47 protein-coding genes (2 of these 47 running past the window's edge) are annotated in these 57,671 nt (G+C 70.5%); 29 read left to right on the top strand and 18 right to left on the bottom strand.

Annotation, left to right across the window (positions count from 1 at the left end; translation table 11 throughout):
- Both AB0M47_RS04025 and AB0M47_RS04020 read left to right on the top strand, forming a co-directional pair.
- Positions 1-1,474, top strand: the 3' portion of a protein-coding gene (locus tag AB0M47_RS04025; RefSeq protein WP_363407998.1) for a hypothetical protein. Its footprint begins 407 nt before the window's first position; only the last 1,474 of its 1,881 coding nucleotides appear in the window; the start codon falls outside the window, past its left edge; it ends in the stop codon at positions 1,472-1,474.
- Complete coding sequence (locus tag AB0M47_RS04020; RefSeq protein WP_363407995.1) at positions 1,471-2,412, top strand: aldo/keto reductase; 942 nt, start codon at positions 1,471-1,473, stop codon at positions 2,410-2,412. The genes AB0M47_RS04025 and AB0M47_RS04020 overlap by 4 nt, the downstream gene beginning before the upstream one ends.
- A gap of 68 nt (positions 2,413-2,480) precedes the next feature.
- Here the strand turns inward: AB0M47_RS04020 and AB0M47_RS04015 are convergent, their stop codons facing one another.
- Together AB0M47_RS04015 and AB0M47_RS04010 are read right to left on the bottom strand one after the other, a co-directional pair.
- Complete coding sequence (locus AB0M47_RS04015) at positions 2,481-3,242, bottom strand: glucosamine-6-phosphate deaminase (RefSeq protein WP_363407992.1); 762 nt, start codon at positions 3,240-3,242, stop codon at positions 2,481-2,483.
- A 199-nt stretch (positions 3,243-3,441) separates the two neighbouring features.
- Positions 3,442-4,227: an SDR family oxidoreductase gene (locus tag AB0M47_RS04010; protein WP_363407989.1), complete on the bottom strand. Its 786-nt coding sequence runs from the start codon at positions 4,225-4,227 to the stop codon at positions 3,442-3,444.
- A gap of 160 nt (positions 4,228-4,387) precedes the next feature.
- On the opposite strand from AB0M47_RS04010, the gene AB0M47_RS04005 reads away from it, so the two are divergent.
- From AB0M47_RS04005 to AB0M47_RS03955, 11 genes are all read left to right on the top strand, one after another.
- On the top strand, positions 4,388-5,602 hold the full coding sequence (locus tag AB0M47_RS04005) for a hypothetical protein (protein ID WP_363407986.1): 1,215 nt from the start codon (positions 4,388-4,390) through the stop codon (positions 5,600-5,602).
- Positions 5,603-5,661: 59 nt separating this feature from the next.
- A complete protein-coding gene (locus AB0M47_RS04000) occupies positions 5,662-6,984 on the top strand; it encodes a Gfo/Idh/MocA family oxidoreductase (protein ID WP_363407983.1) in 1,323 nt (440 codons plus the stop codon).
- 49 nt (positions 6,985-7,033) lie between these two features.
- Positions 7,034-8,083, top strand: a complete 1,050-nt coding sequence (locus AB0M47_RS03995) for a LacI family DNA-binding transcriptional regulator (protein WP_363407980.1) — start codon at positions 7,034-7,036, stop codon at positions 8,081-8,083.
- Complete coding sequence (locus AB0M47_RS03990; protein ID WP_363407977.1) at positions 8,083-9,972, top strand: hypothetical protein; 1,890 nt, start codon at positions 8,083-8,085, stop codon at positions 9,970-9,972. Before AB0M47_RS03995 ends, AB0M47_RS03990 begins: the two co-directional genes overlap by 1 nt.
- Before the next feature lie 173 nt (positions 9,973-10,145).
- Positions 10,146-11,774 (top strand): extracellular solute-binding protein, encoded by a 1,629-nt coding sequence (locus AB0M47_RS03985; RefSeq protein ID WP_363407974.1) that lies wholly within the window; start codon positions 10,146-10,148, stop codon positions 11,772-11,774.
- Positions 11,775-11,802: 28 nt separating this feature from the next.
- Positions 11,803-13,029: a hypothetical protein gene (locus AB0M47_RS03980; RefSeq protein ID WP_363407971.1), complete on the top strand. Its 1,227-nt coding sequence runs from the start codon at positions 11,803-11,805 to the stop codon at positions 13,027-13,029.
- Between the two features lie 65 nt (positions 13,030-13,094).
- On the top strand, positions 13,095-15,017 hold the full coding sequence (locus AB0M47_RS03975; RefSeq protein WP_363407968.1) for a beta-N-acetylhexosaminidase: 1,923 nt from the start codon (positions 13,095-13,097) through the stop codon (positions 15,015-15,017).
- A gap of 41 nt (positions 15,018-15,058) precedes the next feature.
- A complete protein-coding gene (locus AB0M47_RS03970) occupies positions 15,059-16,039 on the top strand; it encodes an ABC transporter permease subunit (RefSeq protein ID WP_363407965.1) in 981 nt (326 codons plus the stop codon).
- Positions 16,040-16,080: 41 nt separating this feature from the next.
- The gene (locus AB0M47_RS03965) at positions 16,081-16,491 is read left to right on the top strand and encodes a hypothetical protein (RefSeq protein ID WP_363407962.1); all 411 of its coding nucleotides are present in this window, start codon (positions 16,081-16,083) and stop codon (positions 16,489-16,491) included.
- Positions 16,383-17,033 (top strand): carbohydrate ABC transporter permease, encoded by a 651-nt coding sequence (locus tag AB0M47_RS03960; RefSeq protein WP_363407959.1) that lies wholly within the window; start codon positions 16,383-16,385, stop codon positions 17,031-17,033. The genes AB0M47_RS03965 and AB0M47_RS03960 overlap by 109 nt, the downstream gene beginning before the upstream one ends.
- Before the next feature lie 5 nt (positions 17,034-17,038).
- Positions 17,039-18,295, top strand: a complete 1,257-nt coding sequence (locus tag AB0M47_RS03955; protein WP_363407956.1) for a Gfo/Idh/MocA family oxidoreductase — start codon at positions 17,039-17,041, stop codon at positions 18,293-18,295.
- A gap of 5 nt (positions 18,296-18,300) precedes the next feature.
- On the opposite strand, the gene AB0M47_RS03950 is transcribed toward AB0M47_RS03955, so the two are convergent.
- Positions 18,301-18,633 carry a hypothetical protein gene (locus AB0M47_RS03950; protein ID WP_363407953.1) on the bottom strand — a complete coding sequence of 111 codons (333 nt, stop codon included), beginning with the start codon at positions 18,631-18,633 and terminating at the stop codon, positions 18,301-18,303.
- A gap of 142 nt (positions 18,634-18,775) precedes the next feature.
- Here AB0M47_RS03950 and AB0M47_RS03945 point away from each other — a divergent pair, with 142 nt between their 5' ends.
- From AB0M47_RS03945 to AB0M47_RS03935, 3 genes are all read left to right on the top strand, one after another.
- Positions 18,776-18,907, top strand: coding sequence for a hypothetical protein (locus tag AB0M47_RS03945; RefSeq protein ID WP_363407950.1), 132 nt, complete (start codon positions 18,776-18,778; stop codon positions 18,905-18,907).
- A 67-nt stretch (positions 18,908-18,974) separates the two neighbouring features.
- On the top strand, positions 18,975-19,349 hold the full coding sequence (locus tag AB0M47_RS03940) for a hypothetical protein (RefSeq protein WP_363407947.1): 375 nt from the start codon (positions 18,975-18,977) through the stop codon (positions 19,347-19,349).
- A 190-nt stretch (positions 19,350-19,539) separates the two neighbouring features.
- Positions 19,540-21,378 (top strand): AMP-dependent synthetase/ligase, encoded by a 1,839-nt coding sequence (locus AB0M47_RS03935; protein WP_363407944.1) that lies wholly within the window; start codon positions 19,540-19,542, stop codon positions 21,376-21,378.
- Positions 21,379-21,748: 370 nt separating this feature from the next.
- Here the strand turns inward: AB0M47_RS03935 and AB0M47_RS03930 are convergent, their stop codons facing one another.
- Genes AB0M47_RS03930 through AB0M47_RS03915 form a run of 4 tightly spaced genes read right to left on the bottom strand, consistent with a single transcriptional unit; the run spans position 21,749 to position 25,882 of the window.
- Positions 21,749-22,882, bottom strand: coding sequence for an acyl-CoA dehydrogenase family protein (locus AB0M47_RS03930; RefSeq protein ID WP_363407941.1), 1,134 nt, complete (start codon positions 22,880-22,882; stop codon positions 21,749-21,751).
- On the bottom strand, positions 22,879-23,907 hold the full coding sequence (locus AB0M47_RS03925; protein ID WP_363407938.1) for an LLM class F420-dependent oxidoreductase: 1,029 nt from the start codon (positions 23,905-23,907) through the stop codon (positions 22,879-22,881). Before AB0M47_RS03925 ends, AB0M47_RS03930 begins: the two co-directional genes overlap by 4 nt.
- Positions 23,907-25,064, bottom strand: coding sequence for a CaiB/BaiF CoA-transferase family protein (locus tag AB0M47_RS03920; RefSeq protein WP_363407935.1), 1,158 nt, complete (start codon positions 25,062-25,064; stop codon positions 23,907-23,909). The genes AB0M47_RS03925 and AB0M47_RS03920 overlap by 1 nt, the downstream gene beginning before the upstream one ends.
- The gene (locus tag AB0M47_RS03915; RefSeq protein WP_363407932.1) at positions 25,061-25,882 is read right to left on the bottom strand and encodes an enoyl-CoA hydratase-related protein; all 822 of its coding nucleotides are present in this window, start codon (positions 25,880-25,882) and stop codon (positions 25,061-25,063) included. Before AB0M47_RS03915 ends, AB0M47_RS03920 begins: the two co-directional genes overlap by 4 nt.
- A 43-nt stretch (positions 25,883-25,925) precedes the next feature.
- Between AB0M47_RS03915 and AB0M47_RS03910 the strand changes: the two genes are divergently transcribed.
- Complete coding sequence (locus AB0M47_RS03910; RefSeq protein WP_363407929.1) at positions 25,926-26,618, top strand: GntR family transcriptional regulator; 693 nt, start codon at positions 25,926-25,928, stop codon at positions 26,616-26,618.
- On the opposite strand, the gene AB0M47_RS03905 is transcribed toward AB0M47_RS03910, so the two are convergent.
- A complete protein-coding gene (locus AB0M47_RS03905; RefSeq protein WP_363407926.1) occupies positions 26,569-28,083 on the bottom strand; it encodes an aldehyde dehydrogenase family protein in 1,515 nt (504 codons plus the stop codon). The two genes, AB0M47_RS03910 and AB0M47_RS03905, sit on opposite strands and share 50 nt — an antisense overlap.
- Before the next feature lie 75 nt (positions 28,084-28,158).
- Here AB0M47_RS03905 and AB0M47_RS03900 point away from each other — a divergent pair, with 75 nt between their 5' ends.
- Together AB0M47_RS03900 and AB0M47_RS03895 are read left to right on the top strand one after the other, a co-directional pair.
- Entirely contained in the window at positions 28,159-29,310 is a 1,152-nt protein-coding gene (locus AB0M47_RS03900; RefSeq protein WP_363407923.1) for an acyl-CoA dehydrogenase family protein, read from the top strand.
- 68 nt (positions 29,311-29,378) lie between these two features.
- Positions 29,379-31,325 carry a GMC family oxidoreductase N-terminal domain-containing protein gene (locus AB0M47_RS03895; RefSeq protein ID WP_363407920.1) on the top strand — a complete coding sequence of 649 codons (1,947 nt, stop codon included), beginning with the start codon at positions 29,379-29,381 and terminating at the stop codon, positions 31,323-31,325.
- Between the two features lie 6 nt (positions 31,326-31,331).
- Here the strand turns inward: AB0M47_RS03895 and AB0M47_RS03890 are convergent, their stop codons facing one another.
- Positions 31,332-33,479 carry a 3-hydroxyacyl-CoA dehydrogenase NAD-binding domain-containing protein gene (locus tag AB0M47_RS03890; protein ID WP_363407917.1) on the bottom strand — a complete coding sequence of 716 codons (2,148 nt, stop codon included), beginning with the start codon at positions 33,477-33,479 and terminating at the stop codon, positions 31,332-31,334.
- A gap of 10 nt (positions 33,480-33,489) precedes the next feature.
- Positions 33,490-34,704 carry an acetyl-CoA C-acetyltransferase gene (locus tag AB0M47_RS03885; RefSeq protein ID WP_363407914.1) on the bottom strand — a complete coding sequence of 405 codons (1,215 nt, stop codon included), beginning with the start codon at positions 34,702-34,704 and terminating at the stop codon, positions 33,490-33,492.
- A gap of 184 nt (positions 34,705-34,888) precedes the next feature.
- Here AB0M47_RS03885 and AB0M47_RS03880 point away from each other — a divergent pair, with 184 nt between their 5' ends.
- On the top strand, positions 34,889-36,079 hold the full coding sequence (locus AB0M47_RS03880) for a TetR family transcriptional regulator (protein ID WP_363407911.1): 1,191 nt from the start codon (positions 34,889-34,891) through the stop codon (positions 36,077-36,079).
- Positions 36,080-36,177: 98 nt separating this feature from the next.
- Positions 36,178-37,341 carry a helix-turn-helix domain-containing protein gene (locus AB0M47_RS03875; protein WP_363407908.1) on the top strand — a complete coding sequence of 388 codons (1,164 nt, stop codon included), beginning with the start codon at positions 36,178-36,180 and terminating at the stop codon, positions 37,339-37,341.
- A 29-nt stretch (positions 37,342-37,370) separates the two neighbouring features.
- Here AB0M47_RS03875 and AB0M47_RS03870 read toward each other — a convergent pair whose 3' ends face one another.
- The 3 genes from AB0M47_RS03870 to AB0M47_RS03860 all read right to left on the bottom strand — a co-directional run bounded on the left by AB0M47_RS03870 (position 37,371) and on the right by AB0M47_RS03860 (position 40,377).
- Positions 37,371-38,588 (bottom strand): oxygenase MpaB family protein, encoded by a 1,218-nt coding sequence (locus AB0M47_RS03870; protein WP_363407906.1) that lies wholly within the window; start codon positions 38,586-38,588, stop codon positions 37,371-37,373.
- Between the two features lie 197 nt (positions 38,589-38,785).
- Positions 38,786-39,880 carry an NAD(P)-dependent alcohol dehydrogenase gene (locus tag AB0M47_RS03865; protein WP_363407903.1) on the bottom strand — a complete coding sequence of 365 codons (1,095 nt, stop codon included), beginning with the start codon at positions 39,878-39,880 and terminating at the stop codon, positions 38,786-38,788.
- A gap of 26 nt (positions 39,881-39,906) precedes the next feature.
- Positions 39,907-40,377 carry a DUF4334 domain-containing protein gene (locus tag AB0M47_RS03860; RefSeq protein WP_363407900.1) on the bottom strand — a complete coding sequence of 157 codons (471 nt, stop codon included), beginning with the start codon at positions 40,375-40,377 and terminating at the stop codon, positions 39,907-39,909.
- Positions 40,378-40,551: 174 nt separating this feature from the next.
- Here AB0M47_RS03860 and AB0M47_RS03855 point away from each other — a divergent pair, with 174 nt between their 5' ends.
- Entirely contained in the window at positions 40,552-41,460 is a 909-nt protein-coding gene (locus tag AB0M47_RS03855) for an oxygenase MpaB family protein (RefSeq protein ID WP_363407897.1), read from the top strand.
- 4 nt (positions 41,461-41,464) lie between these two features.
- On the opposite strand, the gene AB0M47_RS03850 is transcribed toward AB0M47_RS03855, so the two are convergent.
- Positions 41,465-42,004: an isoquinoline 1-oxidoreductase gene (locus AB0M47_RS03850; protein WP_363407894.1), complete on the bottom strand. Its 540-nt coding sequence runs from the start codon at positions 42,002-42,004 to the stop codon at positions 41,465-41,467.
- 379 nt (positions 42,005-42,383) lie between these two features.
- Between AB0M47_RS03850 and AB0M47_RS03845 the strand changes: the two genes are divergently transcribed.
- The 3 genes from AB0M47_RS03845 to AB0M47_RS03835 all read left to right on the top strand — a co-directional run bounded on the left by AB0M47_RS03845 (position 42,384) and on the right by AB0M47_RS03835 (position 45,321).
- The gene (locus tag AB0M47_RS03845) at positions 42,384-43,553 is read left to right on the top strand and encodes an acyl-CoA dehydrogenase family protein (protein WP_363407891.1); all 1,170 of its coding nucleotides are present in this window, start codon (positions 42,384-42,386) and stop codon (positions 43,551-43,553) included.
- Positions 43,546-44,616, top strand: coding sequence for a phosphotransferase family protein (locus AB0M47_RS03840; RefSeq protein WP_363407888.1), 1,071 nt, complete (start codon positions 43,546-43,548; stop codon positions 44,614-44,616). The genes AB0M47_RS03845 and AB0M47_RS03840 overlap by 8 nt, the downstream gene beginning before the upstream one ends.
- A gap of 69 nt (positions 44,617-44,685) precedes the next feature.
- Complete coding sequence (locus tag AB0M47_RS03835) at positions 44,686-45,321, top strand: TetR/AcrR family transcriptional regulator (RefSeq protein WP_363407885.1); 636 nt, start codon at positions 44,686-44,688, stop codon at positions 45,319-45,321.
- Here the strand turns inward: AB0M47_RS03835 and AB0M47_RS03830 are convergent.
- Complete coding sequence (locus AB0M47_RS03830; protein ID WP_363407882.1) at positions 45,245-45,880, bottom strand: helix-turn-helix domain-containing protein; 636 nt, start codon at positions 45,878-45,880, stop codon at positions 45,245-45,247. The genes AB0M47_RS03835 and AB0M47_RS03830 overlap by 77 nt on opposite strands.
- Positions 45,881-45,987: 107 nt before the next feature.
- Between AB0M47_RS03830 and AB0M47_RS03825 the strand changes: the two genes are divergently transcribed.
- From AB0M47_RS03825 to AB0M47_RS03815, 3 genes are all read left to right on the top strand, one after another.
- Positions 45,988-46,965, top strand: a complete 978-nt coding sequence (locus tag AB0M47_RS03825) for an NADPH:quinone oxidoreductase family protein (protein WP_363407879.1) — start codon at positions 45,988-45,990, stop codon at positions 46,963-46,965.
- Between the two features lie 99 nt (positions 46,966-47,064).
- Positions 47,065-49,239 carry a S1 family peptidase gene (locus AB0M47_RS03820; RefSeq protein ID WP_363407876.1) on the top strand — a complete coding sequence of 725 codons (2,175 nt, stop codon included), beginning with the start codon at positions 47,065-47,067 and terminating at the stop codon, positions 49,237-49,239.
- 17 nt (positions 49,240-49,256) lie between these two features.
- On the top strand, positions 49,257-53,438 hold the full coding sequence (locus AB0M47_RS03815) for a polymorphic toxin-type HINT domain-containing protein (RefSeq protein WP_363407873.1): 4,182 nt from the start codon (positions 49,257-49,259) through the stop codon (positions 53,436-53,438).
- Positions 53,439-53,522: 84 nt separating this feature from the next.
- Here the strand turns inward: AB0M47_RS03815 and AB0M47_RS03810 are convergent, their stop codons facing one another.
- Positions 53,523-54,125, bottom strand: a complete 603-nt coding sequence (locus AB0M47_RS03810) for a hypothetical protein (protein WP_363407870.1) — start codon at positions 54,123-54,125, stop codon at positions 53,523-53,525.
- 101 nt (positions 54,126-54,226) lie between these two features.
- Here AB0M47_RS03810 and AB0M47_RS03805 point away from each other — a divergent pair, with 101 nt between their 5' ends.
- Positions 54,227-54,913: a helix-turn-helix domain-containing protein gene (locus AB0M47_RS03805; protein ID WP_363407867.1), complete on the top strand. Its 687-nt coding sequence runs from the start codon at positions 54,227-54,229 to the stop codon at positions 54,911-54,913.
- 18 nt (positions 54,914-54,931) lie between these two features.
- On the opposite strand, the gene AB0M47_RS03800 is transcribed toward AB0M47_RS03805, so the two are convergent.
- Entirely contained in the window at positions 54,932-56,677 is a 1,746-nt protein-coding gene (locus AB0M47_RS03800; protein ID WP_363407864.1) for an extracellular solute-binding protein, read from the bottom strand.
- A gap of 75 nt (positions 56,678-56,752) precedes the next feature.
- A protein-coding gene (locus AB0M47_RS03795) for a protein kinase (RefSeq protein WP_363407861.1) crosses the window boundary here: on the bottom strand, positions 56,753-57,671 show its 3' portion. It continues 425 nt past the right edge of the window; the window shows 919 of its 1,344 coding nt (coding positions 426-1,344); the start codon falls outside the window, past its right edge; the stop codon is at positions 56,753-56,755.

Raw genomic sequence — 57,671 nt, 5'->3', positions numbered from 1 at the left:
TGACGCCGACCTGCGTACGCTCGCCACCCGGTTCGCCGACTTCTACCTGCCCGGCGGCCCGAACTACGACCCCGAGCACCGGGTCATCCGCGCCCCGCACAACGGCTCCGAGGGACCACGCTGGGGCTTCAGCGACGAAGAGGCGTACTTCCCGTGGAGTCTCGCCCTGCGGCCCTATGGCCTGCCGCTGGACTGGATCGACGAGGCGGCCCCGTTCGACGAGCTCGCCGAATCACCGGACCGGGCGCGGGCGTACGGGCGGGCGATGTGGGACCGCATGGGCCGCGGCGACACCCTCGTCAACCTCGCCTCCACCAGCCTGGTCACCAACGCGTACCTGCTCAGCGGGGACCGCCGCTACGCCGACTGGGTCGCCGAGTACGCCGGAGCCTGGCGCGACCGGCTTACCGGCAACGAAGTGATCCCCGACAACGCCGGGCTGACCGGAGTCGTCGGCGAGTACCTCGACGGCCGCTGGTACGGCGGGCACTACGGCTGGGCCTGGCCGCACGGCGTGCACTCGGTCGGCATGGCGGCCCTCGTCGGCGCGCTCAACGCCGCGATGGTCACCGGCGACGACGGCTACCTGGAGATCGCCCGGAACCCGCTCGACACCGTCATGCGTCACGGCGAGCAGCGCACCGCCGACCAGATGGGCACGCTCGGCCGCCGGTGGCGGCCGCACCTGGCGGCCATGCCCACGGACACCACGTTCATGGTCCCGCAGCGCCACGACGACAGCGGCTGGTTCGACTTCACCGTCCTGCCGAACCAGCTGACCGTGTCGCTGTGGCACTTCAGCCGGGACTCCGCCGACCACGACCGCGTCGAGCGGCTGCGCGAACTGTCCAATTGGGACTGGACGACGGTGCACACCCAGCGGCTCAAGGACGAGGCCGGGCACGAGGAGCCCTGGTGGGAATTCCTCGCCGGCCGCAACCCCGGATTCCCCGAACGCATGCTGCGCAGCGCGCTGGAGACCTGCGACGCGAAGGTCACCGCGATCGAGGCCGACCCGGTGGATCCGGCGACCGGCCCGAGCGCGCTGGACATCCACCACTGGCAGGACCACAACCCGATCGTCACCGAAGCGCTGCTGCAATTGACGACCGGCTCACCGCAGATCCTCTACAACGGCGGGCTGGCCCAGCTGCACGTGCGCTACCACGACGCCGACCTGCGCCGGCCCGGTCTGCCCGACGAGGTCGCCGCCCTCGTCAGCGACATCAGCCCGGATCACACCGTTGTCGACCTGGTGAACGTCGGCGGCACCCCCCGATCGGTCGTCGTGCAGGCCGGCACGTACGCCGAGCACGAGCTGCGTACGGTCGGCGTCGACAACGAGCCGCCGCAGCCGGTCGACGGACGCTACGTGACCGTGCGGCTGCCCGCCCAGACCCAGGTACGCCTGACGCTCACCCTGACGCTGCGCGCCGTGCCGCCGATGATGCAGACGCCGTGGGAGGACCGATGATCACGCTGCCCCGCCTCGGGCTCGGCACCGCGCCGCTGGGTGGCCTGTTCACCGCGGTCGGCGAACAGAGCGCTGCCGAGACCATTGCGGCCGCGGCCGCCGCCCGGATCACCTACTTCGACACCGCTCCCCGGTACGGGCACGGCCTGGCCGAGGAACGCCTCGGCCGGCTCCTGCCCGCCGCCGGCATCACCGAACCGGTGATCTCGACCAAGACCGGCTGGCTGCTGGAGCCGACCGACGAACCCGGCGAGCATTCGACCAAGGTCGTGCCCGACTGGACCGAACGCGGCATCCGGCGATCACTGGAGTCCAGCCTCGACCGGCTCGGCCGATCCAGCGTCGACGTGCTCTACCTGCACGACCCCGACGACTTCCCGGACGAGGTGCGGCGGACGGCGTACCCGGCGGTGCGGCGGCTGCGCGACGAAGGCTTGGTCAAGGCCATCGGCTTCGGCATGAACCACTGCGCGCCGCTGGCCGCGTACGTGGCCGAGTTCGAGGTCGACGTAGTCCTGATCGCAGGCCGCTTCTCACTGCTGGATCACGACGCGCTCGGCGAACTGCTGCCGCTGTGTCGGCGCACCGGCACCGCCGTGGTCGTCGGCGGCGTGTTCAACACCGGGCTGCTGGCCGACCCCACGCCGGACGCGATGTTCCACTACCGGCCCGTGCCACCGGAGATCCTGGCCCGCGCGCAGCAATGCGCCGCGATCTGCGCCGAATTCGAGGTCCCGCTGGCCGCTCCGGCCATTCAGTTGCCGCTGCTGCACCCGGCGGTCCAGTCAGTCGTCGTCGGCTGCCGCTCGGCCGCCGAAGTGGTACGCAACGACGAGGCGTACCGGTGGCCGATCCCGGAGCGGTTGTGGTGGCGGCTGGCCGACGCCGGCTTCGTCCCGCCGCAGCTGCTGACCGGTTCCGCACCGGCGTCGCAGTAGGCGCTTCCCTACGCAGAAGCGGTGCCGTCGCGCGCGTCCGCGACGGCACCGCTGTCTTGGGCGGGCGGTTACGACACCCGAAGTGCCAGCTCGGCGAGGAGCTCGTCGGAGGCGCTGGCAGCCGCGCGGTCGAGCAGCAGCGTGGCGTTCGCCCGAGTCCGCAGGATCGTCGACGGGTACGCCGGGCTGATCTCCTGCACGAAGGTGTTGCGCACCGCCGCCGCCTTACGCGCGTCCGGTGTCACGACCTGCACCGTACGCGACGCCAGCAGCGCCGGAATGGACAGCGAGATCGCCGTGTGCGGCACCGACTGCGCGTCGGCGAAGTGACCCTCGCCGACCTGCTGGCTGATCGACTCCGGCGTCAGTTTGATCTGGTTCACCCAGCGGGGGTCGTCGAAGTCGGCGGCGCCGGGCTCGTTGAAGGCCAGGTGACCGTTCTCGCCGATGCCCATGCAGGTCAGGTCGATCGGCTCGGCCCGCAGCAGCGCCTCGTAGCGGTCGCACTCGGCGTCGGCGTCGGCGGCCTTGCCGTTGATGTACTCGACCGCCGCCGGGCGCATCCGCTCACCGACGCGTTCCCGGATCCAGCGCTGGAACGACGCCGGGTGGTCGGCCTCGATGCCGAGGTACTCGTCCATGTGGAAGACCGTGATCCGGTCCCAGGGCACCTGTTCCTCCGCGAGGGCGGTGACGAACGCGATCTGCGAGTTGCCGGTCGCGACGATCATCCGGCCGGAACCACGCTCGGCCACGGCACGGCGCATCACGTCGGCGGTGTGCCGGGCCGCGGCGACCGCCATCGCCTGCTCGGTCTCGAAGACCTTCACCTGCAGGCTTCCGGCACGGACATGGTGGATTGCGGACAACGTTCCTCCACGGGATCGAGGGGTGGGTCCGGCCAGGCTAACCAACGGCCCGCCATGAATGCAAGCGGTTGCAGCAATTTCAGTTGCGCTCATGCTGTCGCGACGGACGGCCGAGCAGCAGTCACCTGCATACTCGTCGCAACCGCTGCCGCAATTGCGTTCACATCAGGTAGTCGCGGCTGAGGATCTCGTCGACCAGCGCCGCGTCACCGGCCATCAGCCCGCCGTCCAGCCGCAGCACGGTGCCGGTGATCCAGCCGGCTTCCGGACCGGCCAGGAACATCACCGCCGCCGCGACGTCCTCCGGGGTGCCCACCCGACCCAGCGGGTACCACTTGGTGAGCCGTTCGAGCAGCGTCGGATCGCGATCGATCCGCTCTTGCCAGATCGGGGTGGCGATGGTGGCCGGCGCGACCAGGTTCACGCGTACGCCGGCCCGGCCGTAGCGCACCGCGAGGCTGCGGGTCAGGCTCTCCAGCCCCGCTTTGGCCGCGCTGTACCCGTCGTTGCCGAAGAAGCCGCTGGCGTTGATGGAGCCGACGTTGACCACTGCGCCGCCGCCGTTGGCCGCCATCGCCGGGAGGAAGGTCTGGCAGACCAGGAAGGTGCCGGTCAGCACCACCTCGATGTCGCGATCCCATTCCGCGCGCGACAGCCGGGGGAACGGCGTGTCGCTGGCGACCCCGGCGTTGTTCACCACGATCCGGGGACAGCCGTGCGCAGCCAGCACCGCGCCGGCCTGCTCCTGGTCGGTGACATTCAGCTGATCCGACACGGCTGCGCCGCCCTCGGCGGCGATCTCGGCTGCCACCCGGGCAGCGCTCGCCCCGTCGGCATCAGTCACCAGTACGCGCGCGCCCTCGGCGGCGAAGTCCAGTGCGATCTGCCGGCCGATACCCGAGCCGGCGCCGGTGACGAGCACGTCAGCGCCGGCGAATCGTCCCATCCGTTTCATCGGCACAACATCGCAATCGCTTGCCGCAATGTCAACCATCTCTCCTCCCGCGACGTTGACACGTGCGGTGATAGATGGTGCAATCGCTTGCAAGCGGGGGCCGACCGAGGTGCGGAGGCTCAGCACCGATCGGCATACGAGGGTGGCGCAGATGGTCGCGGGGCGCAACGGGGGCGAGCGCATGGCGTTCGTCGGCGCGCGGCTCATCGCCGGCACCCAGGTCCACCACGACCGGGCGGTGCTCATCGAGAACGGTGTCATCGCCGGACTGCCCCCGCATCGCGACGTCCCGGCCGGCGTACGCCGGATCGACCTGGCCGGACGCTACCTGTCCCCCGGCCTGATCGACCTGCACGCGCACGGCGCTGCCGGGCACAGCTTCGACGAGACCGACCCGGCCGCGTACGACGCGATATTGGCCGGCCACGCCCGGTTCGGCGTGACCGGGCTGCTCGCCTCGCTCGCCTCGGCGTCGGTGCCCGATCTGGTCGACCGCTTGCGATTCGCCGCCGGCCACTCTCGGCGTACAAGTGCTGGCGCGAGACTGCTCGGCACGCATCTGGAGGGTCCGTTCCTGGCCCCCGCCCAGGCCGGCGCGCACCGGCTCGACCTGCTGGTGGCCCCGGACCCGAAGACCGTGGACCGGCTGCTGCCCTCCGCGGCCGCACCGGCGATGGTGACCCTGGCCCCCGAACTGCCCGGCGCGCTGGACGCGATCCGCGTATTCCGCGAGCACGGCACGGTCGTGGCCGCCGGACACAGCGAAGCCACCGGGGCCGACCTGGCCGCCGCCCGAGCCGCCGGGCTCAGCCACCTCACCCACCTGTGGAGCGGCCAGTCCGGACTGCGCCGCGAAGGCCCGTGGCGGGTACCTGGGCTGGTGGAGGAATCCCTGGCCTCGGACCGGCTGACGGCGGAGGTGATCGCCGACGGCCGGCACCTGCCCGACGCCCTGCTGCGCATCGCGCTGCGCTGCCTGCCCGACCGGCTGATCGTGGTCTCCGACGCCACCGCCGGGGCCGGGCTGCCCGACGGCAGCCGCTATCGGCTGGCCGGCAACGACTGCGTGGTATCCGACGGCGTGGGCATGGTGGTCGGCGCGGACTCGTTCGCCGGCAGCACCACCGGGCTGAACCGGATGGTCTGGCACCTGCACACCGCGCTCGGCGTTCCGCTGCCCGTCGCGGTCGGCATGGCCAGCACGACCCCCGCCCACGTCTTGGCCGGACCCTCGGCTCCCGCACCATCGGCACCGCCGCTGCGCCTCGGCGCACCGGCCGACCTGGCCGTCTTCGACGACGCCTTCCGCACGGTGGCGACCATCGTCGGCGGCCAGATCCGTTACGACAACGGGGAATTGGCGTGATCGCCCGCCCACCGAACCAGCGCGTCCGCGCATCGACCGGGCGCGAATCAGGAGGCACTGTGGATGACGACAACCAGCCGGCGGCGGTGACCGGCCGGACCCGGTACGCGTTGTGCGGCCTGTCCGTACGCGGCATCTCGGTGTTCGCCGGACCGCTGGCCGGCCGGCCGGATCGGCCGCCGATCGCGCCGGACACCGCCCCGTACGCCGACGCCGGTGAACTGGTCGCCATCCTCGACCGCGACGCCGACCGGGTGGAGCAGTATCGCGTCGCCGTCGACGCCAAGGTGCCGTGGTACCCGCCGGAGCAGTTCGACCGGATGGTCGCCGAGACCCGGCCCGACGTCATCCTGGTGGCCACCCCGGATCACACCCATGTGGACTACGTGCTGTCCGGCTTGACCGCTGGGTTGGACGTCATCGTGGAGAAGCCGATGGTGACCACCGCCGAGGACGCGGCCCGGGTGATCGCCGCCGCCCAGGACAGCCCCGGCACCGTGCGGGTCACCCACAACCTCCGATACGCCCCCCGCCACCAGCGGCTGCGTCAGCTGATCGCCGACGGCGCGGTCGGCCGGGTCACCAGCGTCGAACTGGTGTGGAACGTGGGAGCCCGGCACGGCGCGAGCTACTTCCGCCGGTGGAACCGCACCCGCGCCCGCTCAGGCGGACTGTCGATCCACAAGAGCTGCCACCATTTCGACCTCGTCGGCTGGCTGATCGACGCGGTGCCCGAACAGGTCTTCGCGTACGGCGCGCGCAACTTCTTCGGCGCGGACAGCCCGCACAATCCCGGGCGGGAGCTGACCGCCGCGGAGCGTACCGAAGCCGACCCGTACCGCTGGTACGAAACGGCTTCCGCGGCGGACACGGGTCCGGTCCGCGACTCGGTCGGACTCAGCTATCCCGATCAGTACCCGCAGCGGCTGTCCGCGTACGACCCGGAGATCGACATCGAGGACACCTACTCGGTGGTCGTCCGCTATCGGGGCGGCGCGAGCCTGAACTACTCGATCCAGTTCTCCGCGCCGTGGGAGGGATACCGGCTCGCCGTCAACGGCACCCACGGCCGGCTGGAGACCGACCTGTATTACGACGTCGAACCGTTGCCGCCGGCCGGCAGCACCCCGATCACGCACTATCCGTTGTTCGGCGCGGGGCGGGCGTACCCGGTCGACGGCGAGGACACCGGGCACCTGGGCGCCGACCCGCTGCTGGTCGCCGACCTGTTCCGGCCGACCGGCGACGATCCGCTCGGCTGCCGGGCCGACGCGCAGGCCGGGGCGTACGCGGTGGCGGTCGGCGAGGCGGTGTGGCGATCGATCAAGGACAATCGCCCGGTGAACATCGCCGACCTGCTCCGGACGGAGGCAGGTGGGTGAGGTGCAAGCGATTGCGGTACCTTTGCGGAAGCGAGAGGACGGTGGCGTGGTGACGGTGAACCTGGCGGACGTGGCGGAGGCCTGCGGGCTGTCGGCCTCGACGGTGTCCCGGGCACTGTCCGATCCGGACAAGGTCAACGCCAGTACGCGGGAACGGGTCCAGCGCATCGCCCGGGAACTGGGATACACCCCCAACCGGGTCGCGCGGTCGCTGTCCCTGGGCCGCACCGGCACGATCGGGCTCATCGTGCCCGACATCGCCAACCCGTTCTTCCCGCCGATCATCAAGGCGGTGCAGCAGCGGTGCGCGGCCAAGGATCTCGCGGTGGTGCTCGGCGACACCGATGAGCACGCCGCCGACGAGCTGACCCGTGCGCGAGCGATGACCAAGCAGGTCGACGGCCTGATCATGGTCTCGCCCCGGGCGGCCGACGCCAAGATGGCCGAGATCAGCAAGCTCGGCCCGACCGTGTTCGTCAACCGCCAGGTGCCCCGCGCTCCAGCGGTGCTGATCGAGAACCCCGACGGCATGCGCCAGGCGGTCGAGCACCTCACCGCGCTGGGCCACCGCCGGATCGGCTACCTCGCCGGGCCTCGCCGATCCTGGTCCAACCAGCGTCGCCGCGAAGTCATCGCCGCCGTCTGCGAGGAACGCGGCGCGGAGTTCATCGAGTACGGCCCGTTCGAGCCGCAGGTGCAGGCGGGCGTACGCGCGGCCGACCTGTTGCACGGCAGCGGCGTCACCGGGGTCATCGCGTACGACGACCTGATCGCACTCGGCGTGCTCGCTCGGATGGCCGAACGCGGCTGGCGGGCGGGCTCCGAGATCAGCGTCATCGGCATCGACGACAGCCCGCTGTCGGGCGTCGCGTACCCGACCCTGACCTCCGTGCACGTGCCCTGCGCCGAGGCCGGCACGGCGGCGGTCGACCTGCTGCTGGACGTGCTGGACGGCACGGTGGACGCGACCGGCGACGACCCGGCCGTGGTGCAGCTGGAGACCTACCTGGTGATCCGGGGCTCCACCGGCCCGGCGCCCGGCGAGGCGGCCGGGTTCCTGCCGCAGACACCCGTGAGCATCCCGGCTCCGTCAGTCTGATGAACCCGATCCCCGGATTCCGTCCATATCTGGACGGAGCCTTCGACGCGCCCTTGGACCTCCAACAGCACGTGTACCGCCGGGCTCTGGCGTCGATCGATCGCGGCCGCGCGGTCAACGACGCGCTCACCGATCCCGCCGCGGTGACACTGCGCCGGCAGCAGATCCGGGCGACCGTGACGGCCGCGCTCGGCGGGCTGTTGCCCACCGGCGACGACGTGCCCGCCCAGCTGGTGGGCGTCGCCGAGCTGGCCGGATACCAGGTGCACCGGCTGCTGCTGGAGACCCGGCCAGGCACCCTGCTGCCGGCCAACCTGTACCTGCCGGACGACCTGACCGGCCCGACCGGTGCGGTGCTGTTCGTGTGCGGCCACGGCGAGCTGGCCAAGGCGTACCCGCCGTATCAGGCGGTGTGTGCCCGGTTGGCCCGCAACGGCATCGTGGCGCTGATCATCGACCCGGTCGGGCAGGGCGAACGGATCGGTCCGGGCGGTCCAGCCACCGCCGGCATCTTCGAGCACACCGACCTCGGCGTACGCAGCTGGTGGACCGGGCACTCGGTGGGCCGCTACTTCGTGCACGACGCCCAACGGGCGATCGACTACCTGTGCCGGCGTCCGGAGGTCGACCCGGCCCGCATCGGCATGACCGGCAACAGCGGCGGCGGCACGCTGACCGCCCTGCTGATGGCGGTGGAGCCACGGCTCGCCGCGGCCGCCCCAGGCACCTACCTGACCAGCCGGGACGCGTTCCTGCGCGGCGGCGCGCCGCATGACGCCGAACAGGTGCTGCCCAGCGCGGGCCACGCCGGGCTGGACCACGAGGACTTCCTGATCGCGATGGCTCCGCGACCGGTGCTGGTGCTGGCCGCCGAGTACGACTTCTTCCCGCTGGAAGGAACGCTGGACACGGTACGCCGAGCCGAGCGGATCTACGGCCTGCTGGACGCGGCTGACCGGCTGGCGCTGGCCAGGGTGCCCTGCACCCATCAGTACCATCCGGACCTGGCCAAGGCGGCCACCGCCTTCTTCGTCCGGGAGCTGGGCGACGGGCGGGTGCCGGACGACACCGATCCGGTGCCGCTGACGGCCGCCGACTTGGCCTGCGAGCCGCCGCCGCAACCGCATCTGGCGCAGTCGCATGAGTTCCACCTCGAACCGACCGACCCTGCGGCGGCGCTGGAATGGTTGCGCGGCAAGGCGTACGCCCATCGAGAGCTGCCCGAGGAGTTCTTCCCCCGCTGGCCCTCGGTGGACAACCGGCCCGACGTACGCCACGCGCTCTGGCGCTCTGAAGCCGATTTGTGGAACGCCGCGGTGGTGGTTCACCCCGAGTCCCCGCCCAGCGGCGTGACCCTCGCGCTGTTCCCGGACGGCACCGGAGAGCTGGCCGAACGGACGGACTGGATAGCCGCCCAGGCCGCTGCCGGGCAGGTGGTGCTGGTGCTGGACGTGCGCGGCACCGGCACGCTGCGGCCCCGGCCGTCCAGCAATTGGCCCGATGAGGACGGCTACTTCGGCGCGAGCTATCGGATGTTCACCGAGCTGCTGTGGCTGGACGACAGCCTGGCCGCCGGCCGGATCTTCGACGTGCTCCGCGCGGTCGACTTCGTCCAGTCCGATCCCTGGCTGCGCCAGGCCGGCCCGCTGCGGTTGTACGCCGCCGGCGACGCCACGTTCTACGGATACCTGGCCGGGGCGTTGGATTCCCGGCTGTCCGGGGTGGAGCTGGCCGAAGCGCCGTTCGAGCCCCGAGATCTGCTGGCCGCGCCCTACACACCGGGTCCGGTGCCACAGTGGCGCAACGTCCTACCCGGGCTGGCCGCCCGGTTCGCGCTGGCCGACCTGCGCCCCTGCTTCGCCGGGCGCGATCTGCGAATCGGGTCGTAACCCGTCGCGTTTTCCTGAAAGCAACCGTTTGCTCTCGGCTTGGTACCTGGAAAACAGCCATCTAATGAATCTTGTGCGTCCGTAGGTCTTGACGATTGCCGCAAGCGGTTGCAGGCTCATTGCATTGCTCAACGGCACACGTTGCTGACGACTACTCGCACAGGGAGTCGCACATGACTGAAGTTTCCAGACGCACGATGCTGCGCGGCGTCGTGAGCGCCGCGATCGCAGGCACGATCGGCACCGGCGCGCTCGCCGCGTGCAGCACGGACGGGACGGCCACCAGCGGCGCGTCCAACGCCGCGGTCAAGCTGCCCACCCTCGTCCCCTACACCGGCGTACCCGCCGACCTCCCCCAGACGGCGGAAGGGGCGCGGCCCGCGTACTTCGCGTACCCCGCCAACCCGCCGAAGTTCACCACCGAGGCCCCCGCCCGCGGTGGCACCATCCAGGCGCTGTGCACGATGAACACCCCGCCGGTCCCGGTGGACAGCAACAAGTACTGGCAGAACCTCAACCAGCGGCTGGGCGCCGAGTTGAAGATCAACGGCGCGCCCACCCTGGACTACGTCAACAAGTTCCAGACCGTCATGGCCGGCGGCGACCTGCCGGACACCATGGAGGTCCGGTCCAACACCCCCCAGCTGCCCGGCCTGCTCGCGGCGAAGTTCCAGGACCTGACCGAGTACCTCAGCGGCGACGCGGTCAAGAACTACCCGGCGCTGGCCAACATCCCCACGGAGAGCTGGCAGAGCACCGTCTACAACGGCGGCATCTACGGTGTGCCGCTGCACACCCCGCCCATCAAGGTGATGACCTACGCCCGCCAGGACCTGATCGAGGGCATGGGGCTGTCCCTGAACGTCACCAGCGGCAAGGAGTTCGTCGAGCTGTGCAAGCAGCTGGCCAACCCCCGGGCCAACCAGTGGGCCACCTGCTCGATGCCGTCGGCGGTCACCTTCGTCAACCAGATGCTCGGCGTCCCCAACGGCTGGGCCAACGAAGGCGGCACGTTCACCAAGGACTACGAGTCGGCCGAGTACAAGAAGGCCCTCGACGTGGTCGCCGGGATGTGGAAGGACGGCCTGTTCCACCCCGACTCGTTCTCCGCCACCAGCGCGCAGAAGATCAGCTGGATCACCTCCGGCACGGTCAAGCTCCTCGTCGGCGTCTCCACCTGGTCCAACGTCGCCGTGTCCGTCCGCAACACGGTGCCCACCGGCAAGATCACCCCGATCCAGCCGCCCAAGTTCGACGGCGGCGGCCCGGCCAAGACCTACCTCGGCCCGGCCATCTTCTCCATCACCGGGCTGAAGAAGGGCTCCAAGGCCCGGATCGAAGAGGTCCTGCGGGTCCTCAACTGGTTGCAGGCGCCGTGGGGCACCGACGAGCACCGGACCCGGCTCTACGGCCTGCCGGACTGGGACTTCTCACTCAAGGGCACCGACCCGATCACCACGGCGACCGGCAAGTCCGAGGTGACCGTGCCGACGCTGTACATCGGCGCCTGCCCGGTCGTGCACTACGCCCCCGGCTTCCCGGACATCACCAAGACCGAGTACGAGGGCGAGCAGGCCGGCCTGTCCAACGCCGTCGCGTGGCCGCTGGCCGGGCTCTACTCGGCGACCGACCAGAGCCAGGGCGCGGTGCTGGACAAGAAGATGCTCGACCTGCAGGCCGACATCATCACCGGGCGCAAGCCGCTGTCCGACTGGGACGAGGGCGTGTCCACCTGGAAGAAGACCTACGGCGACAAGATCCGCGGCGAGTACGCCGACGCGTGGCAGAAGTCCGGCAAGTGATCCCGCACGTGATCCTCAGGAGGTCGTTGTGAAGCGCAGAAACTTCATCAGCGTCGCGGCGCTCGCCGCCGCGGCCCTCGCCTCGACCGGCGTCGCCTCGGCAGCACAGGCGGCGCCCAAGAAGAAGCGGACCGCGTCGACCGTGTTGAACCTGCCGCAGGGCGCGGAGACCGGCATCTCCCGAGCGCAGATCTTCGACTCGCTCGTGCCCGACCCGTCGGTGTACGCCGGCAAGAACGTCGCGTACATCTGGGGCTCCGGCTCGCCGACCCCGCCTGCTGGCACCGTGAGCAGCCGATACCTGCCGCTGGTGCGCGACTTCGGCTGGACGGTACGCCCGCTGACCTGGTGGCAGGCCAACCACCCGGACTGGGTGCTGTACCTCGCCGACGGAGTCACGCCGGCGTACCTGGGCACGGGCAAGTCCGTGCCGCTGGACATGGACAACCCGCTGGTACGCGAGTGGTACTGGGACAACCAGGTCCAGCCCGCCATCGACCAGGGCTACACCCTCATCGCCCTGGACAACGTGGTGCCGTGGAACTGGCTGCACGCCAAGGGCCGCTACGACGCCACCGGCGCCTGGGTCGACATGTACACCGGCGACCTCGACGACCCGGCGTACACGACGACCGTGCTCAACTGGCTGAAATACCTGGTGAACCGCCTGCACTCGGTGGGCATCGCCGCGGCGGGCAACGTGAGCCCGCTGGGCGTCAACCCCTACCAGCGCACCGCCTCGGCCGCCGCCGTCAACCTGGTGGACCTGTGGCTGCACGAGGGCGGCTTCACCCGCTCCCGGGACGCCAACATCGCCGACGACGAGTGGTCGCAGACCTTCCAGCTGTACCGCAGCGTCGTGGCGACCAAGCCCGTCGTGGACATCAGCATGACCACCACCCCGCACCTGGCCGACGCCAACCAGGCGCAGGTCGACTGGATCATCGCGAACTACTTCCTGGTCCGCGAGCGGGACACGCTGCTGACGCTGGCCGGCCGGAACGAGTACGGCATGTTCCTGGACCGCTCCGAGCTGTACCTGAACATCGGCAAGGCCATGTGCGATCCCGAGCTGACCGCCTCGGGCGCGTGGCAGCGCTGTTACCAGCAGGGCCTCGTCCTGGTCAATCCGTCGTCCACGCTCACGGCCACCGTGACGCTCCCGACGGGCAACTGGGTCGACACCCACGGCACCCCGTACACCGGCACCATCACCCTGCCCACCGTCTCTGGTGCCGTCCTGACCAGGGTATAGAAAGATCCACTAGGTGGGGCGGCTCCCTTCCCGGCCGCCCCACCACCCCCACGGAAGGCACCCCCATGCTCCACGTCGAGGCGGATCCACCGGCCGAGCTGTCCGGCGGGCTGCGCGACCTGCTCCAGGCGTTCCCCCACCGGATGCGTACCGCCGGACCCGGCGAGCCGGCCGTCCGGTTCACTCAGGACTCAGGCCTCGTCCGCGGTTACGCCACCACCGCCGAGGGCTCCGGCTGGCACATCCGCTACGACCGCCCGTGCGACGCGTACCGCGCCTTGGGCACGCTGGCCGGCGGCAACCCCCACCAGGCCGGCACCCAGTTCGAGTCCCTGGGGGTCATGCTCGACGTCTCCCGCAACGCCGTGCTGCGCCCGGCCACGATCTTCGAATTGCTCTGCCGGTACGCGCTGATGGGCGTCAACCAGCTCTGGCTGTACCTGGAGGACACCTACTCGGTGCCCGAGGAGCCAATGATCGGGTACGCCCGCGGCCGCTACACCACCGACGAGCTGCGCGCGATCGACGACGCGGCCGACCGCCTCGGCATCGAGGTGATCCCCTGCGTGCAGACCCTCGGCCACCTGGAGCAGTTGCTGCAGTGGCCGCAATACTTCGCACTGCGCGACACCGACCGCGTGATCGTGGCGGGCGCCGACGAGACGTACGCCTTGATCGGCCGGATGCTCGACGCCGCCACCGGCCCCCTGCGCAGCAACCGAATCCACATCGGACTCGACGAGGCGCACGGCGTGGGCACCGGCGGCTATCGAAGCCGCTTCGGCGACCGGCCCCCGTTCGAGATCCTGAGCGAGCACCTCGCCAAGGTCAGCGCGATGTGCGCCGAGCGTGGGCTGAGCCCGATGATCTGGAGCGACATGTACTTCCGGCTCGGCTCGGCGACCGGCGACTACTACGACCCGGCCACCGAGATCCCGGCCTGGGTCACCGACGCCATGCCGCCCGGAGTCGGGCTGGTGTACTGGGATTACGAGCACACCGACCCGGCCTTCTACCGGGACTGGATCGGCAAGCACCGCACTTCGCTCGGCGGCCCGCCGGTGTTCGCCGCCGGCGTGTGGACCCACCACCGGATGTGGGCGCAGCTGCCCCGTTCGCTGGCCACCATCTCCGCCGGCATGACCGCCGCCCGCGACTGCGGGCTCACCGAGGCCGTCGTCACCATGTGGGGCAACGACGGCACCGAGTGCGACCTGTACTCCGCGCTGCCCGGAGTGCAGACCTTCGCCGACGCGGGCTACGTCCCGTCCACCGCCACTCCCACCGATGAGGCCGACGCTGAGACCGGCTCGTCTGAGGACACCGCCGCGAACCTGCGCGGCTCGGCCGGGATCAGCCTGGACGACTGGATCGCCGCGTCCGCCGTGGACGTCCTGCCCCCGGTGACGGCACTGCCGTCCGACCCGGCGGCGGCCCGCTGGACCGGCAACGCCGGCAAATGGCTGCTGTGGCACGATCCGGTGCTCAGCTTCCTCACCGCGACCCTGCCCGACGAGCTGCCCGACCACTACCGGGCGCTGGCAGACCGGCTCTCCGCCGCAGCGGCCCGCAGCGCCGACGACGTGCCGCTGGCTTTCCCGGCAGCCCTCGCCCAGACCCTGGCCGACAAGGCCGACCTGCACCTGCGCACCGGACCGGCGTACCGGCGCGGCGATCACGGCGAGATCCGCGACATCGTCGATTCTCTGCTGCCCCGGCTGACCGACCGGATCCGGCGATTGCACGCCGTCCACCGCGACACCTGGCACGCACGGAACAAACCTTTCGGCTGGGACGTCGTCGATCGCCGCTACGGCGGACTGCTGGCCCGGGTGGAGCACCTCGACCGGCTGCTCCGCGAGTGGCTCGCCGACCCGAACCGCCCCATCGAGGAACTGGCCGAACCCCCCGAGGTGGTCTTCCCCGAAGGCGCGCACACCCGATGCCTCACCCACGCCCGGGTCGCGTCACCCAGCTTCATCCACTGACCACAGCTTCATCCACAACCCGAGACCTTGAGGAGGGTGGCATGGCCCTGCCGGCAACCGCAGAGACGGCCAACTCGGCTGCGTCCCCACCATCGCCGCCCGCCGCACCCCGCCGGCGCAGTTGGCGTACGCGGCTGCGCCACGACTGGATGCTGCTGGCCCTGGCCGCCCCCGGCGCCGCGGTCGTGGTGCTGTTCCACTACGTGCCGCTGCTCGGCAACGTCATCGCGTTCAAGGACTATCAGCCCTACCTCGGCATCACCAGTGCGCCCTGGGTCGGCCTGGACAACTTCCGCGTCATCGTCACCTGGGATCCGGCGTTCCGCAACGCGCTGCTCAACACGGTGATCATCGCGCTGATCCAGGTCATCTTCGTGTTCCCGGTCCCCATCGCGCTGGCGCTGGTGCTCAACTCGCTGACCTCCGAACGGATCAAACGAGTGGTGCAGTCCGTGCTGTACCTGCCGCATTTCATGTCCTGGGTCATCGTCGTGGCCATCTTCCAGCAGATGCTGGGCGGCTCCGGCCTGTTGCACACCTGGCTGCGTACCAAGGGCATCGAAGGCCCGGTCATCATCGGCAACCCGGACATGTTCAAGGAACTCATCACCGCCCAGGTCATCTGGAAGGACACCGGCTGGGGAACCATCCTGTTCCTCGCCCCGCTCTCCCGCATCGACCTGTCGCTCTACGAAGCCGCCGCAGCCGACGGCGCGAGCCGGATGCGCCAGCTCTGGCACGTCACCCTGCCCGGGCTGCGCAGCGTGATCGTCCTGCTGCTCATCCTCAAGCTCGGCGACGTGCTGACCGTCGGGTTCGAGCAGATCCTGCTGCAACAGAACGCGGTCGGCGTCGACGCCTCAGAAGTGCTCGACACCTACGTCTACAACAACAGCGTCATAGGCGGGAACTGGGGCGCGAGCGCGGCCGTCGGGCTGGTCAAGGGCGTCATCGGGGTGGGCCTGGTCCTCACCGCCAACAAGGTCGCCCACATGTTCGGCGAGCGCGGGGTCTACCAGTGACGGCCACGGCCCGGAATAGTCGCGTACGAGAGGAGAACATCGTGAGCGCGAGCTCGGTGGCGAACAAGCGGCCGGCGGTGATCAGCCGGGCTGCCGGACGGCGGTACCGCGCGGCCGGTCCAGGCAGCACCCCCGCGTCGATACCCGCCCGCGCCGCCAAGGGACTGCTGCTGCTCATCGCCTGCGCGGTCGTGGTGATGCCGTTCGTCGCGGTGGTCTCCACCAGCCTGGCCGACGACCGGCAGGTCAGCCAGGCCGGCGGTCTGGTCCTGTGGCCGGAGCGGCCGTCGTTCGACGCGTACCGGGCCATCTTCGCCGGTGGTGTGGTGTCCCGGGCGCTGCTGTGTCCGTCGGCATCACGGTCGTCGGCACGCTGCTCAGCCTCGGCTGCACCACCCTGCTGGCGTACGCGCTGTCCCGGCCGGGCAGCTTCGGCAGCAAGCCGCTGCTGATGATGGTGCTGTTCACGCTGCTCTTCACGCCGGGCATGATCCCCAGCTACCTGATGGTCAAAGAACTGCACCTGCTCAACTCCTACTGGGCGCTGATCGTCCCGGCGCTCATCAACGGCTTCAACGTCGTGGTGATGCGGTCGTTCTTCCTGGACCTGCCGCAGGAACTGCTCGACGCGGCGCGCATCGACGGCGCCGGCGAGTGGCAGATGCTGCGCCGGGTGGTCATGCCGCTGTCCAAGGCCGTGATCGCCGTCGTCGGGCTGTTCTACGCGGTCGCCTACTGGAACAACTACTTCTCGGCGCTGCTCTACATCAGCGACGCCACCAAGTGGCCGGTGCAGCTGGTGCTGCGTACCTACGTCGTCGACGGATCCACCATTGGGGTCGACAACAGCCAGATCACCGGCGTGATCCCGCCACCGCAGCAGTCCCTCCAGATGGCCATCCTGGTGGTCTCGCTGCTGCCCATCGTCGTGCTCTACCCGTTCCTGCAACGCCACTTCGCCAAGGGCATCCTGATCGGTGCCGTGAAAGGCTGACTCCGATGAACGCTCCGGTACGCATCGCCATCCTCGGCGCCGGCGGGCGTGGCAGCAGCTACGCCCAATGGGTCGCGCACCATCCCGACCGCGCCCAGGTGGTCGCCGTCGCCGATCCCCGCGACGCGTACCGGGACGCCCTCGCCGACCGGCACGCGGTTCCCGCCGACGCGCGGTACCGCACCTGGCAGGAACTGCTCGCCCAGCCCGGCCGGATCGCGGACGTCGCCGTCATCGCCACCCCCGACCGCGAGCACACCGCCCCGGCCCTGGCGTTGGCCGCTCGCGGCTACCACCTGCTGCTGGAGAAGCCGATCGCGCCGACCGAGGCCGAGTGCCGGGAAGTGGTCGACGCGGTGACGAAGGCGGGCGTGCTGTTCGCGGTCTGCCACGTGATGCGGTACACGCCCTACACCGCGACGGTGAAGAAGGTCGTCGACTCCGGCCGCCTCGGCGAGGTGATCAGCGTGCATCACCTGGAGCCGGTCGGGTTCTGGCATCAGGCCCACTCGTTCGTCCGCGGCAACTGGCGCAACACCGCCGAATCCAGCTTCATGCTGCTGGCCAAATCGGTGCACGACATCGACTGGCTCCAGTACGTGATGGGCCGGCCGATCCACCGGGTGGCCAGCTTCGGCGGGCTGGCCCATTTCACTCGCGAGAACCAGCCGGCCGGTGCGGCGGACCGCTGCCTGGACTGTGCGGTGGAACCGGGCTGCGCCTACTCCGCGCCGCGCATCTACGGTCGCTACCTGGCCGCCGGGGCGACCGGCTGGCCGCTGAACGTCCTCGACCCGGAGCCGACCGAGGCCTCCATCGAGCAGGCACTACGCACCGGACCCTACGGCCGCTGCGTGTACGCGTGCGACAACGACGTGGTGGACCACCAGGTGGTCTCGCTGGAGTTCGCCGGTCAGCGGACCGCGACGTTCACCATGACCGCGTTCAGCGAGCACACGCACCGGCAGACCCGGATCTTCGGCACCCGCGGCGAACTCGCCGGCGACGGTGAGACGGTGCGGGTCTTCGACTTCCTCACCCACACCTGGGAGGAGGTGCCGACGGAGGTCGTCGGTGACGCGACGGCGGGCGGCGGGCACGGCGGCGGCGACGACGCCCTGATGAGCGCCTTCGTCACGGCCGTCGCCTCCGGCGACCCGTCGAGCATCCACAGCGGACCCGCCGATTCGTTGAACCCGCACCTCGCGGTGTTCGCCGCGGAGCGGGCCCGGCTCACCGGCACCCTGGTCACCGTCGGCTGACGGCGTCAGTCGACGGGTTCCTCCTGCTCCGACAGCCACCGGAGGTGGGTCTCCCAGGCGGACTGTTTGGTGGTGCCGAGCGCGGCACCGATCTGCTTCCACGACGCCCCTGCGGCACGGGCGGTGCGTACCGACAGTTGGCGGCCGTAGCCCGCCTTGCGGATCAGCGCCTCGCCCAGGGCGAGCAGTTCGAGCGCCTCGCCCTGGGTCAGCGCCGCCGCCTGCGGGTCGGTCTCGTTGGACCCCGGCGGCGCCAGGGCGTCCCGCCGGCGTAGATCGTCGAAGCGGGCGGTGGCAGTCAGCAGCGTGTGGGAGCGCTCAGCCTCATCGGGTGTCACCTCCCCAGCATTGCGTCAAGTCAGCCTGACGTCAAGGCAACCTGACGGAGGCGAGTCATGATCGCTGGCATCTTGCTGCCGCCGTGGGCTGACCGTGGGGGCCGCCTGCATATCTTGGTCGGGCCGCCGGCCGCTGCCTTGGGTGATCGCGATCGGCGCGGTAGTGGCGATCTGCCTGCTGTGCACCTGCGCCGGCGGGGCGTACCTGCCGCTGCGGCCGCACGACCCGTTCGGCGACCTGCCGGTGGTGCGGCCGACTGCGGTGCTGCGCTGAGCGGTCCACGGCGACCGCGCCGTTGCGCACCCCGGTACCTGGACTATCGAGAAAGGACAGACGCAGCATGTCGCACAGTGAGGCACAGCCCCTCCTCGTCAACCGGATCATGCGGGGCCTAGCCAGCCATCGGGAGGCGGATCAGGCGGCGCAGAACTTCCGGGACTGGCTCCGCGACGAGTGGGCCGGCGACGAGACGCTGTCCCTGGCCTACTGCGTGAACGAGCTGGCCGACGCCTACGAGGCCCTGACGGGCCGATCGTGGCAAGCCGTGTCGATGCCCGACGCGAGCGCCCACATCTGGATGTTCTCGTTCCTCTGCCCTCGTCGAGCCGACCTGGCCGGGCAGGCGTTCGAATACGTGGGAGCGCTGCTGGCGCCGACCGACCGCTTCGCCGCGGTCGCCCGGCAGATCCGGGCGCTGCGTGGGGATTCCGGCTGATAGTTAGTTCTCGTTCACCCTTCCCGACGCAAAGTTGATCCCGAAGCAAGTGCTACGGATAGCGTCTTCCCAGAAAGTTAGTCATCGTTTACAGTGCCGTTGAGGCCGCAGCGCCCTCGACGGCACCTGAGGGGTACGCCGGGCCGCACTCCACCAACACCTGCCCGGTAACGGTTGAAGGAGTACCCCAATGGACACTGCTGACACGCTTGCCGCTCGATGTGCGAAGACCGCTGCCGACCAGACCATCCCCGCTCTCCTGCACCGCAACGCCACCGAGTACGCCGACCGGCCCGCGCTGACCACACTCGACCGTGACGACACCCGTACCTGGGCGGAGCTGCGCGAAGAGGTCGCCGAACTGTCCGGCGGCCTGGCCGAGATCGGGCTGGAGCCCGGCGGCCACATGCTGATCATGATGTTCAGCCGGCCGGAACACTGGCTGATCGACCTCGCCGCCGTGCACCTCGGCGCCGTGCCAGCGACGGTCTACCCGACGCTGAGCACCGATCAGCTGCGCTACCTGGCCGTGCACTGCAACGCCCAGGTGCTCGTGCTCGAAGGCGCGGCCGAGCTGGCCCGCTGGCGCTCGATCCTGCCGGACCTGCCCAACCTGCGCCGCATCGTGCTGGTCGACGAGACCGACCCGGGCGACACCACCGTCGAGACCGTGCAGCTGGCCCAGCTGCGTACCAGCGGCCAGGCGGCGCACCAGGCCGATCCGGGCGCCTTCGAGCGACGGTGGCGTGAGATCCGGCCCGAGCAGCCGGTGACGCTGCTGTACACGTCGGGGACGACCGGCGACCCGAAGGGCGTCGTGCTCAGCCACCACAACGTCGTCTACCAAGCCGTGGTCCTCGAAGCCACCGTGACGGTCCCCGACCACGCCCCGACCGTGGCGTACCTGCCGCTGGCGCACATCGCCGAACGGATGCTGGGCATCTACAACCCCATCTACCGCGCCGGCCACGTGACCATCTGCCCCGACGCCACCAAGCTCATCCCGGCGCTGCGCACCGTCGGTCCTGCCTCGTTCTTCGGCGTACCGCGGATCTGGGAGAAGATGGCCGCCGGCGTACAGGCACAGGTGGGCGCCGCCGAACCGGCGGTCAGGGAGGCCTTCACCGCCGCGAGCGCGGTCACGCTGGAGGCGTACGAGTTGCGCGCCGCAGGCAAGCCGGTGCCCGAGGAACTGGCCGCGCGCGTGGAGAAGGCCGAAGCCACGGTGCTGCGGCCGCTCCAGACGATGCTGGGCCTGCAGAGCATGGTCTGGGCCGGCAGCGGCGCGGCCCCGATCCCGGTCGACGTGCTGCGGTTCCTGGCCGGACTCGGCGTCGACGTGCTGGAAGTCTGGGGCATGACCGAGACCACCGGCACCGCGACCATCAACACCCCGGGACGATTCCGCACCGGAACCGTCGGGCGACCCAACCCCGGCATGGAGGTACGCCTGGCCGAGGACGGCGAGATCCTGGTCCGCGGTCCGTTGGTATGCGCCGGATATCTGCGTGCGGACGGCACCGTCGAGGCGGTCACCGACGCGGACGGCTGGCTGGCCACCGGCGATGTGGGCGTCATGGACGAGGACGGCTTCCTCACCATCACCGACCGCAAGAAGGAACTCATCATCACGTCGAGTGGCAAGAACATCTCGCCGGCCCGCATCGAAGGGCTGCTGCGCGCGCATCCGCTCATCGGTCAGGCCGTCGCGATCGGCGACCGGCGGCCCTACGTGACCGCGCTGATCGTGCTCGACGACGAGGTCGCACCGCTCTGGGCGCGCTCGCAGGGCATCGCCGAACCCAACCTGCCCGGCCTGGCCGCCGACCCGGTGCTGCTCGCCGAGATCCAAGCCGCCGTGAACGCCGCCAACGCCCAGCTGGCGCGACCCGAGCAGGTCAAGTCCTTCCGGGTTCTGCCGTCGAGCTGGACGGCCGAGACGGGCGAGCTGACACCGACACTGAAGCTGCGCCGCCGGATCATCGTCGATCGGTACAGCGAGAACATCGACACGCTGTACGACGCATAGGCGGGTTCTTCGGGCGCCGTGGCCGGGTTCGCCGGCCACAGCGTCTCGCTTTGGCGAGCGACCAGCGTCGCCGGTGCCGCTGGGCCGCTGAGCCGCTGAGCCGCTGGGCCGCTGGGCCGCTGAGCCGCCGGGGCCGCGGTTGGTGATCTCCGGAGGGCTGGACACCCTTCCGGACCCGGGAAAGGTGCGCGGCACTCCGGAGATCACCCCGGGAGCGGACGTCGGTGGAACACCACCCACCTAACCCGACAACGGATAGGTACACAGCGTTCCACTCGCGCGGACGGGGCCGGGGCGCCGACCACGGCGACGCCCCATCGGTGGAACGCGATGCGGGGGCCGGCGGATGCCAACCCCCGCGAAGGGGAGGCTAGAGGCCGAGCGACCGGCCGATCACTTCTTTCATGATCTCCGTGGTACCGCCGTAGATCGTCTGCACCCGAGCGTCCAAGTACGCCTTGGCCACCGGGTACTCCCGCATGTAGCCGTAGCCGCCGTGCAACTGCAGGCAGCGGTCCACGGTGCGCTTCTGCAGTTCGGTGCACCACCACTTCGCCATCGCCGCAGTCTCCGCGGTGAGCGTGGATTCCACCAGGCACCGGTCGACGAACACCCGGCCGAGGCGCAGTTCGGTGGCGATCTCGGCCAGCACGAACCGGTTGTGCTGGAAGCTGCCGATCGGGCGGCCGAAGGCCTGACGCTCCTTGCAGTAGGCGAGGGTCTGCTCGAACACCGTCTCGGCCCCGGCGAGCGCCGCGACGGCGATCGACAGCCGTTCGTAGGGCAGGTTGCGCATCAGGTACGCGAAGCCCTGGCCCTCGACGCCGAGGAGGTTGGCGGCCGGTACGCGTACGTCGGAGAAGAACAGCTCGGCCGTGTCCTGCGCCTTCTGCCCGATCTTGTCGAGGTTCCGGCCGCGTTCGAAGCCGGGTGTGTCCCGTTCGACGACCAGCAGGCTGATCCCCCGATGCCCCGCCGCGGGATCGGTACGAGCCACCACGATGACCAGATCGGCCAGGATTCCGTTGCTGATGAACGTCTTCTGCCCGTTGAGGAGGTAGCTGTCGCCGTCGCGTACCGCAGTGGTCGTGATGCCCTGCAGGTCGCTGCCGGCACCGGGTTCGGACATGGCGATCGCCGTGATGAGCTCGCCCGAGCAGAAGCCCGGCAGCCACCGCTGCTTCTGCTCGTCCGTGGTCAGATCCGTGAGATACGGCCCGATGATGTCGTTGTGCAGGCCGAACGCCGGGCCGCTCGCGCCCGCCCGAGCCAGCTCCTCGGTGAGGATGGCGTTGAAGCGCTGGTCGACGACCCCGCCGCCGCCGTACTGCTCGTCGACGAAGAAGCCCAGCAGACCGGCGGCTCCGGCGGCCCGCCAGACGCTGCGGTCGACGACACCCTCGGCCTCCCAGCGGTCGTGATGCGGGGTGATCTCCTTGCCGATGAACGCGCGTACCAGTTCGGCGAAGGCGAGGTGGTCGGCGGTGAAGATGTCGCGGTTCATCGGGCCATGTCCTTCACTGCTGCGATGAGACGCCGCGGGTCGGACCCCAGCGGCGTGACGTTGAGGATCGTTACTCCGGCGTCGCGATAGGCCTGTACGCGGTCGCGTACGTAGCTCTCCGGCCCGATCAGGCTGGTGCGTTCCAGCAGTTCCGCCGGAACCGCGGCGGCGGCCTCCGTTTTGTGGCCGGCCAGGTAGAGGTCCTGGATGCGGTCGGCCTCGGCGGCGTACCCGTAGCGGCACAGCAGGTCGTGGTAGAAGTTGCGGCCCTTGGCTCCCATGCCGCCGACGTACAGGGCGATCAGCGGCCGGGCCAGGTCGCGCAGTCCGGCCACGTCCGGGCCGATGGCCAGCGGACCGCCCGCGACGACCTCCAGCGGACCGAGATCGGCGGACCGCTTACGCCCGCCCGTCGCCAGCGCCGAACCCCAGACGTCGCCCGCGCGCTCGGGATCGTAGAGGAACGGCAGCCATCCGTCGGCCAGCTCGGCGGTCATCTGGACGTTCTTGTCACCGAGGCTCGCCACGTAGATCGGGATGCGGTCCCGGACCGGGTGAGTGAGGATCTTCAGCGGTTTGCCGAGCCCGGTGCCTTCCCCCTCGGGCAGCGGCAGCTGGTAGATGCCGTCGTTGACCAGCGTCTCGCGTCGCCACACCTGCCGGCAGATCCGGATCACCTCACGGGTCCGCGCGAGCGGCCGGTCGTACGCGACGCCGTGCCAGCCCTCGATCACCTGCGGCCCGGACGCGCCGATGCCGAGGATGGCGCGACCGCCCGACATCGCGTCCAGACCGGACGCCGTCTGCGCGAGCAGTGCCGGGGTGCGGGAGTAGATCGGCAGGATGGCCGAGCCGATCTGCATCCGGGTGGTCTTCGCCGCGAGGTAGCCCATGATGGTCGGGGCGTCGAAGCCGTAGGCCTCCGACACCCAGACGACGTCGAGGCCGTCCTGTTCCCAGGCGGCCACCTCGTCCGCTCCGCCCCGGGGGTCCGTGGCGTACGCCAGTGGTGTCGCGATCCGCATCAGTGCGCTCCTCGTGTCTGGCTGACGGCGCCGGTGCCCAACCAGCGCGCTGAGTGTGTGCCGAGGCCCCAGTCGGTGAGCACGGCTTCGGTGTCCGCCCCGGGCATCGGCGGGCGACCGCCGACCGTCCCCGGTGTCTGCGACAAGCGCGGTGCCACTGCGGGCTGGCGTACGCCGAACCGGTCCTCGAACGTCCCCCGTGCCACCAGGTGCGGATGGTGTTGTGCTTCGGCGAGCGACAACACCGGTGCCACACAGGCATCGGTGCCTTCGAAGACTTTGGTCCACTCGTCGCGTGTGCGTTCGGCGAAGACCTCCGCGAACCGCGTTCGCAGCACCGGCCATCCGGCGATATCGTGCTGGGCCGGCAGGTCTGCGTCGGCCAGCCCGAGCAGCCGGATCAACTCGGCGTAGAACTGGGGTTCCAGCGCGCCGACCGCCATGTGCCCGCCGTCGGCGGTGGCGTAGACGTCGTAGAACGGCGCGCCGCCGTCGAGCAGGTTGCGGCCGCGCTCGGCTTGCCAGGCCCCGCCGGCCAGCATTCCGGCGAACAGCGTGGTGAGGTGGGCCGCTCCGTCGACGATGGCGGCGTCGACGACCTGCCCCCGGCCGGTCGTCCGGGCCACGTGCAGGGCCGCGAGGCAGCCGACGACCAGGTACAGCGAGCCGCCGCCGAAGTCGCCGACGAGGTTGAGCGGGATCTGCGGCGGGCCGCCCGCGCGGCCGATCGGATGCAACGCCCCGGCGACGGCGATGTAGCCGATGTCGTGACCGGCGGCGCGGGCCAGCGGCCCGTCCTGTCCCCAGCCGGTCATCCGCCCGTAGACCAGGCCCGGATTGCGTTCCAGCACGGTCTGCGGCCCGATCCCGAGCCGTTCGGCGACCCCGGGCCGCCAGCCCTCGATCAGGATCGCGGCGCGATCGGCCAGCTCCAGGATCACCTCTGCGCCGTCGGGATGTTTGAGGTCCACGACGACCGACCGCTTGCCCCGGTTGAGCAGGTCCGCCCGCGGATCACCGGCCGCCAGCGCGCCCGGCTCAGGCCGATCGACGTGGATGACATCGGCGCCCAGGTCGGCCAGTAGCATCGCCGCGAACGGGCCTGGCCCGATCCCGGCCAGTTCCAGGACCCGGACTCCGGTCAGCGGGCCGCTCATGAGCCGGACCTCGCCGCGAAGCGGGGCGTACGCCCCTCGGCCAGGCTCGCCAGCGCCTCGCCGAAGTCCGCCCCGGCCAGGGATTCGGTCATGAGCCGGGTGGCATCGGCCGCGGCGACGGCGGCCCCGGTCTCCAGCCCCGACCACACCTGCTGCCGGATCACCGCCATGGACGCCGGCGAGCAGGACGCGGCCAGCTGGGCGGCGTAGGCTTGCGCCTCGGCCAGCACCTCGTCGCGTGGGAGCACTCGTTGCACCAGTCCGATCCGCAGCGCCTCCGCCGCATCGATCTTGCGGCCGGACACCAGCAGATCCAGCGCGTTGCCCACGCCGATCAGCCGGGGCAGCAGCCAGGCGCTGCCGTATTCGGCGATCAGGCCGAGCCGGCTGAACGCGGTCGCCAGGCGAGCCTCCGCCGCCAGGAACCGGATGTCGGCGTACAGGGCGTGGACCAGGCCGAGGCCGGCCGCTCCGCCGTTGATCGCGGCGATGATCGGAGTGCCCAGCGTCATCGGCAGATGCGGTTCGAAACCGAACTCGTTCATCAGCTGATCGCGGTTGCCGCCGTCGAGCAGCGCGTGCAACGACTCCGGGTCGGCGCCCGAGCAGAACCAGTCGCCCGCGCCGGTGACGACGATCGCGCGTACCGCCGGATCCGCGTCGGCGGCCGACAACGCCGCGTAGTAGGCGCGGAACATGTCCAGCGTCATCGCGTTCCGCCGATCGGGCCGGTCGAACCAGATCGTGCGTACGCCGGCGTGGGTGGCGGCCCGCAGACCGCTTCCGGCCGGTTCGGCCGCCGGCAGGGATATGGTCATCGGCGCATCCTTACGACATTTGACATTTGATACTCTTACGTCCGTGGCGGAGCGGAGCAAGGGTCAGGACGTTTCATATCCGCAGCTGTCCGAGACGGTGGCGAGCCTGCTGCGCGACCGGATCATGTCCGGCCAGCTGCGCCCCGGCGAGCGGATCCGGCTCGAAGAGGTGGCCCAGGAGACCGGGCTCAGCATCACCCCGGTACGCGAGGCGCTGCTGATGCTGCGCGCGGAGGACATGGTCGAGCTGCAGCCGCGTCGCGGCCACGTGGTCGCACCACTGTCCCGGCAGGACATCCTGGACGTGTTCGCGCTGCAGGGCGACATCGCCGGCGAACTCGCCTCCCGGGTCGCCGTCACGATCACCCAGGACCAGCTCGACGATCTGCGGCAGCAGCACGAGCGGTTGCGCCGCGCCGCTCAGGCCCGGCAGATCAGCCGGGTCGAGCAGCTCGAGTTCGAGTTCCACCGCAGCATCAACCGGCTGGCCGACGCGCGCAAGCTGTCCTGGCTGCTGCGCACGGTGACGCGCTACACGCCGTCGCGGTTCTACGCGGCCAACCCGGAGTGGCGGGCCGCCATGATCGCCGACCACGAGGCGCTGCTGATCGCGCTCGAGGCCCACGACCCGGCGGCCGTCGAGCCGATCATGGCCCGCCACTTCACCGACGGCGCCCAGCGATTGGTCAAGCATCTCGACGGGCTGGGTGTGTGGAGCGACCGTGCCGCCACCTGAACATCACCAGTGACGTACGCATCGCCGACGCCGCGGGTTGCAGCGTCATCAGGTCGATCGGCGGCCGGAACCGCTGCCAGGTCACCGACATGGGCCGGCTGAACTCCCGCAGGCCGTCCGCGCCGTGGACCCGCCCGAAGCCGGAGTCGCCCACGCCGCCGAAGGGCAGCGACGGCACACCGGCGTACCCGAGCACTGAATTGACCGACACCGCGCCGGCCCGAAGCTGCGCCGCGAGAGCCAGCCCACGACGACGATGGCGGGTGAAGATCGCGCCGGACAGACCGTAGGCGGTCGCGTTGGTCCGGCGCAGCGCCTCCTCGGCGTCGGCCACCGGATTGACCACCAGGACCGGGCCGAAGGTCTCGTCGGTGACCGCCGCGCTGTCCTCGGGGACGTCGGTCAGCACCACCGGCTCCACGAACGGCGGCCGCACCGAGGCGGCGTCGCCGACCAGCGCCCGCGCACCGCGGTCGATCGCGTCAGTGATGTGGCGCAGCACGATGCCGGGTTGCGTGGGCGTGGTCATCGGCCCGTAGGGCGCTTCCGGTTCGGCGCCGGGCCGGACCTTCCGCGCCAGTTCCGCAAGCTTGGCCACGAACGGCTCGTACACGGCCTGCTCGACGTAGACGCGCTCGACTCCGGCGCAGGTCTGCCCGGCGTTGCCCAGACCGCCGAACACCGCGGCTTGGGCGGCGGCGTCGAGATCAGCGTCGGCCGTGACGATGAGCGCGTCCTTGCCGCCGCCCTCGATGACGACCGGGGTCAACCGCTCGGCGCAGGCGGCCATCACGGCACGCCCGGTCGCCGCCGACCCGGTGAACGCGATCTTGTCGACCGCCGCACGGCACAGCGCCGCCCCGGTCGTGCCGTCGCCGGTGACGACCTGCAGAACCGGCCGGTCCGGCAGCAGCTCGCTCCAGCACTGCGCCAGCCACACACCGACACCGGGAGTGAACTCGCTGGGCTTGAAGACCACCGCGTTGCCGGCGGCCAGCGCGTGCGAGACGGCCCCCATCGGCGTGTAGACCGGATAGTTCCACGGCCCGATCACGCCGACGACGCCGAACGGCACGTACGTCACCGAACTGGCCTGATTGAACGCGAGCATGCCGGAGGACACCGACCGCCGCTTCAACACCCGCCGGGCATTGCGCGCCGCCCAGTCCAGGTGCTCGACCGCCAGCATCACCTCAAGCTGCGCCCCCGCGAGCGACTTGCCGGTCTCCGCGCGGATCAGCTCGGCCAGCTCGTCGATCCGACTCGCGATCAGCGACTTGTACGCCAACAGGTGCCGCCGCCGTTCGCGCGCCGGAAGGCCGGCCCACCAGCCGGCCGCGTCGCGTGCTCGCTCGACGGCCGCGTGCACCGCGGCTTCGTCGGCGATGTCGTAGTCGGCGCGAGACTCACCGGTTATCGGGTCCACGACGTGGAGCCGACGAGGGTGCTCAACGAGGGACGTCATCGGCGGCCTCCTGACATTTGATATTCGATAGTCTAGCCTTGCTGTCAACCCCTGAGCGACGCTGGAGGTACAGCTGTGGAATGGACCGACGAGCAACGGTCACTCGTCGCGGCGGTGCAGGATTTCTGCCGCCGCGAGGCCGGAACCCGTGAGCAGCGGCAGAAACTGACCAATGGCGGCCGGGAGAACCACAGCCCAGAGCTGTACCGCAAAATGGCCGACCTCGGCTGGCTCGGCCTGTCCCTGCCGGAGGAGTTCGACGGCGGCGGCGCGGGCATGGTGGAGCTGTGCCTGTTCCTGGAGGAGACCGCCCGGGCGATGGCCCCCATCGGCGGCTTCACCACGTCGATCATCGTCGCCGCGACCTATGAGCGATTCGGGTCGCTGGAGCAGAAGAAGCTCATCCTGGGCGGCGTCGCCCAGGGCGCGATCGAGGCCGTGGCGATGTCCGAGCCGGAAGCCGGCTCCGATGTGGCCAACCTGAGCTGCCGCGCCGAGCGACACGGCGACGGATTCATCGTCAACGGCCAGAAGACGTGGTGCTCCAACGCCCATCTCGCCGAGCACATCCTGCTCGTCGCGCGTACGTCGGGGCGGGCCGGCGATCACAACGGGCTGACCATGTTCCTCGTCCCCGCCACCACGCCCGGACTGACCGTCTCCGGCATCGACACCATGGGCGGCCGGGAGGTCAACGACCTCTACTTCGCCGACTGCGTACTGCCGGCCGACGCCGTGGTCGGCCAGATCGATCAGGGCTGGCGGCAGCTGATGGCCGGGCTCAACATGGAACGGCTGATCCTGGCCAGCGTCATGCTGGGCACCGCCCAGCGCGCGTTCGACGACGTCGTGGAGTACGTCAAGAACCGGCGCCAGTTCCGCAAGCCCATCGGCTCGTTCCAGGTGATCCGGCACCGCCTGGCCGACCTGGCCACCGAGATCGAATGCGCTCGCCTCCTGGTCTACAACACGGCGGCGCAGGTCGACCGGTCCCCGACCACCGTGCTGCCCCGGGAGAGTTCGATGGCCAAGCTCAAGGCCACCGAGACCGCCCGCCGCGTCACCCTGGACGCGATGCAGATGATGGGCGGCTACGGCTACGCCACCGAGTACGACATGGAACGCCTGGTCCGGGCCTCGGTGGTGTCCACCGTCTACGGCGGCACCAGCGAGATCCAGCGCGAGATCATCGCGAAGACCTACGGGCTGTCCGACCAGTTGCAGTAATCCACGATCAGCTCCTGGCCGGCGAGTGTTCGACACACTCGCCGGCCATTCCTGAATGGAGGCAGAGCATGGAACTGTCCGTCAAACAGCGCGCCGCCCTGGCGAGCATCTGCGACACGTTCGCCCCCGGCGACGGAGCCGGCCTGCCGTCGGCCAGTGAGATCGGCGCGGTCGACATCATGGCCGCGCTGGTCCTGCACAATCCGCGTACGGCTGAGGTGAAGCAGTTCTGCCAGCTGCTGAACGTCTGGGACTCCCCCGCCACCCAACTGCTCCTCGGTGGCGGCGCGCGACGGTTCTCCCAGCAGACCCAGCAGCGCCGCGAGCAGATGCTGCTCGCCCTGGCCGACTCCGGCATGACCCGCAAACGCGCCATCTTCCAAGCCCTCAAGGGCGCTGCCACGCTGTCCTACTACATGGCACCCGGAGCTACCGGTCACTCGCCACTGTGGGACGCCATCGGCTATCCCGGCCCGCTCGGCACCCGGGCCGACGCCGCCGAGCCCCCACTGACTCCCCTTCGCCCGGCCGGGGCGACCACTCTGGACTGTGACGTCGTCATCGTCGGGTCGGGCGCCGGCGGCGGCACGGCTGCGGCCGTCCTCGCCGGCCACGGGCTGGACGTGATCGTGGTGGAGAAGGGCGAGTACTACGACGACAAGGACTTCGACGGCGGCGAGCTGTCCGGGCTCTCCCGCCTGTACGCACCCGGCCCCGCCGCCACCGCCGAAGGTCAGCTGAGCCTGCTTCAGGGGCAGTGCCTCGGCGGTGGAACCGTCGTCAACTACACGACCTCGTTCCGCACCCCGCCCCGCGTACGCGAAGAGTGGGCGGCGTCGGGCGTACCGCAGTTCGCCACCGACGAATACGACCGCAGCCTCGACGCGGTGTGGTCACGGCTCGGCGTCAACCGCGACCACGGCCAGATCTCCTCCCGCGACGTACTGATGGAACGCGGACTGGCCAAGCTCGGCTGGCACGTCGACGAGATGCCCCGCAACGTCGACGGCTGCGACAACGGTGTCGAATGTGGCCGGTGTGGGCTCGGCTGCCGCCTCGGAGCCAAGCAGTCCACCGCCAAGACCTGGCTCGTCGACGCCCAGCAGTCCGGCGCGCGGCTCATCGTCGGCGTCGACGTACGCACCATCACCCTCCAGGCCGGCCGGGCTACCGGCATCGTCGGGCGTACCGCCGACGGGCATCCGGTGATCATCCACGCCCGTGCCGTGGTGGCCGCCGCCGGCAGTGTGCAGACGCCGGCCCTGCTCCGCCGGTCCGGACTGACCAACCCGAACATCGGCCGCCACCTGCACCTGCACCCCGCGACCGGCGTGTGGGGCGTGTTCGACGAGGAAGTCCGCCCCTGGGAGGGCGGCATCCAGACCCGGTACTCCACCGAGCACGCCGACCTCGACGGCCACGGCTACGGCGTCATCTACGAGACCGCCGCCACCAACCCGGCCACCGCCGTGTCGTTCATGAGCTGGACCGGCGCACAGGCCCATCTGGACCAGATGCGGTCGCTGCCGAACCTCAGCGGGGTCGGCATCATCACCCGGGACCGCGACAGCGGACAGGTCAAGGTCGGCAGCGACGGCGAACCGGTGGTGCACTACCGCCTGTCCGCGTACGACGCGGCGCACATGCGGGCCGGGATCGAGGGCGGCGCCCGCATCGTCGAGGCGGCCGGCGCCCGCCGGCTCTTCTCCGGCCACCAGCGCGGCACGATCTGGGAACGCGGCACGAGCTCCATCGACGACTTCATCCGGCAGACCGACGCCTTGGGCACCGCGCCCGGCCAGATCGCCATGGCCGCCCTGCACATCATGGGCGCGGCCCGGATGGGCGGCAGCCCGGCGACCTCGGCCGCCGGGCCTGACGGCGCCACCTGGGAGGTCCCGAACCTGGTCCTCGCCGACGCGTCCACGTTCCCGGCGTCGTTGGGCGTCAACCCGATGATCTCCGTGGAGGCCATCGCGTACATGAACGCCCAACGACTCGCCGCCGGGCTCTGACCCGCGTTACTCGAACAGCTCGCCCCGGTCGGCCTTCTCGACCAGCAGCCGGGGCGGGCTGAACCGGTCGCCGTAGCGCTCCGCGAGCACCCGCGCGCGGGCGACGAAGCCGGGCAGCCCGCCTTCGTACTGGTTGATGTACTGCAGCACGCCGCCGGTCCAGGCCGGGTAGCCGATGCCCAGGATCGAGCCGACGTTGGCGTCGACCACCGAGTCCAGCACGCCTTCCTCGAGGCACCGCACCGACTCGACCGCCTCGATGAACAGCATCCGTTCCTTGAGGTCCTCGAAGGGGGTGTCGAGGTTCGTCCCGCCGAAGTTCTCCCGCAGACCCGGCCACAGCCCGGCCCGCTTGCCCTCGCGGTAGTCGTAGAACCCGGCGCCGCCCGAACGTCCAGGCCGGCCGAAGTCGTCGATCATCCGGTCGATGACCGCGTCGGCGGCGTGCGGCTGCCAGGCGCCACCGGCGGCGACCGTCGCCGCCGCCGTCTCCTGCCGGATCTTGCGCGGCAGGGTCAGCGTCAGCTCGTCCATCAGCGCGAGCACCGGCGCCGGGTAGCCGGCCTGGCTGCTGGCCTGCTCGATGCTGGCCGCCGGGATCCCCTCGGCCAGCATCGCCACGCCCTCGTTGGTGAACGTGCCGATGACCCGGCTGGTGAAGAAGCCGCGGCTGTCGTTGACGACGATCGGCGTCTTGCGCAGCCGATGCACGACGCCCAGCGCCCGCTGCAGCGTGGCCTCGCTGGTCCGCTCGCCGCGGATCACCTCGACCAGCGGCATCTTGTCCACCGGTGAGAAGAAGTGCAGACCGACGAACTCGTCCGGCTTGCTGACGCCCTCGGCGAGCAGCGTGATCGGCAGGGTCGACGTGTTGGACGCGATCAACGCGTCCGGTGCGACCTGCTCGATCTCGGCGTACACCTTGTGCTTGAGGGCGGGGTCCTCGAAGACCGCCTCGATGACGAGGTCGACGCCGGCCAGGTCGGCGAGGTCCTCCGTCGCGTGGATCCGGTCCAGCAGCGCGTCCTTCTCGTCCGGTGTGGACACACCCCGGGCGACCGCCTTGTCGAGCAGCCCCACCGAGTACGCCTTGCCGCGCAGCGCCCCCTCGACGGTCACGTCCTTGAGCACGACCTGCATGCCCGCACGCGCGCACACGTACGCGATCGCGGCGCCCATCATGCCCGCCCCGATGACGGCAACCCGCTGGATGGGCGGGTGGCCCTCGCCGCGGTCGCGCGACCCGGCCGTCTGCACGTCGAAGAAGAGCGCCTTGATCATGTTCTTCGAGATCTGGCCGGTGGCAAGTTCCGTGAAGTACCGGCCCTCGATGGTGAACGCGGTGTCCAGGTCGACCTGCGCGCCCTCGACGGCGGCGGCGAGAATGTTGCGCGGCGCTGGATAGGGCGCGCCCTTGAGCTGCTGACGCAGGATGGCGGCCATCGCCGGCAGCTGCGTGGCGAGCGCCGGAGTGGACGGAGTTCCGCCGGGCATCTTGTAGCCCTTGCGGTCGTACGGCTGTGTCGCGTCGGGGTTCGCCGCGATGAACGCTCGGGCGGCCGCCATCATCGCTGCCTCGTCGGCGGCGAGTTCGTCGACCAGCCCGTTCGCCAGGGCGTCCTGCGGCCGCCGCCGCTGTCCGCGTACCAGCCAGTTGAGCAGTGCGTCGGCCACCCCCAGGAGCCGCACGGTACGCACGACGCCGCCGCAGCCGGGCAGTAGACCGAGGGTGACCTCGGGAAAGCCGATCTCGATCGCCGGGTTGTCGAGCACGACGCGGTGGTGGCAACCCAGGGCGAGTTCCAGCCCGCCGCCGAGGGCCGACCCGTTGACGGCGGCCACGACCGGACGCCCGAGCGTCTCCAGCCGGCGCACCGCGTCCTTGAGCATGCGGGTGTTGGCCGTGGCGGACTCGGCGTCGGCCGGCGTCAGCCGCATCAGCGACTCCAGGTCGCCGCCGGCGAAGAAGGTCTTCTTGGCGGAGGTGAGGATCACGCCGGTGATCTGGTCACGCTCGGCTTCGAGCCGGTCCACCGTCGCCACGAGGCTTGCCCCGAACTCGTCGTTCATCACGTTCGCCGAACGCCCGGGGTGGTCGAGGGTGAGCAGCACGATGCCGTCGTCGCCGCGCTCCCACCGGATTGTGTTGACCATTCGTGACTCCTCAGATTCGTTCGATGACGGTCGCGATGCCCATGCCGCCACCGACGCAGAGCGTGGCGAGCCCGTAGCGACCACCGCGGCGCTCCAGCTCGTCGAGAAGCGTGCCGAGGATCATGCCGCCGGTGGCTCCCAGCGGGTGTCCCATCGCGATGGCGCCGCCGTTGACGTTGACGATGTCCATGCTCAGGCCCATGTCGGCGACGAACCGCAGGACCACGGCCGCGAACGCCTCGTTCATCTCCACGAGGTCCAGGTCCGCCACGGTGAGGCCGGCCTTGGCCAGCGCCTTGCGGGTGGCCGGGGCCGGGCCGGCGAGCATGATCGTCGGATCGGCGCCGCTGAGCGCCGTGGCGACGATGCGCGCCCGCGGTGTCAGGCCGGCGGCCTTCCCGGCCGCCTCGCTGCCCACGACCACCAGCGAGGCGCCGTCGACGATGCCGGACGAGTTGCCCGCCGTGTGGACGTGGTTGATGGCCTCGACCCAGTGGTACTTCTGCAACGCCACGGCGTCGAAGCCCGCCTTCTCGCCGATGCCGGCGAAGGACGGGCGCAGCGCGGCGAGGCCCTCGGCGGTCGAGTCCGCCCGGATGTGCTCGTCACGATCGAGCACGGTCAGCCCGTTGCGGTCCCGCACCGGGACCACCGAACGGGCGAAGTAGCCGTTGGCCCACGCCTTCGCCGCGCGGGCCTGCGACTGCAGCGCGTATCCGTCCACGACGTCGCGGTCGTAACCGTCGAGGGTCGCGATGAGGTCGGCGCCGATGCCCTGCGGTACGAAGCCGGTGTCGAAGTTGGTCTCCGGGTCCTGCGCCCAGGCTCCACCGTCGGAGCCCATCGCGACCCGGGACATCGACTCGACGCCGCCGGCGAGCACGAGATCCTCCCAGCCCGACCGCACCTTCTGCGCGGCGACGTTCACCGCCTCCAGGCCCGACGCGCAGAACCGGTTGAGCTGCATTCCCGCCACCGTGTCGGGCAGCCCCGCGACGAGGGCGGCCGTCTTGGCGATGTCGGATCCCTGATCGCCCAGCGGGGACACCACCCCGAGCACGATGTCGTCGATCACCTGTGGGTCCAGGCTCGGCAGCCGCCGCAGGGTCTCCTCGATCAGACCCACGACAAGCGAAACCGGCTTAACCCCATGCAGCGATCCGTTCGGCTTTCCCCGGCCGCGTGGTGTGCGCAGCGCATCGTAGATGAACGCCTCGGTCGTCATGGCCAAGCTCCTTGCTGCTCACCCGAATGCGAATTCCGCCTAACTTTCGTTGAGCCCGCCGCCGGTTGTCAAGCGGTCCGCGTGCCCGAAGCCCGCTGGCCGCCCTCGGCCTCGCCGATCTATAGCGGGCGAGAAGTCGGCTGGCTGTCGCGACCTTTCCGCGAGGTGGCGCTAACGTATACGGGTGCGACCAGCAGCCAGCGGCGAAGCCCCCGTAGCGACCAAGCGGCCCAAGGACCGCAAGGACCGCATCGCGCTGGCCGGCGCCGAGCTGTTCTGCGAGCGGGGATATCACCGCGTCTCCGTCGACGAGATCGCCGCCGTCGTCGGCATCAGCGGCCCCGCCGTCTACCGGCACTTCCCCAACAAGTACGCGATCCTCGTCCACGCCACCCGGGAGGTCGTCGGCGCGCTGCTCGGCGCGACCGCCGACCCGCAGGCGACCACCGCCGAGGGCGTCCTGAACGAGCAGCTCGCCGCGCTGGCCGGCGTCGCGGTCGGCAAGCGGCGCGTGGCCGGGCTCTACCAATGGGAACGCCGCTACCTCACCCCCGAGCATCGGCGCGAGTTCGCCGCCATCCTGGCGACCCTGGTCGGCCGCCTCGCCGGGCCCCTGCGCGAGCTACGGCCCGAGCTGACCGCCGGGCAGGCCGACCTCCTGGTCAACGCGGCGCTCAGCGCGTTCGGCAGCGTGTCCACCCACCGCGCCACGGCGACCGGCACCGAACACCTGCTCACCCGGATCGCCTGGACGCTCCTGCGGGCGGACGCGCCCCAGTCGCCGCCATCGGAGCAGACCACCCCGCCCACCACAGCGGTACGCCCGTCATCGCGCCGTGAACTGCTGCTGACCGAGGCCATCCGGCTGTTCCACCGCCACGGCTATCACGCCGTCGCCGTCGAGGACATCGGCCGCGCCGCCGGGATGCAGGCCTCCAGCGTGTACCGATACTTCCCCAGCAAGGCCGACCTGCTCGCGGCCGCCTACTACCGGGCCACCGACCGCCTCGGCGGCGCCACGACCGCCGCGATCGCCGAGGCGACCGATCCCGTCGACGCCCTGCACCGGGTCGTGCACGCGTACGCCGCCTTCGCCTTCGCGCAGAGCGATCTGGTCGCGGTCTACCTGGCGGAGAACAACAACCTGCCCGACGAGGACCGCCACCAACTCCGTGGAGCACAGCGGTCGAACGTCGAGGAATGGGTGCAACTCGTCGTCGCCGTACGCCCGGAGCTGCCGGTCGCCGACGCGCGCGTACTCGTGCACGCCGTGCTCAACGTCATCACCGACATCGGCCGGCTCGGCCGCTTCGACAGCGCCGCCGGCTACGACGAGCAGACGGCCCGCCTCGCCCTCACGGTGCTGCAGGCCTGAAGCAGCCGACCCCGGCCGGGACTTCGAGGGCGTACCGGGTGCTGTGATTGACTAGCAGGCATGGTCTTGTGTCCGCCCACGTCGGCTCGAGGGATGCTGTGACCACCGGGCCGACGGCGGCCACCCGACCGCGCAACCGCAAGCAGGTCATCGTCGACGCGGCCGGTCAGGTGTTCAGCGAACGCGGCTATCACGCGGCGTCCATGGAGGAGATCGCCGCCGTCGTGGGGATCAGCGCGGCCGCGCTGTACCGGCACTTCCCCAACAAGTACGCCCTGTTCGCCGAGTGCGCCAACATCATGGTGGACAAGCTCGTCGCGGCGGTCGACGACTGGGGCCCCGAGGCGGAACTGCGGGACGTGCTCGTCGCCCTCACCCGGGTGACCGTCTCGCATCGTGCGTCGGGCGGCCTCTACCGATGGGAGGCCCGTTACCTCGAACGCGAGGACCGACGCCGCCTGCGGACGAAGTTCGGGCACGTCGTGGGCCGAGTGACCGAACTGGTCCGGCGCGAGTACCCGTTGCCCGACGAACGTCTGCGAGCCGTCGCCGCCCTCGGTGTGATCGGGTCCATCACGATGCACCACACCTCGATCGCCCAGCGGCGTACCGAGGAGCTGTTGCTGGCCTCCGCGACCCAGGTCGTCGCGACCGATCCGACGGCGGTCGCGGGCACCGCGCGGCAGGTCGAACTGCCCGCCCAGCCCGTGCCGCGTACGCGACGCGCCGAGATCCTCGCGGCGGCCATCCCGTTGTTCGCCCGGGACGGGTTCGCCAACGTCACGAACGCGCAGATCGCTCAGGCGGTGGGACTCGCGCCGTCGGCGATCTACCGGCAGTACCCCGGCAAGGTCGACATCCTGGTCGCCGCCTGCCTGCAAGCGGCGGCACTGCTCGAACAGGCCGTGGAACGCAGCCTCCATCAGGCGACCGATCCCCGGCAGGCCGTCGTCGCGCTGGCAGCGGCGTACGTGGCCTATTGCTTCGAGCACAACGCGCTCAACAGCGTCGCCGAAGCCGAGGTCGCCGGCCTGCCGGCGGATCTCCAGCGGCCGGTGATCCTCGCCCAGCGCGAACACATCGCCGTCTGGGAGCACCAACTCCGGACGGTACGCCCGGAGCTGGACTCCCGGCAGGCTCGGCTCCTGGTCCACGCCGGCTTCGGCGTGGTGGTGGAGGCCGGGCGTGCACTGCGCTGGCAGGACGCGCCCGGCCATCGGGACGCGGTCACCGCCTTGGTGACCGGCGCCCTGACGCTGTGAACGGGCAGACTCTGTGATCGGGCGCCGGCTCAGGCGCCGGGCCGGTTCCCCACCGGGATGGTGATCGGGGTGTAGCTCGTCGACGTGCCGTTGTTGAGGAACAGCATCGCCAGGCCGCGGATGAACTGGTCGAAGAGGGAGAAGCCCTCGGGCATGACCGGAGACAGCCCCTCGCGGAACAGCACGTACGCCGGCCAGCCGACCTCGATCACGCCCCGCGAGATGAAGTCCCGCGGCAGCTTCAGCCAGTTGCCGATCTTGTCGCTGAGCACGTACCGGGAGAACTCCCGCTGGAATCCCTTGGTCACGCCCAGGTCGACCGACGAGGTCAGGTTCAGCAGGATGTTGGCCAGGTCGATGCCCTCCGGCGTCGCGCCGAGCAGCGGCGTCAGCACGTACTGCGACTGCTCGTCCGCGGCGGCCCAGGTCGCCGGGATGAACTCGTCCCGCACGCCCAGCAGGTGCAGCGCGACCTGCCACATGTGCAGGTACGCCGCCTCCTCCGCCGCCGACATCTTCAGCCCGTAGCTGCGCCACTCCAGCAGCTTGCGGTGCACGTAGGTGCCCAGGCTGTGGAAGGTGATCAGGATGTCGCCGTTGCTGATCGGGATGGGGTTGTCCGTGACGGCCCGCCACGCCGCCGACTGCGGCAGCAGGTGCCGCACCGCCGCGTGGGTCAGGCGGGTCTTGGTGGAGGTCACCACGAAGTGGCCCGTGGGCTTGAAGGCGTCGACCGCGCTGAGGTCATAGCCGTAGGTGAAGGTCTTGGCCGCCCGCATCTTCATGCCGGCGCCGCCCTCGGACCAGTAGACGTTGCGGGCCTCGCGCGGGATCACCGTGCTCATGATGCCGCTGCCCAGTCCGTACAGCAGGAACAGGTACATGCTCATGCGCTTGTTGAACTGGGCGGCGAGGTCCAGCTTGGCCTGGTCCGCCCACGACGGCAGCTTGTTGTACGTCGTGAGGTAGCTGGTGAGCTGGGCGGGCAGGCCGCTGGGCAACGGGTCGCCGTTCTTGACCCACGACTGGAACGCGGTGTTGACCCCCGGGATCTGATTGCTGTCCAGCAGCGACGCGAGCAGCGGGTCGGTGGCGTCGTCCCAGACGTCCCACGGGTCGGTGACCGTGTCGGTCCCGGCGATCGAGTTGGCGGACGACCACGCCCATGCCTTCGGAGCTTCCGTCGCAGCTACCAGACCCAGCGCGGCACCGAGGGTCAGGATGCTTCTTCTGCTGAGATTTTGCATTCGCGCACCTACCTACCGGTCGGCCGGACGTTGCCTTGAGCACCGGCTTGTGGCAACGATACGAGCAGGTTTCAAGTCATCCGGTCATGTGATTTTCTATTAACATAGAGGAGGGTGACTCGACCGGCAAGAGGGCATGTTCGATGTGATTGCCATCCATCGGCTTCGAGCTGAGACCGCTGCTGGCGGAACCGTCCTCAGCCGAAGGTCAGCACGGGTTTGACCGCCGTGCCGTCGCGCATCCCGGCCACGGCGACGCCGATGTCCTCGAAGGCGAACGTCGTGACGAGGCGATCCACAGGGAACAGGCCACGCTGGTAGAGACCGACCAGCTCGGGGATGAAGCGCGCCGGGTCCACATCCCCCTCGATCACCCCGTGCACCCGGACGCCCTTGGTGAGCAGGCTCATCACGTCGAACTCGACCTTGGCGCCGATGCCGAGCAGGGCGAGTTCACCCCTCGGCCGCAGGGCGGCGACGGCCTGCCGGAGCACGTCCGACCGGCTAGTGGTGTCCACGACGTACTGCGCACCGCCACGGGTCAGATCGAGCACAGTGGAGACGAAGTCGCCGTCCGCTGTTGGATCCAGGACGGCCGTGGCGCCCAACTCCGTGGCCAGCGCGCGGCGCGAAGCGACCGGCTCGACGACGATGACCGGATCGCAGCCCACCACGACGGCGGCCATGAGCGTACTGAGCCCCACCCCGCCGGCCCCGATCACCATCAGCGAGCTGCCCGGCTCGGGACGCAGCCGGTTGACCACCGTCCCGGCGCCCGTCTGCACGCCACAGCCCAACGGCGCGGCCACCGTAGGCGGCAGATCGGCGGGTACCCGGATTGTGTTGCGCGCATGGGTGATCGCGTACGTTGCGAAGCTCGACTGGCCGAAGAACGCGCCGAACACGGGCGCCCCGTCGCGCGACAGCGCAGTGGTGCCGTCGGCCCGGCCGCCGCCGGTGTTCAAGATCCGCTGGGCGTGGCAGTAGGCCGGGTGGCCGGCCACGCACTGCTCACACCGGCCACAGCTGTCGAAGGTCAGGCAGACGTGGTCACCTACCGCGAGACCCGCCACCTGCGCGCCGACCGCCTCGACCACGCCGGCCCCCTCATGCCCGAAGACCATCGGGGTACGCCGCCGCGGCCAGCCGGCCTGCATACCGAGGTCGGTGTGGCACACACCCGCGGCGGTCATCCGGACCAGGACTTCGTCGGGCCGGGGCGCTTCCAGGTCCACCGCCTGAACGACGAAGGGCCCGCCCGGAGTCTCCGTGACGGCAGCTCGGATCTGCATGATCGGCTCCTCCGCGTCGGCCGGGCTCAGGCGACCCGCTCGAGCACGAAGTAGAAGAACGGGCCGTCGTCGGCGAAGTGCTTGCCGTTCATGATCCCCATGAGCGTACGGTCGTCGACTCGCTTGAAATGGTCGAAGATCGGCTGGCCGTCGTACACCATCGTCGCGGTCGACTCACCCCGGAACTCGACCGTCCACAAGCTTGCCTCGCCCTTGCCCAGCACCTTGTTGGAGTACAGCTCGCCGTCGTCGTCCCGGCAGATCAGCGGCTTGACGTCCTTGCGGCTCACGAAGGTCTTGCCGAACCATCGCGCCTGGTCCAGCTGCCCGTTGATCGGGTGCCCGGTGTCGAACTCGCCGCCCTTCCACTCGCCGAAGATCTCCTCGGGACGGACCGTGTCCAACGCGGACCAGATCTCGTCGAGCTCGGCGGCCGAGACCCGGCCGTCCTGTCGGCGCAGTTCGGCGAATCTGTCCCGGGCCTTGTTCGCGTCCATGACGGCGTCCTCTCGCTGGCGTCTCGCAGATGTCTCGCGGAAGTCTCGCTGGTGTCTCGCTTGTCGCAGCGGCACTCGAAGCCGGCGGCGCCGGATTCTGGGGCAGAGGATAGACAGCCGACGGCCCTTGACACGAGCGGCGTCGTTGCCGACCCTGCTTGCGAGGTGGTCACGATGGCTGGTGGCGGTCGGTACCGATGGTTGCGTCGCATCGAGGCGCTCGATCCCGTGCACGACCATCACGAGATCTACCGGATCTCGACGGGCTTCGAGTTCCCGTTCGACTATCAGCGGGCGCTGGAGTTCGCGCTGTTCCGCACGTACTGCGTACCGAGCATCTCGGCGCTGCTCGAGGCGACCGGCGAGTTCCGGCTCCGCCCGCAACAGCGGTACGACGACACCGCGTTGCTGATGGCCGAGATGGTCGAGCACGGCTACGACTCGCCACGCGGCAAGCAGGCGCTGCGCGCGGTCAACCGGGCCCACTCCGCGTACGCGATCTCCAACGACGACATGCGCTATGTGCTGTCCACCTTCGTCTACGAGCCGATCGAGTGGCTGGAACGCTTCGGCTGGCGACCGCTGCACGAGCACGAGCGGCTGGCCGCGTTCCACTACTACCGCGCGGTCGGTGCTCGGATGGGCATCCACGACGTGCCGGACGACTTCGACGCGTTCTGGGACTTCAAGCGCGAGTACGAGCGCACGAGGTTCCGCTATGACCCGACCAACGAGCGCGTCGGCACGTACACCCTGGACCTGTTCGCGTCCTGGTATCCCGCGCCGTTGCGCCGCGCCGCCCGGCTCGGAGTGCTGGCGCTGCTGCCCGTCGAGCTGCGTACCGCGTTCGGCTTTCCGGCCGCGCCGCGCTGGGTGTCCGCGATCGTCGACGGCGGCTTGCGTACGCGGGCCGCTGCGGTTCGGCTGCTGCCACCGCGTACCAAGAGCAAACTGACCCGCGCACCGCGAAACCGCACGTATCCCGGCTATCCCGAGGGATACCAGCCCGCGGACCTGGGCGCTCCGCCACCACCGCCCGACCTCGACCCGAGCTGGCTGGCCCGCCCGGACGACCGCCGATGAGGGCCTAGCCGGGGAGTTCGACCGCCACGGCGACGGTGCTCGTGCTGGCCGCCTTCGCCGCGAGGGCGCCGATGTCGAGTCGGTGACCGACGCGATCGGCGACCGCTCCGGCGGCGAGCCGTAGGTCGGCGACGGACGACCCGAACGCGGCCGACGCGGCCTCCAGCAGACGCCGACGGGCCACCGCGACAGCCACCCGCACGGTCGTCACCTGGTGGTACGCCGCATCGGGCGGCGCATCGCCCAGCGCGACGTCGACCCGCTCCCGCGGCACGGACAGCTCCTGCGTGATCAGCGTGACCGACGTGGCCAGCGCCTCCCTTGAGGTGGCGCGCGGAACCACGAGTGTCACCGTCCAGTCCGGGTGGACCTCGATCGAGATCAGCCGGGACGCCGGCAGCGCCACCGCGGTCCTGATGTCGTTGAGGCCGAGCAGGTCCTCGGTGGTAGCTGTAGGCGTCACCGCCAGATCGGCCGCGGTGACGAGGATCGGGGCGGCCAGCACGTACCCGCGGAATCGTCGCCGGACGACGGCTTCCACCATGGCCGTGGTCACCGGGGTGGGCCGGGCATGACATCACGCCCGCCGAGTGGCTCCACGCTTCGCTCCTCCTGCGGTCGGCCCGCCGAGGCGAGCATCGATGTGTTTGCACGCGCGCATCGCATGACAGCACACCGGCTCGGCGACCACAAGGCCCGACCGATTCCCGACTGTCCGGTCGGTCGGTAGCCGCCGACGAGCCTCCTCGACAAAGTCGACGTTCTCACCTGACAGCAAACAAGCTGTTCAGCACTCAGTCGTAAGTAGACAGACGGATGGCGATCATGGAGGCATCTAGCCAACCGCGCGGTCGGTCGCGTACCTTGAAGAACTGATCGGTCGACGGAAAGCGCGAAGACCGGAGCGACCAGGAGGCCCCGAGGTGAACGCGAACGGTACGCAGAGCCTCGCCGCGCGCGTACGCGAGTTCATCGACCATCAGGTGATTCCGGTCGAACACGCCGTCGAGACCGATCCCCACGTTCTGGTGACCCTTCGCCGAGCGGCCCGCGAAGCGGGCGTGTTCGCCCCGTCGGCCCCCACCGAGTACGGCGGCCTGGGCCTGTCGATGCTCGACCAGACCGACGTGCTGGAGGAGTCCGGCCGGAGTCTGCCCGGCCCGCTCGTGATGAACTGCGCCGCGCCCGACGAGGGCAACATGACGCTGCTGGAACACGTCGCCACACCCGCGCAACGTGAGCAGTACCTTCGCCCGTTGGCCGCAGGCGACGTTCGCTCGGCGTTCGCCATGACCGAACCAGCCCCCGGCGCCGGGTCGGATCCCACCGCGCTCGCCACGTCCGCCGTACGCGACGGCGACGACTGGCTGATCGACGGCCAGAAGTGGTTCATCACCGGCGCCGACGGAGCGGGCTTCTTCATCGTGATGGCACGCACCGGCGCCGACGCCGCGACGATGTTCCTCGTCGACGCCGGCAACCCCGGCCTGACGGTCGGCCGGCACATCCCGACCATCGACGCCGGGTTCACCGGCGGGCATTGCGAAGTGCTGCTGGAACGGTGTCGCGTACCGGCGTCGGCGGTGCTGGGCGAGGTCGATCGCGGCTTCGCCAACGCCCAGGTCCGGCTCGGACCCGCCCGCCTGACGCACTGCATGCGCTGGCTCGGTGTCGCCCGCCGCGCACACGAGATCATGCTCGGCTACGTCGTCGACCGGGAGCTCTTCGGTAGCCGGCTCGCCGATCTCGGCCTCGCACAGCACCTCATCGCCGACAACGAGATCGACCTCGCGGCGTCCCGGGCGCTGATCCGCACCGCCGCCGTGGCACTCGACCAAGGCAGCCGGGCGAACCACGAGACCTCGATCGCCAAGACGTTCGTCTCGGAAGCCGTCGGCCGCGTCGGCGACCGCTCCGTCCAGTTGTGCGGCGCGCAGGGTGTCTCCCACGACCTGCCGCTGGCGCGGTTCCTCGCCGAGGTACGCCCGTTCCGCATCTACGACGGCGCGTCCGAGGCGCACCGCTGGGCGGTGGCCCGTCGTGCGGTCCGGCGGTACGAGACGGCCCGATCCGGCAAGCGGTCGCATGACTGACGAGGCAGACCTGCCAGGTCTGCCCTTCGATCGGTTGGCGGCATACCTGGGCGAGCATCTGTCTGATGTGGACTCAGCCGCACCGTGGCAGGCCCAGTTGCTCGCGGGCGGCCGCAGCAACCTCACCTACCGCATCGGCCAGGGCGCCCGGTCCTGGGTGCTGCGCCGGCCGCCGCTCGGCCATGTGATGCCCAAGGCACACGACATGGCCCGCGAGTATCGCGTCCTGTGCGGCCTCGATCGCACGGCGGTGCCGAGCGCACGGCCGTATCTGCTCTGCGAGGACGCGTCCGTCATCGGTGCGCCCTTCCTCGTCATGGAGCACGTCGAGGGCGTCGTGCTGTCGTCGGCGGCGGACTGCGCCGGCCTCTCCGCCGAGCGCGCCGCGGCGATCTCCGACGTCCTCGTCCGGACGCTGGCCACGCTGCACGATGCCGACCTCACCGGCACCGGCCTGGAGACCTTCGGGCAACCGGCCGGCTATCTCAGTCGCCAGGCCGCGCTGTGGACGGCCCAATGGGAGCGCACCAAGGTACGCGACCTGCCCGGGTTCGACCGGCTCGCCCGCTGGCTGGCCGAGCGCACCGACGCGTACGCCGATCGGCCCGCCACGCTCGTGCACGGCGACTACCGCCTCGACAACCTCATCCTCGCGCCCGACACCGCCCGCGTACGCGCGGTGCTGGACTGGGAGATGGCCACCCGCGGCGATCCGGTGTGCGACCTCGCGCTCCTGCTCGTCTACTGGACCGAGCCCGGCGACACCTTGCGACGACGCGTACCGGTGGCGCTCGGGGTGACCGACCGGCCGGGGTTCGGCGATCGCGCCGCCGTGCTGGGCGCGTACACCGCTCTCCGCCCGGTCGACGGCGACCACCTCGACGTATGCCTGGCGCTGACCTGTCTCAAGCTCGCGGTCATCATGGAGTCGATCTACTTCCGCCATCTCCAGGGCCAGCACCTGGGATCGGACGCGGCCGGCATGGCGGAGGCGTCCGCCGCGCTCGTCGAGCTGGGCCTGCGCGTCGCCGACGGGCAGGGTGTCGCCGCATTGGGCTCGTGACGAGACCTGATTCCCCGCCTGACGGCGCGGCCTACCATGGCACGTCGGAGCCCAGTTCGAGGAGATCACATGGCCGTTTCACGACCGGCTCGCACGGCGTCGCGTACGCGTCGGCCGCGCACCGCGGACGACCGGCGTACCGAGATCGTCCTGCAGGCCTCCGAGCTGTTCGACGACGTCGGCTATCACCTGACCTCGATGGACGACATCGCGCGGGCGGTGGGCCTCGCCAAGCCGACGCTGTACCACTACTTCCCGAGCAAGGACAGCATCCTCCTCGCGATCCACGAGGAGTTCATCTCCATCCTGCTCGGCCGGCAGCGACAGCGGCTGGAACGGGATGATCGCGATGTCTCCGATCTGCTGCTCGACGTCATGGTGGACATCTGCGACCTGATGCGTACGCACCGCGGCTACGTCCGGGTGTTCTTCGAGCATCACCGCGAACTGCCGGAGGCCTCCCGGCGGGAGGCGCTGGCGGCGCGCGACGCGTACTTCGACTCCGTCCGGGGGCTGTTCGAGCGCGGTCGCACCGAAGGCTTGGTCACCGGCGATCCGATGCTCAGCTCGATGGCGCTGTTCGGCATGTGCAACTGGGCGTATCAGTGGTACGACCCACGCGGGACGCTCACTTCGCTGGACGTCGCCCGCTACTTCCATCGGGTTCTGCTGCACGGCGTCGGAACGCCCCCCAGCCGGCCATAGCGCAGGCGATGACCGTCTCCAGCTCGGCCCGGCCGGCGCCGTCGCGGGCCTGGATCGACAGGCCGTGCACCACGGTCGTGTAGAACCGGGCGATCGCGTCCACGTCGTCCGCCGGGACTTCCGCGTCGGCGGCCAGACATTCACGGATGGCCTCGAACTGGCTGTGCCGCCGGTCGGCCAGGAATTCGCGTACCCGATGGTTCTCCACCGCCCCGGTGGGCGCGGCGAGCACGAGCAGGCACCCACGCGGAGCGTCTGGGCGAGTGATCTCGTCGGCGGTGGCGCGCAGCATCGCCTCGATCGCGACGCGGGCGGACGGCTGGTCACGCAGCGCGCGCCGGGGCGCGGCGCCGGAGAGCGTCCCGTACAGCGCGACCGCCTGGCGGAACAGGTCCTCCTTGCTGCCGAAGCACGCGTAGATGCTGGCCGAGGCGATCCCCATGGCCCCGGCCAGGTCGCTCAGCGAGGTTCCTTCGTAACCGCGCTCCCAGAACACCTCCAGTGCCTGCCGCAGGGCCACGTCCGCGTCGAAGGCGCGCGGTCTGCCACGAGAAGCCATCCCTGTACCCCTAGATATTTGCCGTTCGATCCAGAATACCTTGACGTCGCGTGGGACCGCTGACAGTATTTTTTGGTCGTTCGAAAAAATAATCGAAGGAGCACCGCATGCGCGCCCTCCAGCAGACCTCGCTCACCGGCCCCCAGGACTTGCGGCTCATCACCGACGCACCCGAGCCGGAGCCGGGACCAGGCGAGGTGCTGATCCGCGTGACCGCCGCCGGGATCAATTTCGCCGACCTGGCCCAGGCATACGGCACCTTCGCCAACGGCCCGCAGCCGCCGTACCTGGCCGGTTTCGAGGCCGCCGGCCAGATCGTCGCGGTGGGCGACGCGGTGACCGGGCTGGCCCCCGGCACCCGCGTGGTCGGTACGAACGTCTTCGGACTCGGCGCGTTCGCCGAGTACATGTCCCTACCGGCCGTCGCCGTGCTGCCGGTGCCCACCGGCTGGTCGGACGAGCAGGCGTTGGGGCTGACCGTGAATCATCCGACGGCGCTGGCCACGCTGCGGCCGCTAGGCGGACTCGCCGCCGGGCAGACGGTGCTGATCCACGCGGCCGCGGGGGCGACCGGCCAGGCGGCGGTGACCATGGCCAAGCACTATGGCGCGACGGTGATCGCCGCCGCGTCGCCCGACAAACACCACCTGCTCGCGAACGCCGATCACGTCGTGGACTCGCGTGCCGAGGACCTCGCCGACCAGGTGCTGCGGCTGACCGACGGCACCGGCGTCGATCTGGTGCTGGAATCGGCCGGTGGAACAACGTTCGAGGCCAGTTTGGCGGTGGCGAAACGGGTCACCGGCCGGGTCGTGGTCATCGGCAGCGCGGGCGGCGATGCGACGCTGAGTAACTGGGATCTGATCTACCGGCATCAGGTCCAGGTGATCGGATTCAACCTCGGCGTCCTCATCCAAGCCGCGCCGCACGTCTTCGGCGAGGTCATGGGCGAACTGTTCGCGCTGATCGCCGCCGGGGTCCTACGCCCCACTCAGCCGACGATGTTCGACCTGGCGGACGGCCCCAAGGCACTGACCGAACTGCAAGCCCGGACGACCGTCGGCAAGCTGGCCTTGCGCCCCTAGGCGTCGACACCGTCGGACCTCGGCTGAAGCAGCCGCGAAGCCGAAATGAAGCGGCCGGTCTGTTCAGTGTGGCCCATGTTGCGTCGTCTATGTGTTGTCTTGACCGCCGGGCTGCTGGGCTTGTTCACCGGCGGCGTACCGGCTCACGCGATCGTCGGCGGCGGCGTGCTGCCCGCCGCCGACGCCGGATATCTGGTGCGGCTCAACGCCGCCGGAGTGCAGGCGTGCACTGGCGTACTCGTTGCGCCGCAATGGGTTGTCACGCTGGCCAGCTGCTTCGCCGCCAACGGCAAGGTCGCCTCCGGGCCACCTCCACGCCCGACGACGGCCGAAGTCGCCGGGTCGCAGCTGTCGATCGTCACGGTCGTTCCGCATACCAGCCGGGATCTGGCGCTGGCGATGTTGTCGCTGCGAGTGCTCGACGTGGCACCCGTGCCGATCACCGGCACTCCGCTCGCTGCGGGCGACGCCGTACGGGCCGCCGGATACGGGCGTACCGGCACGGTCTGGGTTCCGGATAAGGCGTACGTCGCCGACGGGACGGTCGACGCGGTGACCGCCGACTCGTTCACCTGGGCGACCTCCACCGCCGCGGCCTGCCAAGGCGATGCCGGTGGCCCCGTGCTGCGTACGGGCGGTCAGCCGGAACTGGCCGGCCTCCTGCTCGACTCCGGCCAGGACGGCTGCCTCAGCGCCACCACCACCGGCCACGGCGCGACCGCGGTACGCCTCGACGACGTGGCGCCGTGGGTCGCGACCACGACACGAGTCGACCCGGCCGCCGGTTTCACCGCCCCGTACCACAGCTCGGCCGGCATCGGCTCGTTCGACCTCGCCGACGCCCGCGACCAGGTCGTCCCGTTCGACTTCGACCACTCCGGGAAACTCGACCACCTGCTGATGTACCGGCCCGGGACCGGGTTCGTCCAGATCGTCCGGCAGAACTCCGACCACACCTTCACCACGATCCTGTCGAGCACGTCCGGCATCGGCGGCTACGACCTGATGAATGCGAAGGACCGGGTCCTGGCCTACGACTACGACCACTCCGGCAAGCTCGACCACCTGGTGCTGTACCGGCCCGGCGACCGCATCGTCCACGTTCTACGACGTGACGTCGGCACCCGATACCTGCCCGTGTACGCCGACGCCACCGTCGGCATCGGCACCTGGAACCTGGGCGACTCGCGCGACCAGATCGTGGCGTACGACTACGACCACTCAGGCAAGGCCGACCACCTGCTGATCTACCGGCCGGGCACCGGTCTGGTGTCGATCATCAAGCACGGCACGGGCAACACCTTCAGCAAGGTGTTCGCCAGCACGACCGGGATCGGCGGCTACGACCTGAAGGGCAACGCCGACCGCATCCTGGCCTTCGACTACGACCACTCCGGCAAGGTCGACCACCTGGTGCTGTACCGGCCGGTCGCCCGGACCGTCTGGATCCTCAAGCACGGCGCGGCCAACACGTACACCGCCGTCTACAACGCGACCACCGGGATCGGCGGCTACAACGTCGGAGCGGCCGAGGATCAGCTGCTCGCCTACGACTACGACTACTCCGGTAAGCGCGACCACCTGGTCGCGTACCGGCCGGGGACCGGCATCGTGTGGATCCTGCAGCACGGCACGGGCAACACGTTCACCGCCGTGGTCACCAGCAGCACCGGCATCGGCGGATACAACATGCTCAGCACGGCCGACCGGATCGTCGCCTTCGACTACGACCACTCCGGCGGGGCTAACTACCTGCTGGCCTACCGTCCGGCGGGCAAGACGATCTGGGCCGTCGGCCGCGCCGGACTGCGCTTCACCACGGTCGTCGCGCCCCGCCCGATCGAGGTCCGCGACACCCTCGTGGAGAAGTTCGCCTATCCCGGCGCCGCCGAGATCCTCGCGCAGCTCAACGTACGGCTCATCGCCGGCGACGGGCACATCCTGCTCGCCGACTGCACGACGCCGCCGGTGAACAACGTCGGCGTGATCCAGGTGTGGACGACCGAACAGGTCGGCCCAGACGCGTCCGGGCACATCTGTTTCAAGGTCACCGCCGCGACCGGGCGGCTGGACCTCCAGGTGCCCGGCGTGTTCGAGATTCGCGGCGACGGACAGCAGACCGGCTACGGGCACGGCCTCGTCGCCGTCGTCGACACCGCGTCGGCCGCACCGATCACCGTCGTCGTCAATCCGTCCGGCAGCACCCAGGTGGGGCAGGGCGCGGATCCGAGCAACGAGCCGACGACCCTGTTGCAGCTGCGGGTGCCGGCCTGATGGGAAGCGTGATGAGAATGAGGACAGCCCGGGCGTTGACCGCCCTGACGCTGATAGCCGGCCTGCTGGTCGTACCGCCCGCCGCCGATCGGTCCGCCGCCGCTGTGTCGGCAGACTGCGATCGGACACCGGTGATGATCGCCTGGCAGAGCGGCGGATCGCAGGTCCGTGCCGCCGCCGAACAGGCGCTGCTCGGCGGCGACGCCGACGTCTGCGCCTTTGTGGACACCACCTGGGCCGGCCGGGCCAAGGTCGACGAACGCCTGGCCGTGAACCAGCTCATGGCCGGCGGTGGACCGTCGGTACGCGCCGCCGCCCAGCAGGCGTTGGACGCCACCGACCCGGCCGCCCTGGGCGCCTTCCTGGACTCCGGGTGGCGCCAGCCATGGCTGCTCGATCAGCGGCTGCGCATCAACCAGATGATGGCCGGCGGTGGCGCTCAGCTCCGCTCGGCGGCCCAGAAGGCGCTCGACAACGGAACATCGGCGGCGCTGGCCACCTTCCTGGACTCGGGATGGCGGCAGCCCGAGTACACCGACCAGCGGCTGCGTACCAATCAGATCCTCGCCGCGGGCGGGCCGGAGGTGAAGGTAGCCGCCCAGCGCGCCCTGGACGCGGGCACGCTCGACGCGCTGACCCGCTTCATCAACGTCGACTGGGGCGTGGCCGCCGCCCGCGACCAGGAGACCCAGACCCTGACCGATCTGGTCAAGGCCGCCGAGGTGGCCGGGGCACGGGCCGAAGTGGAGACGACGGCGGCCAAGGCCGAATCGCAGCGGGCGGTCGCCGAAGCCGACGCCGCCCGGAAGGCCGCCCAAGCAGCGGCGGCCGCAGCCGCTCAAGCACAGGGCAACGCCGCCGTCGCGGCAGCCGAATCCCAACGAGCGGCCCAGGCCGCCGACCGGGCGGCCGCAGCAGCGCAGGAAGCCGTCGCCGCAGCCCGCGCCGCCAGCGCCGCAGCTCGCGTCGCGGCCGGCGCAGCCGCACGCGCAGCCACCGCCGCTACGCGTACCGGGCAGGCTGCCGCCCGCGCCTATCAGGCCGCAGCGCTCGCGGCGACGAGCACCGCCGAGGCCCAGCGTGCGCGGGACGCCGCAGTACTGGCTCGCAAAGCCGCCCAGCAAACCCAGCAAGTCGCCGAGGCCGCCCGCCGAGCCGGTGAGGCCGCGTTCCTCGCCGCGTACGCGGCATCCGAAGCCGAAGGCGCGGCCAACGCCGCCAACGCGTCGGCACAGGCCGCCCGCGAAGCCGGTGACTGGGCCAATCAAGCCGGTGCGGACGGAGCGGCCGCTCGCGCCGCTGCCGCACGGGCTCAGGCCAACGCCAACCGGGCCATCCGGGCCGCACGCGCCGCCGCCGCGTACGCCAACACCGCCGGTGACGCGGCGATGAAGGCCCGCGACGCCGCCAATCGGGCGGTCGCCAACGCCAACACGGCCGCAGCCGCAGCAGAGGACGCGGCCGAACACGCGGGCGAATCGGCACAGGCCGCCGCGCGGGCGACCGCCCACGCCAACGCCGCCACGCTCGCCGCTCAGGACGCGGTCGCCGCAGCCGTCCAAGCCCAGGCCGTCTACGAAGCCGGCCGGGCCGCCGACGCCGAACGCGTCCAGATCGCGTACGAACAAGGCGATGAGGCCGCGCGGGCCATCGCCGAACAGGTCACCGCGCAGCAGGCCCGCGCCGCCTGGGACGCCGAGCAAGCGGCCCGCCGGACCGCGGAGACCAACCGGCTGATCACCGTGGCCAGCGATCCGGCCACCCCGACCGCCGACGCGGTCCGGGCGGCCCGGCAGGTCGCGCTCACACTGTCCAATGCCGACGGATCCTGGACCCGGGCGGCGGCGCGTCACGCTCTCGCCGGCGACGACGCCTTCGTCCTGGAGTTCGTACGCACCGGAGTGGCGGTCGCGGCCGGTCAGGACGACCGGGCGACCCTGGCCGGGCTGATGGTCACCGGCACCGACGCGATGCGTGCCGCGGCCCAGACCGCGCTCGCCGGCTCCGACGCCGACGTGGCGGCCTTCCTGCGTACCCGCGACTATCCGCAGCGGGCAGCGGAAGACCGGTTGTCGGTCAACCAGATCCAGGCCGCCGCCCGGGACCGGGCTGACACCGCCACCGTCGAGTACGCCCAGCGCGCGCTCGACGCCGGCACCGCCGCGGCCCTTCGCCAGTTCCTGGAGGTCACGCAGTACGCGGCCGCCGCCACCGACCGGCGTCTGAAGGTCAATCAGATCCTGGCCTCGCCCGACAGCGGTCCCGAGGTCGCCGCCGCCGCCCAGATCGCGTTGGACGGCCCACCGGCGTTGCTGGACAAGTTCCTCGACGTCGACCGGTACGCCGCCGCGCAGCGCGATCAGGACACCGCCGCCCACGACGCGGTCGTGTCCGCCTTACTGGCCCAAGCCACCCAGGTCGCCAACCTCGCAGTGCAGAACGCGATGCTGGCCCAGCAGACCGCCGCAACCGCCCGGGGCGCCGCCGCCGAAGCCGCCGGGTACGCCCAGGAAGCCGTCGCGGCAGCCACCACGGCGGCCGGCTATGCCCAGCGGGCTCAACAGTCGGCGGCACTCGCCGAGCAGTCGGCGGCACGGGCTGCCGCCTCGGCGCGTACCGCTGTCGCAGCCGCGCAGTCGGCCACCGGCTCGGCCCGGCGGGCCGCCCAGTCGGCGGCGTGGGCCACCGCCTCAGCCGAACAGGCCGCAGGGTACGCCACCAACGCGATCGCTTCGGCGCAGCGGGCGTACGACGCGGCTCTGGCCGCCGGGCGCAGCGCGCAGCAGGCCGCGGAGGACTTCACCGTAGCGCTGAACGCCGCCAAGCAACTCGGCGCGGACGAGGCCGCCCGCTGGGCGCAGCGGGAAAGTCAACGGTGCCAGGCGCCCGGCGTGCCCGACCCGCAGGGCTGTCTCGCGCAGGTCTACGAGATCATCGAGAATCCGGCGCGGGTCGCCTATCTCAACGCGGGCACGTGCGAGCTGTTCTACCAGCAGGGCAGCCAGCTCTACAACGCCTGCCTGAAGGATGTGCTGAACCCGAACTTCCAGGCCACCCAGGAGCTGACGCTCCTGACGGCGTTCCTGGCCGACCTGACCGCGTTCTACACCGCGTTCGCCGGGGTGATCAGCCTTGTCGCCGCCGCGTACCTGGGGGCCGGGTTGGCCGTGGGGCTGGCCGCCTGCGCCGTCTGCGCGCCCATCCTGGAGTTCTTCGCCCCGGTGCTGTCGCCGGAGTTGGTGGGCGTCCCGCTGTTCCTCAGTCCGGCCTTCGCCGGCGGAGGCGGCGTCGTCGCCGGGACGGCCATCGGCATTCGCGCTGCGGCTTGGCTCGAACGTCTCGGCGTCCAGGCCCGCGCCGAGGAAGGAGCACTGGCGAGGTTCGTGGCGGCCTTGCGGCAATCCTGTGGCCCCAACAGTTTCACTGCCGATACGAAGGTCCTGCTCGCCGACGGGACCAGCAAACCCATCAGCGAGATCCGTCTCGGTGACCGGGTGCTGTCCACCGACCCGGCATCGGGGGTCACCGAATCCGAACCGGTCACCGCCACGATCGTCGGCAGCGGCGTCAAGCGGCTCGTCGATCTCACCGTCGGCGCCGACGCGACGGCGAAGGACGGCACGGCGACGGTGACCGCCACCGACCGGCATCCGTTCTGGGCCGCCGACCTTCGGCAATGGGTCGGCGCGGCCGAACTGCAATCGGGACAGTGGCTGCGCACCAGCGCCGGAACCTGGGTCCAGGTCACGGCGACCCGGCAGCACACCGAGCCGGCCACCGTCCACAACCTCACCGTCGCCGGGCACCACACCTACTACGTCCTGGCCGGGACCACGTCGGTCCTCGTCCACAACCAAGGCTGGACCGTCCCCGACGACTTCATCATCCTGCGTGGCGGCACTGGAGATTGGCCGCCGCCAGGGACCATCATCTCCGGCGTCATGGGTGAGTCCGTCGAGGACGCGGCGATGGCGCTGGCGTGGGGCAAGATGCGCGTCACGACAGCCGGCGAGATCCGCGCGGCCGGCGGAACGGTGACCTACGCTCCGGAGCTGACCCGGGCCGGGCTCATGAACTACAAGCACGTCAACGTCGTCCTCGGCGCGACCAACCCGTTCAGCGCAACGATCTACGACAACCCCGTCGCACCCGCACGGATGCGTATGCACATCATGGCACTGGGCGTACCGCGGTGCTGACCGCGACGTCTCGATGACCCGAGTGGCCGCGGAGAGAGCTCCGCGGCCACTCGCGCAGCTCGCGTACCGGCGCTGACAGCCGAGTCAGGGGCCGACCGGCGGCGGGTACGCCGGAGTGGCCGGGGCCGGGCGGAAGTACCGATTACTACTCGGCGCGGCGAGCACGGCGACCAGGATCAGCAAGCTGAGGGCCCACAGCACGGTGGCTGGAACCTGCAGCAGCTGGATCCAGGCCGGCTGCGCTTGCGCGATCGCGTCGGCGACCTCGGTCCCGGTGATCGTGCCGCCGCTGGACAGCTCCGCGTCGGTCGGCATCCCTGACGAGACGGTGGAGCAGCCGAAGTAGCACAGATCCAGACCGGCGGTCACCCAGAGCAGGACCCGGGCAGGCTGCTTGCCCGCACTCGCCAGCATGCCGTTGATCAGGTAGCTGGCGGCGAAGGCGAACAGCACGAGCGAGCTGAAGGCTACGCCGATCACGTAACCCGAGGTCATCGCGTCGACGTCGCTGTCGGACCCGCCGCGCGTACGGCTGCCGATCAGCTCGTCGATCGCGTCGAGCTGCCCCTGGAGAGTCAGCCAGCCGAGGACGACGGTCAGCACGTCGAGGGTGGCCGCGACGAGCGCGAGGACAAGGGCGGCGGACACAGTGGCCGGACGGGCCGGTCGCGTATCGGTCAAGGTCACGTGCAGCACGCTACGAGCGGGTTCCCGCTGCCGGAACGGTTTCGAGCCGGCACCGGACAACTACCGGACAACCCCGGTACGCGTACATGACAATATGGACTGTGGGCCGTCCGGAGAAGCCGATCGAGATCGTCGACGAGGTCGCGGCGTTCGCCGCCGAGCTGCGTAGCCTCAAGGCGGCACAAGGTTCGCTGACCTACCGCGACCTCGCCGCGCGTACGCACTATTCGCGGACGACGCTGGCCGAGGCGACCGCGGGCAAGAAACCACCGAGCCTGCCGGTCGTGCTGGCCATCGTGCGGGCCTGCGGTGGCGACCCCGGGCTCTGGCAGGCCCGCTGGGAGAAGATGCGCCAGCGGGCGGCGAACACCCCGGTCCTGCTCTCGGCGCTGCCGGAGCAGCAGGTCGCGGACGGGTCCGAGCCGGAGGCCGCCGGCTGCGGTGCGGACGCCACGACCGCGATCGCCCGCAAGATCGCCTGGCACGAGCGACGGCTCAACCTGGGTCAGGTCGAACTGCGGTACTCGGCGCGGCAGGGCGCCGCCTGGGCCCGGTTCGAGGGCTACGGATCACTGGACCACCTCGCCGGCCAACGACAGGTCGACATCGAGGTGGCCGTCGTCCGCGAGTCCGACGACCGGCGCACCTCCGTACGCGAGGCGTACTGCTTCGACTATCACTGGTGCGACATCCTGCTCAGCCAGGGACGGCTCCGCGCCGCCGCCCGGATCCTCATCGACGACCACGTCGTCGCCGAGAGCAGCACACCCTGGTTCGCCCTCGGCTGAGCAGCGTCGGGGCCGCCGTCAGAAACTGCTGAGCAGCTTGACGAACGCGTCGTCGATCAGCTGCGGGTCCCGTGCGTCGAACGCCTTGCCCGAGGCGGCCTTGGCGATCGCTTCCAAGGTCGCCAGGTCCGACCCCTTGTCGAAGGCGATGCAGAAGATCTTCACCGGGCGGTCGGGGTCCAGCGCGACATCCTTGAGCAGGTTCGCCAGCTTGTTGTCCTTGGCGTACTCGTTCTCGCCGTCGGTCAGCACCACGACCGCGTTGATCCGCGTTCGGTCGTAATGATCGAGCATGTAGGAGTGGGCGGCACGGATGGTCGTGTAGAGCGCGGTCGCGCCACCGGGACGCAGTCCACTCAGCCGGTCCGAGAAGTGCCCGAGGTCCAGCCGGGACAGCGGCACCTGCTGCTGATAGGGCGCCGCGCTCGAACCCTGCTTCTCCGACGAGAACGACCACAGCCCGACTTGATCGGCGGAGTTCAGCAGGGCCAGGCCCTTCTTCGCCGCCGACGTCGCCATCGCCAGTCGCGTCTTGGACCCGACCTGGTTCGTCATGGAACCCGAGACGTCGATGGTCATCAGGATGTTCGCCTTCTTGCGCAGCGTCGACCAGCTGTCCAGGATGCCCTGGACCACGGTCGGCGACGGCGGCTTGAAGTACGGGCGCTTGTCCGTCTCGTGGCCGCCGACCACCTTAGTCAGCTCCGCGGAGGCCACCTGCTGGTGATCGCGGAACCCCAGCCCGGCGAACGCCCGCTGCTGCGGCGATTCCTGCAGGAACGCCAGGAAGTCGGCCGCCGCCTTCTGCTGCGCGGTCGAAGCACCCGGCAGCACGACGTACGGGTGATCGAGGTTGAACGTGCCCTCTTTGGGATACAGCGCCACCAACGGCTCGTGCGGTTTCTCCCCCTGCGGGCTGAGCCGGCCCTCGTTGTACAGGTAGACGAGTTCCTCCTGCGTCACGACCGCGCTCAGATCCGACTCGCCCTCGTCGACTGTGGACGGGTCGGCGGCGGCCAGCGACTTCAGCAGGTCCACGACGTCGTCGCTGTAGTGCGACACGTTCGCCTCGATCCGGCGGACGAACTGGGTCACCTGCGGTGCGCGTACGTCGGCGTCGGTCAGATCGCTGGAGGTTCCGGTCGCCGCGTAGTAGGTCGCGATGGTGGCGGCCAGGCCCGAGGTGGACAGCCGGGGGTTGTCCTTGCCGAAGGTGAACCGCTTCCATTCGGGCTTGCCGAAGGCCGCCCAGCCCTCGTCCCCGGACAACCCGAGGATGTCGCCCCAGCCCAGCTCGCCCCGCTGTTGCAGCACCCGGGCCTTCGTCGCGGGCATCGCGATGACCAGCGGGCTGTTGGCGATCGACGGGTACTCCCCCGGAGTCTGCTCCGGCCGCTTGGCCGCCCGGTCGCGCAGTTGCAGCTGACCGGTCCACAAGCTCGACGTCGGCAACCACACCTGGGGTTTCGGGATGCCGCCCGCAACAATGGCCCAGTCCCCGGCCAGCGTCTCCATCGCCTGACCGGAGTTCAGCCCGGCCACCGTGACGTCCGCGCACTGCCCGCCGAAACGCCGTCCGCTCTTGTCGTACCGGCCGGCCAGCTCCGCCACCAGATCGTTCTTCTCGGTGGAGGAGACCACACCGAGCGCCACGCAGTCGCTGCGATCGGTGTCGAGCCGCACGTACAGGTAGGAACCCGCGATCACCGCGAGCCCGACCACCACGGCGACGGTCACCGGGAGCCATCTGCGGCCGGATGCCATGCGTTCCTCCTCTGTCGCGGGCTGAGCGTCTCGGGGCTGAGTATCGCGGGGCTGAGTATCGCGGCGGCGCGGGTGTCAGTCCCGCCCGGTGTCGCGGTCCATGGCGAGTGCGACGGCCAGCCGCACGAAGTAGCCGACCCCGGCGGCGATCACACCGGTGGTCGCGGAGCGAGCGGCATCCGCCGAAGCGATGTAAATCGCCGCGAAGCCGACCGCGCCGAGAACGATCGCCGCCGCGATCCCGATCGGGTCGCCCAGCTGCCGCAGCAGGCGCCGAAACCCGCCGACCGGCGCGACGGCCACCCGGGTCGGCGAGGGCACCGGCACCGCGGCCGTCGTCGGCACCGGCAGCACGCTCGGCTGCGGCCGCGTCGCCGCAAGGGGCGCACCCGGCCCCATACCCCCGGCAGCCCCCGCAACGGAACCGCCCGGCCCCACACCCCCGGACGACGCAGCAACGGAAGCGCCCGGCTCCGAAGCAACGGTCGACGCCGCAACGGAAGCGCCCGAAGGCGAGGCTGGGAGCACGGCGGTCGCCGCGACGCTCCCCGCCTTGAGCACCGTGCCCAGCGGCTCCTCGGCCACGGCCGGCGCACCGGCGTCGGCGCGGCCCAGCAGCCGTAGCAGCAACTGCTCGGAAGTCGGGCGAGCGTACTGGTCCTTGGCCAGCGCCTCTTCCACCAGATCCAGCAGCGGACCGGACAGGTTCGCCAGGTCCGGCGGCTCGTGCAGTACGCGGGCCATCACGGTGGCCAGTGAGTCGTGGCCGAACGGTCCGCGCCCCGATGCCGCGAACGCCATGGTCGCCGCCCAGCCGAAGACGTCGCACCGCGGGCCGACGTCGGCGTTGTGGAAGCGCTCCGGCGCCATGTACGGCACCGTGCCCATGACGTTGCCGGTCAGCGTGTGCGTGTTCAGCGCCCGCGCGATGCCGAAGTCGATGACGCGCGGGCCGTCCGCGCCCAGGATGACGTTGTCGGGCTTCAAATCACAG

The organism is Hamadaea sp. NPDC051192 (assembly GCF_040682475.1).
Taxonomy (GTDB): domain Bacteria; phylum Actinomycetota; class Actinomycetes; order Mycobacteriales; family Micromonosporaceae; genus Hamadaea; species Hamadaea flava.
This window is presented reverse-complemented; position numbering and strand designations above follow the sequence as displayed.

What these genes read in the sequence shown, in the direction of transcription:
- AB0M47_RS03825 (WP_363407879.1), top strand. Translation starts at nt 45,988, where the DNA reads ATGCGCGCCCTCCAGCAGACCTCGCTCACCGGCCCCCAGGACTTGCGG.
- AB0M47_RS04005 (WP_363407986.1), top strand. Translation starts at nt 4,388, where the DNA reads ATGGTCGCGGGGCGCAACGGGGGCGAGCGCATGGCGTTCGTCGGCGCG.
- AB0M47_RS03990 (WP_363407977.1), top strand. Translation starts at nt 8,083, where the DNA reads ATGAACCCGATCCCCGGATTCCGTCCATATCTGGACGGAGCCTTCGAC.
- AB0M47_RS03885 (WP_363407914.1), bottom strand. Translation starts at nt 34,704, where the DNA reads ATGACGACCGAGGCGTTCATCTACGATGCGCTGCGCACACCACGCGGC.
- AB0M47_RS03815 (WP_363407873.1), top strand. Translation starts at nt 49,257, where the DNA reads ATGAGGACAGCCCGGGCGTTGACCGCCCTGACGCTGATAGCCGGCCTG.
- AB0M47_RS03940 (WP_363407947.1), top strand. Translation starts at nt 18,975, where the DNA reads ATGTCGCACAGTGAGGCACAGCCCCTCCTCGTCAACCGGATCATGCGG.
- AB0M47_RS03920 (WP_363407935.1), bottom strand. Translation starts at nt 25,064, where the DNA reads ATGAGCGGCCCGCTGACCGGAGTCCGGGTCCTGGAACTGGCCGGGATC.
- AB0M47_RS03860 (WP_363407900.1), bottom strand. Translation starts at nt 40,377, where the DNA reads ATGGACGCGAACAAGGCCCGGGACAGATTCGCCGAACTGCGCCGACAG.
- AB0M47_RS03840 (WP_363407888.1), top strand. Translation starts at nt 43,546, where the DNA reads ATGACTGACGAGGCAGACCTGCCAGGTCTGCCCTTCGATCGGTTGGCG.
- AB0M47_RS03930 (WP_363407941.1), bottom strand. Translation starts at nt 22,882, where the DNA reads ATGAACCGCGACATCTTCACCGCCGACCACCTCGCCTTCGCCGAACTG.
- AB0M47_RS03915 (WP_363407932.1), bottom strand. Translation starts at nt 25,882, where the DNA reads ATGACCATATCCCTGCCGGCGGCCGAACCGGCCGGAAGCGGTCTGCGG.
- AB0M47_RS03970 (WP_363407965.1), top strand. Translation starts at nt 15,059, where the DNA reads ATGGCCCTGCCGGCAACCGCAGAGACGGCCAACTCGGCTGCGTCCCCA.
- AB0M47_RS03975 (WP_363407968.1), top strand. Translation starts at nt 13,095, where the DNA reads ATGCTCCACGTCGAGGCGGATCCACCGGCCGAGCTGTCCGGCGGGCTG.
- AB0M47_RS03855 (WP_363407897.1), top strand. Translation starts at nt 40,552, where the DNA reads ATGGCTGGTGGCGGTCGGTACCGATGGTTGCGTCGCATCGAGGCGCTC.
- AB0M47_RS03935 (WP_363407944.1), top strand. Translation starts at nt 19,540, where the DNA reads ATGGACACTGCTGACACGCTTGCCGCTCGATGTGCGAAGACCGCTGCC.
- AB0M47_RS03895 (WP_363407920.1), top strand. Translation starts at nt 29,379, where the DNA reads ATGGAACTGTCCGTCAAACAGCGCGCCGCCCTGGCGAGCATCTGCGAC.
- AB0M47_RS04010 (WP_363407989.1), bottom strand. Translation starts at nt 4,227, where the DNA reads ATGGGACGATTCGCCGGCGCTGACGTGCTCGTCACCGGCGCCGGCTCG.
- AB0M47_RS03800 (WP_363407864.1), bottom strand. Translation starts at nt 56,677, where the DNA reads ATGGCATCCGGCCGCAGATGGCTCCCGGTGACCGTCGCCGTGGTGGTC.
- AB0M47_RS03955 (WP_363407956.1), top strand. Translation starts at nt 17,039, where the DNA reads ATGAACGCTCCGGTACGCATCGCCATCCTCGGCGCCGGCGGGCGTGGC.
- AB0M47_RS03870 (WP_363407906.1), bottom strand. Translation starts at nt 38,588, where the DNA reads ATGCAAAATCTCAGCAGAAGAAGCATCCTGACCCTCGGTGCCGCGCTG.
- AB0M47_RS03850 (WP_363407894.1), bottom strand. Translation starts at nt 42,004, where the DNA reads ATGGTGGAAGCCGTCGTCCGGCGACGATTCCGCGGGTACGTGCTGGCC.
- AB0M47_RS03890 (WP_363407917.1), bottom strand. Translation starts at nt 33,479, where the DNA reads ATGGTCAACACAATCCGGTGGGAGCGCGGCGACGACGGCATCGTGCTG.
- AB0M47_RS03905 (WP_363407926.1), bottom strand. Translation starts at nt 28,083, where the DNA reads ATGACGTCCCTCGTTGAGCACCCTCGTCGGCTCCACGTCGTGGACCCG.
- AB0M47_RS03835 (WP_363407885.1), top strand. Translation starts at nt 44,686, where the DNA reads ATGGCCGTTTCACGACCGGCTCGCACGGCGTCGCGTACGCGTCGGCCG.
- AB0M47_RS03865 (WP_363407903.1), bottom strand. Translation starts at nt 39,880, where the DNA reads ATGCAGATCCGAGCTGCCGTCACGGAGACTCCGGGCGGGCCCTTCGTC.
- AB0M47_RS04020 (WP_363407995.1), top strand. Translation starts at nt 1,471, where the DNA reads ATGATCACGCTGCCCCGCCTCGGGCTCGGCACCGCGCCGCTGGGTGGC.
- AB0M47_RS03830 (WP_363407882.1), bottom strand. Translation starts at nt 45,880, where the DNA reads ATGGCTTCTCGTGGCAGACCGCGCGCCTTCGACGCGGACGTGGCCCTG.
- AB0M47_RS03925 (WP_363407938.1), bottom strand. Translation starts at nt 23,907, where the DNA reads ATGCGGATCGCGACACCACTGGCGTACGCCACGGACCCCCGGGGCGGA.
- AB0M47_RS03985 (WP_363407974.1), top strand. Translation starts at nt 10,146, where the DNA reads ATGACTGAAGTTTCCAGACGCACGATGCTGCGCGGCGTCGTGAGCGCC.